This window comes from Bradyrhizobium sp. AUGA SZCCT0431, from assembly GCF_018131065.1.
Lineage (GTDB): Bacteria > Pseudomonadota > Alphaproteobacteria > Rhizobiales > Xanthobacteraceae > Bradyrhizobium.
This window is the reverse complement of record NZ_JAFCLR010000051.1, coordinates 1-52,246: the sequence shown is the minus strand read 5'-3', so window position 1 is coordinate 52,246 and position 52,246 is coordinate 1. Positions and strand designations below refer to the sequence as shown.

The 52,246-nt window shown below is 62.9% G+C and carries 51 protein-coding genes and 1 pseudogene; 33 read left to right on the top strand and 19 right to left on the bottom strand.

The window, feature by feature from the left end; all coding sequences use genetic code 11:
- Positions 1-1,707 (top strand): S-layer family protein (locus JQ567_RS33480; RefSeq protein ID WP_212442771.1); only part of this gene is annotated, 1,707 nt, incomplete at its 5' end.
- A gap of 91 nt (positions 1,708-1,798) precedes the next feature.
- Here the strand turns inward: JQ567_RS33480 and JQ567_RS33475 are convergent.
- On the bottom strand, positions 1,799-2,089 hold the full coding sequence (locus JQ567_RS33475) for a hypothetical protein (protein ID WP_212442770.1): 291 nt from the start codon (positions 2,087-2,089) through the stop codon (positions 1,799-1,801).
- A 162-nt stretch (positions 2,090-2,251) separates the two neighbouring features.
- On the opposite strand from JQ567_RS33475, the gene JQ567_RS33470 reads away from it, so the two are divergent.
- The 6 genes from JQ567_RS33470 to JQ567_RS33445 all read left to right on the top strand — a co-directional run bounded on the left by JQ567_RS33470 (position 2,252) and on the right by JQ567_RS33445 (position 7,788).
- Positions 2,252-2,920 carry a glutathione S-transferase family protein gene (locus JQ567_RS33470; RefSeq protein ID WP_212442769.1) on the top strand — a complete coding sequence of 223 codons (669 nt, stop codon included), beginning with the start codon at positions 2,252-2,254 and terminating at the stop codon, positions 2,918-2,920.
- A gap of 170 nt (positions 2,921-3,090) precedes the next feature.
- Positions 3,091-3,858, top strand: coding sequence for an SDR family oxidoreductase (locus JQ567_RS33465; protein ID WP_212442768.1), 768 nt, complete (start codon positions 3,091-3,093; stop codon positions 3,856-3,858).
- 24 nt (positions 3,859-3,882) lie between these two features.
- Positions 3,883-4,914 carry an L-idonate 5-dehydrogenase gene (locus tag JQ567_RS33460; RefSeq protein WP_212442767.1) on the top strand — a complete coding sequence of 344 codons (1,032 nt, stop codon included), beginning with the start codon at positions 3,883-3,885 and terminating at the stop codon, positions 4,912-4,914.
- Positions 4,915-5,008: 94 nt separating this feature from the next.
- Positions 5,009-5,914, top strand: a complete 906-nt coding sequence (dctP, locus tag JQ567_RS33455; protein WP_212442766.1) for a TRAP transporter substrate-binding protein DctP — start codon at positions 5,009-5,011, stop codon at positions 5,912-5,914.
- 36 nt (positions 5,915-5,950) lie between these two features.
- The gene (locus JQ567_RS33450; RefSeq protein ID WP_212442765.1) at positions 5,951-6,478 is read left to right on the top strand and encodes a TRAP transporter small permease; all 528 of its coding nucleotides are present in this window, start codon (positions 5,951-5,953) and stop codon (positions 6,476-6,478) included.
- Positions 6,475-7,788 (top strand): TRAP transporter large permease subunit, encoded by a 1,314-nt coding sequence (locus tag JQ567_RS33445; RefSeq protein WP_249165897.1) that lies wholly within the window; start codon positions 6,475-6,477, stop codon positions 7,786-7,788. The genes JQ567_RS33450 and JQ567_RS33445 overlap by 4 nt, the downstream gene beginning before the upstream one ends.
- Before the next feature lie 283 nt (positions 7,789-8,071).
- On the opposite strand, the gene JQ567_RS33440 is transcribed toward JQ567_RS33445, so the two are convergent.
- A complete protein-coding gene (locus JQ567_RS33440) occupies positions 8,072-8,383 on the bottom strand; it encodes a hypothetical protein (RefSeq protein ID WP_212385932.1) in 312 nt (103 codons plus the stop codon).
- A gap of 643 nt (positions 8,384-9,026) precedes the next feature.
- Between JQ567_RS33440 and JQ567_RS33435 the strand changes: the two genes are divergently transcribed.
- The gene (locus tag JQ567_RS33435; protein ID WP_212442764.1) at positions 9,027-10,559 is read left to right on the top strand and encodes a porin; all 1,533 of its coding nucleotides are present in this window, start codon (positions 9,027-9,029) and stop codon (positions 10,557-10,559) included.
- 7 nt (positions 10,560-10,566) lie between these two features.
- On the opposite strand, the gene JQ567_RS33430 is transcribed toward JQ567_RS33435, so the two are convergent.
- Positions 10,567-11,478 (bottom strand): LysR substrate-binding domain-containing protein, encoded by a 912-nt coding sequence (locus tag JQ567_RS33430; protein WP_212442763.1) that lies wholly within the window; start codon positions 11,476-11,478, stop codon positions 10,567-10,569.
- A gap of 253 nt (positions 11,479-11,731) precedes the next feature.
- Between JQ567_RS33430 and JQ567_RS33425 the strand changes: the two genes are divergently transcribed.
- The 9 genes from JQ567_RS33425 (at position 11,732) to JQ567_RS33385 (ending at position 19,980) form a co-directional block, all read left to right on the top strand.
- Positions 11,732-12,766: an ABC transporter substrate-binding protein gene (locus JQ567_RS33425; RefSeq protein ID WP_212442762.1), complete on the top strand. Its 1,035-nt coding sequence runs from the start codon at positions 11,732-11,734 to the stop codon at positions 12,764-12,766.
- Positions 12,767-12,865: 99 nt separating this feature from the next.
- The gene (locus tag JQ567_RS33420) at positions 12,866-13,909 is read left to right on the top strand and encodes an ABC transporter ATP-binding protein (protein WP_212442761.1); all 1,044 of its coding nucleotides are present in this window, start codon (positions 12,866-12,868) and stop codon (positions 13,907-13,909) included.
- Entirely contained in the window at positions 13,906-14,787 is an 882-nt protein-coding gene (locus tag JQ567_RS33415; RefSeq protein ID WP_212442760.1) for an ABC transporter permease, read from the top strand. The genes JQ567_RS33420 and JQ567_RS33415 overlap by 4 nt, the downstream gene beginning before the upstream one ends.
- Positions 14,784-15,590, top strand: coding sequence for an ABC transporter permease (locus JQ567_RS33410; RefSeq protein ID WP_212442759.1), 807 nt, complete (start codon positions 14,784-14,786; stop codon positions 15,588-15,590). Before JQ567_RS33415 ends, JQ567_RS33410 begins: the two co-directional genes overlap by 4 nt.
- A 19-nt stretch (positions 15,591-15,609) precedes the next feature.
- Positions 15,610-16,749 carry an FAD-binding oxidoreductase gene (locus tag JQ567_RS33405; protein WP_212442758.1) on the top strand — a complete coding sequence of 380 codons (1,140 nt, stop codon included), beginning with the start codon at positions 15,610-15,612 and terminating at the stop codon, positions 16,747-16,749.
- Between the two features lie 35 nt (positions 16,750-16,784).
- Positions 16,785-17,081, top strand: a complete 297-nt coding sequence (locus JQ567_RS33400; RefSeq protein ID WP_212001941.1) for a (2Fe-2S)-binding protein — start codon at positions 16,785-16,787, stop codon at positions 17,079-17,081.
- Entirely contained in the window at positions 17,078-18,496 is a 1,419-nt protein-coding gene (locus JQ567_RS33395) for an NAD(P)/FAD-dependent oxidoreductase (RefSeq protein WP_212442757.1), read from the top strand. The genes JQ567_RS33400 and JQ567_RS33395 overlap by 4 nt, the downstream gene beginning before the upstream one ends.
- A complete protein-coding gene (locus tag JQ567_RS33390; protein ID WP_212442756.1) occupies positions 18,493-19,614 on the top strand; it encodes an FAD-binding oxidoreductase in 1,122 nt (373 codons plus the stop codon). The genes JQ567_RS33395 and JQ567_RS33390 overlap by 4 nt, the downstream gene beginning before the upstream one ends.
- Positions 19,615-19,632: 18 nt before the next feature.
- On the top strand, positions 19,633-19,980 hold the full coding sequence (locus tag JQ567_RS33385) for a RidA family protein (RefSeq protein WP_212442755.1): 348 nt from the start codon (positions 19,633-19,635) through the stop codon (positions 19,978-19,980).
- A 190-nt stretch (positions 19,981-20,170) separates the two neighbouring features.
- On the opposite strand, the gene JQ567_RS33380 is transcribed toward JQ567_RS33385, so the two are convergent.
- From JQ567_RS33380 to JQ567_RS33355, 6 genes are all read right to left on the bottom strand, one after another.
- Complete coding sequence (locus tag JQ567_RS33380; protein ID WP_212442754.1) at positions 20,171-20,380, bottom strand: hypothetical protein; 210 nt, start codon at positions 20,378-20,380, stop codon at positions 20,171-20,173.
- Between the two features lie 186 nt (positions 20,381-20,566).
- Positions 20,567-21,307, bottom strand: coding sequence for a DUF3750 domain-containing protein (locus JQ567_RS33375; RefSeq protein ID WP_212442753.1), 741 nt, complete (start codon positions 21,305-21,307; stop codon positions 20,567-20,569).
- Between the two features lie 191 nt (positions 21,308-21,498).
- Positions 21,499-21,948 (bottom strand): nuclear transport factor 2 family protein, encoded by a 450-nt coding sequence (locus JQ567_RS33370; RefSeq protein ID WP_212442752.1) that lies wholly within the window; start codon positions 21,946-21,948, stop codon positions 21,499-21,501.
- A 312-nt stretch (positions 21,949-22,260) separates the two neighbouring features.
- On the bottom strand, positions 22,261-22,455 hold the full coding sequence (locus tag JQ567_RS33365) for a hypothetical protein (RefSeq protein ID WP_212442751.1): 195 nt from the start codon (positions 22,453-22,455) through the stop codon (positions 22,261-22,263).
- An 83-nt stretch (positions 22,456-22,538) separates the two neighbouring features.
- Positions 22,539-22,871, bottom strand: a complete 333-nt coding sequence (locus JQ567_RS33360; protein WP_212442750.1) for a hypothetical protein — start codon at positions 22,869-22,871, stop codon at positions 22,539-22,541.
- A gap of 297 nt (positions 22,872-23,168) precedes the next feature.
- Positions 23,169-24,638: a mannitol dehydrogenase family protein gene (locus JQ567_RS33355; RefSeq protein WP_212442749.1), complete on the bottom strand. Its 1,470-nt coding sequence runs from the start codon at positions 24,636-24,638 to the stop codon at positions 23,169-23,171.
- A 187-nt stretch (positions 24,639-24,825) separates the two neighbouring features.
- Between JQ567_RS33355 and JQ567_RS33350 the strand changes: the two genes are divergently transcribed.
- The 9 genes and pseudogenes from JQ567_RS33350 to JQ567_RS33310 all read left to right on the top strand — a co-directional run bounded on the left by JQ567_RS33350 (position 24,826) and on the right by JQ567_RS33310 (position 33,793).
- Positions 24,826-25,560 (top strand): FadR/GntR family transcriptional regulator, encoded by a 735-nt coding sequence (locus tag JQ567_RS33350; RefSeq protein ID WP_212442748.1) that lies wholly within the window; start codon positions 24,826-24,828, stop codon positions 25,558-25,560.
- An 80-nt stretch (positions 25,561-25,640) separates the two neighbouring features.
- Entirely contained in the window at positions 25,641-26,618 is a 978-nt protein-coding gene (locus JQ567_RS33345; RefSeq protein ID WP_212001978.1) for a sialic acid TRAP transporter substrate-binding protein SiaP, read from the top strand.
- A 90-nt stretch (positions 26,619-26,708) separates the two neighbouring features.
- The gene (locus tag JQ567_RS33340; RefSeq protein WP_212442747.1) at positions 26,709-27,281 is read left to right on the top strand and encodes a TRAP transporter small permease; all 573 of its coding nucleotides are present in this window, start codon (positions 26,709-26,711) and stop codon (positions 27,279-27,281) included.
- A 4-nt stretch (positions 27,282-27,285) separates the two neighbouring features.
- Positions 27,286-28,692, top strand: a complete 1,407-nt coding sequence (locus JQ567_RS33335) for a TRAP transporter large permease (RefSeq protein ID WP_212442746.1) — start codon at positions 27,286-27,288, stop codon at positions 28,690-28,692.
- A complete protein-coding gene (locus JQ567_RS33330; RefSeq protein ID WP_212442745.1) occupies positions 28,689-29,729 on the top strand; it encodes an L-idonate 5-dehydrogenase in 1,041 nt (346 codons plus the stop codon). Before JQ567_RS33335 ends, JQ567_RS33330 begins: the two co-directional genes overlap by 4 nt.
- A 28-nt stretch (positions 29,730-29,757) precedes the next feature.
- Positions 29,758-30,948 (top strand): mannonate dehydratase, encoded by a 1,191-nt coding sequence (gene uxuA / locus JQ567_RS33325; protein ID WP_212442773.1) that lies wholly within the window; start codon positions 29,758-29,760, stop codon positions 30,946-30,948.
- Positions 30,949-31,211: 263 nt separating this feature from the next.
- Positions 31,212-32,114, top strand: a complete 903-nt coding sequence (locus JQ567_RS33320) for a CHAD domain-containing protein (RefSeq protein ID WP_212442744.1) — start codon at positions 31,212-31,214, stop codon at positions 32,112-32,114.
- Between the two features lie 194 nt (positions 32,115-32,308).
- A pseudogene (locus JQ567_RS33315) lies at positions 32,309-33,097 on the top strand (SulP family inorganic anion transporter); the annotation flags it as partial.
- Positions 33,098-33,166: 69 nt separating this feature from the next.
- The gene (locus JQ567_RS33310) at positions 33,167-33,793 is read left to right on the top strand and encodes a pyridoxamine 5'-phosphate oxidase family protein (RefSeq protein WP_212442743.1); all 627 of its coding nucleotides are present in this window, start codon (positions 33,167-33,169) and stop codon (positions 33,791-33,793) included.
- A gap of 9 nt (positions 33,794-33,802) precedes the next feature.
- Here JQ567_RS33310 and JQ567_RS33305 read toward each other — a convergent pair whose 3' ends face one another.
- The 4 genes from JQ567_RS33305 to JQ567_RS33290 form a co-directional block, all read right to left on the bottom strand.
- Positions 33,803-36,037: a hypothetical protein gene (locus tag JQ567_RS33305; protein WP_212442742.1), complete on the bottom strand. Its 2,235-nt coding sequence runs from the start codon at positions 36,035-36,037 to the stop codon at positions 33,803-33,805.
- A 248-nt stretch (positions 36,038-36,285) separates the two neighbouring features.
- Positions 36,286-36,831, bottom strand: coding sequence for a DUF2889 domain-containing protein (locus JQ567_RS33300; RefSeq protein ID WP_212442741.1), 546 nt, complete (start codon positions 36,829-36,831; stop codon positions 36,286-36,288).
- A 51-nt stretch (positions 36,832-36,882) separates the two neighbouring features.
- Positions 36,883-37,860, bottom strand: coding sequence for an NADPH:quinone oxidoreductase family protein (locus JQ567_RS33295; RefSeq protein WP_212442740.1), 978 nt, complete (start codon positions 37,858-37,860; stop codon positions 36,883-36,885).
- 79 nt (positions 37,861-37,939) lie between these two features.
- On the bottom strand, positions 37,940-39,013 hold the full coding sequence (locus tag JQ567_RS33290; protein WP_212442739.1) for an LLM class flavin-dependent oxidoreductase: 1,074 nt from the start codon (positions 39,011-39,013) through the stop codon (positions 37,940-37,942).
- 201 nt (positions 39,014-39,214) lie between these two features.
- Here JQ567_RS33290 and JQ567_RS33285 point away from each other — a divergent pair, with 201 nt between their 5' ends.
- The 5 genes from JQ567_RS33285 to JQ567_RS33265 all read left to right on the top strand — a co-directional run bounded on the left by JQ567_RS33285 (position 39,215) and on the right by JQ567_RS33265 (position 42,525).
- Complete coding sequence (locus tag JQ567_RS33285) at positions 39,215-40,078, top strand: aldose 1-epimerase family protein (protein WP_212442738.1); 864 nt, start codon at positions 39,215-39,217, stop codon at positions 40,076-40,078.
- A 153-nt stretch (positions 40,079-40,231) separates the two neighbouring features.
- Entirely contained in the window at positions 40,232-40,645 is a 414-nt protein-coding gene (locus tag JQ567_RS33280; RefSeq protein WP_192734938.1) for a DUF3830 family protein, read from the top strand.
- Positions 40,646-41,584 (top strand): allantoinase PuuE, encoded by a 939-nt coding sequence (gene puuE, locus JQ567_RS33275; RefSeq protein WP_212442737.1) that lies wholly within the window; start codon positions 40,646-40,648, stop codon positions 41,582-41,584.
- Between the two features lie 57 nt (positions 41,585-41,641).
- Positions 41,642-42,076 (top strand): cupin domain-containing protein, encoded by a 435-nt coding sequence (locus tag JQ567_RS33270; RefSeq protein ID WP_212442736.1) that lies wholly within the window; start codon positions 41,642-41,644, stop codon positions 42,074-42,076.
- Between the two features lie 194 nt (positions 42,077-42,270).
- Positions 42,271-42,525 carry a DUF3551 domain-containing protein gene (locus JQ567_RS33265; RefSeq protein WP_212442735.1) on the top strand — a complete coding sequence of 85 codons (255 nt, stop codon included), beginning with the start codon at positions 42,271-42,273 and terminating at the stop codon, positions 42,523-42,525.
- 14 nt (positions 42,526-42,539) lie between these two features.
- Here JQ567_RS33265 and JQ567_RS33260 read toward each other — a convergent pair whose 3' ends face one another.
- The 6 genes from JQ567_RS33260 to JQ567_RS33235 form a co-directional block, all read right to left on the bottom strand.
- Positions 42,540-42,812: a hypothetical protein gene (locus JQ567_RS33260; RefSeq protein WP_249165896.1), complete on the bottom strand. Its 273-nt coding sequence runs from the start codon at positions 42,810-42,812 to the stop codon at positions 42,540-42,542.
- Positions 42,813-43,032: 220 nt separating this feature from the next.
- Entirely contained in the window at positions 43,033-44,565 is a 1,533-nt protein-coding gene (locus JQ567_RS33255; RefSeq protein WP_212442734.1) for an ABC transporter ATP-binding protein, read from the bottom strand.
- Positions 44,562-45,245 carry a cysteine hydrolase family protein gene (locus JQ567_RS33250; RefSeq protein WP_212209118.1) on the bottom strand — a complete coding sequence of 228 codons (684 nt, stop codon included), beginning with the start codon at positions 45,243-45,245 and terminating at the stop codon, positions 44,562-44,564. The genes JQ567_RS33255 and JQ567_RS33250 overlap by 4 nt, the downstream gene beginning before the upstream one ends.
- A gap of 13 nt (positions 45,246-45,258) precedes the next feature.
- Entirely contained in the window at positions 45,259-46,185 is a 927-nt protein-coding gene (locus tag JQ567_RS33245) for an ABC transporter permease (protein ID WP_212442733.1), read from the bottom strand.
- On the bottom strand, positions 46,185-47,294 hold the full coding sequence (locus JQ567_RS33240; RefSeq protein WP_212442732.1) for an ABC transporter permease: 1,110 nt from the start codon (positions 47,292-47,294) through the stop codon (positions 46,185-46,187). The genes JQ567_RS33245 and JQ567_RS33240 overlap by 1 nt, the downstream gene beginning before the upstream one ends.
- On the bottom strand, positions 47,291-48,400 hold the full coding sequence (locus JQ567_RS33235; protein WP_212442731.1) for a BMP family ABC transporter substrate-binding protein: 1,110 nt from the start codon (positions 48,398-48,400) through the stop codon (positions 47,291-47,293). Before JQ567_RS33235 ends, JQ567_RS33240 begins: the two co-directional genes overlap by 4 nt.
- A 421-nt stretch (positions 48,401-48,821) precedes the next feature.
- Here JQ567_RS33235 and JQ567_RS33230 point away from each other — a divergent pair, with 421 nt between their 5' ends.
- Both JQ567_RS33230 and JQ567_RS33225 read left to right on the top strand, forming a co-directional pair.
- Complete coding sequence (locus JQ567_RS33230) at positions 48,822-50,093, top strand: allantoate amidohydrolase (protein ID WP_212442730.1); 1,272 nt, start codon at positions 48,822-48,824, stop codon at positions 50,091-50,093.
- A 277-nt stretch (positions 50,094-50,370) separates the two neighbouring features.
- The gene (locus JQ567_RS33225; RefSeq protein ID WP_212442729.1) at positions 50,371-51,735 is read left to right on the top strand and encodes a hypothetical protein; all 1,365 of its coding nucleotides are present in this window, start codon (positions 50,371-50,373) and stop codon (positions 51,733-51,735) included.
- Positions 51,736-52,246: the final 511 nt, after the last annotated feature.

The window sequence follows — 52,246 nt, the reverse complement described above, 5'->3', positions numbered from 1 at the left end:
CTGACCTACGCGCTGGTCGATCCGGCGCCGGCCGGCCTCAGCTTCAATGCGGACGGCAGCTACAGCTTCGACGCCTCGAGCTATGACGCGCTCAACGCCGGCGAGGAGCTGGTGCTCACCATAGCCTTCACCGCGACCGACGAGAACGCCGCCACCTCGGCACCGGCCAACCTGGTGATCACCGTCACCGGCACCAACGACACCCCGGTTGCGGTCAATGACAGCACCTCGGTGAACGAAGATGCTACTACGGCTAACCTGCGGTCCCTCCTGCTGTCGAACGACACGGACCCGGATAGCGGCGAGACCGCGACCCTGAAGATCACCGCGGTGACGCAGGGCGCCAAGGGATCGGTGGTTCTCAGCGACAGTGGTACGCCGCTCAACTTCAGCGACGACGTCGTGACCTACACAGCCGACGGCAACATGCTGGATGCACTGGCGGTGGGTCAGAGCACGTCCGACACCTTCACCTACACGATAACCGACGCCCAGGGCGCCATCAATACTGCCACCGCGACGGTGACCATCCACGGCACCAACGACACCCCGGTTGCGGTCAATGACAGCACCTCGGTGAACGAAGATGCCACCACGGCTAACCTGCGATCCCTCCTGCTGTCGAACGACACGGATCCGGATAGCGGCGAGACCTCGACGCTGAAGATTACCGCGGTGACGCAGGGCGCCAAGGGCTCGGTGGTTCTCAGCGACAGCGGTACGCCGCTCAACTTCAGCGACGACGTCGTGACCTACACGGCCGACGGCAACGTGTTGGATGCGCTGGCGGTGGGTCAGAGCACGACCGACACCTTCACCTACACGATAACCGACGCCCAGGGCACCACCAGTACCGCCACCGCGACGGTGACCATCGACGGCGTCAACGATGCGGCCAGCGACCTGAACTTCACCTACACAGGTAGCCCAGGAAATTCGTTGCCGAACGGCGCCTTCGGGCAAATTTCGGTCGTCGACCCGGATGGCGGCGCCCAGCCATATTCGTTCGCCTCCACAGGTCTCAGCGCGACGACTCTTGCGGGCGGAGCGGCTAGTGGCTTTGCCGGGGATCTTACAGTGAGTTCGTCTGGTGTTATCAGTGCCAACAACCTGGACGACGATCGCGTGTATGAACTGTCAGTGCAAGTTACCCAGGGGACGAGCACTTTCACCGAGACCTTCAGCGTTATCACGGGCACGAACGCGAGCGACACCGTTACCGGTGGTGCCGTCGTCGGCGACGATGTCATCTTCGCGCGAGGCGCTGGGGACATCATCCTGGCCGGTTCCGGAAACGATACTGTGTTTGGTCAATCGAACGATGACGAAATCCACGGTGGCGCCGGCAACGACACGTTATTCGGCGGAGGCAACAACGACGTGTTTGTCTTTGACACTGCGCTCGACGCAACAACCAATGTGGACACGATCAAGGATTTCAACGCCAGCACCGCGGACGACATACAACTGGAGAATTCAATTTTCACCGCCCTGTCTACCACAGGCGTCCTGAATGCAGCCAACTTCCGCGCAAGCGCTGGTGGCGATGCTGCGGATGGGAATGATTTCGTTCTGTACGACACCGGCAACGGCAATCTCTACTACGATGCCGACGGCAACGGCGCGGGCAACAAGGTCCTGTTTGCCCGAATCGATCTTACGGGGCTAAGCGGGACGGTGAATGCCGCGGACTTCCACATCATCTGATCGCCTCGAGGCGAGCGCGTGTGGCGGCAGGTCATTGATTCCTTGAGGAGGGCTGCTTCCGCTCAAACTCACGCTGTTGCCGGCAACGTCATTAGCGTCGGCGCAGCGGACGTTCGTAGGCGACGATCACCGCATCGGGAAATGCGGTCTCGATTTCAAGGATCTCGTCAAGGGCGGCAGGATCCAGACGCGCCGGGATGATCCGATTGCAAAGACCCCGACCCACCTCCGCTGCTTGCCGGACGCGATAAGCCATCAGATAGACGCCAAGCCGATCTCCGGCCTGCGCCAGCTGGCGCCCCTCGTCTGCGCTTGGCACGTACCATTCCGACGCATCGATTTCGGCGAGTTCGCAATCCTCGAATTGATCGAGAATCGGCAATCGCCCGCAAGGACGCTCGACGGGATTGTCGCGCGTATCCGGCCTGGCTTCGATCACTCCACGGGTCTCCTGCGGTTTTGCGTTGACATCAAACTGTGATGCATTGGACCATGGCGCAAGCGTTCATCCCACCCGGTCACTCAAAATAATAAGAAGTTGAAAATGATGATCCTCTATTCCGCAGCGCTCAGCATGTTTGGTGCAAAGGTCCAGATCGCCCTGATCGAGAAGGGCATCGATTTCCAGCTGGTTATGGTGCCATACGATCGCGATCGCGGCTACGAGCCGAAACATCCCGAGGTGCTGCGGGTCAATCCGAAGCGGCAGGTGCCGGTGCTGATCGACGGCGAGGTGGAGATTTTCGACTCGACACAGATCTTCGAGTACCTGGAGGACGTGCAGCCGGCGCCGCCGCTGTGGCCCCGCAATCCCGCGGCGCGGGCCGCCGCACGCCTGCTCGAAATGAAGTCCGATGAAGTCTACTTCCCGCACGTCGTTCAGTTGATGGGATTGCAGGACAGGCCCGACGACCCGGCCACAGTCGCAGCACGTGACCGTGCGTCACGCTATTACCTGGAGATGGATGCGCTTCTGGCTGATCGCGAATGGCTCGCTGGCGATTACACCTTCGCAGACATTGCGTTCTACATGGCTGCCCTGTTCGGCGAACGCATGGGCGCGGTGCTGGGGCAGGAGACACCGAGGCTGCTTGCGTGGCGCGAGCGCATGACCTTGCGGCCCGCGGTGATGCCGGTTGTCACCGCGCTGGCGCGTTACCTGTCGAGTCAAGGACGACCGGTGCCGGGGTGGCTCGATGCAGCCGTGAGATAGTCGAGCGGCGTTCACCCCAGGCGCCAACGCGCATCATGAGCCGCGATACGGTCCAGGCGGGTTGTCGATAATCTAGATCCATTCCGCCCTTCCTGCGGACTGGATTGAGCGGTATCAAGGAGCCGCTCGGGCGGTGAGCTGTTGCCCCCGACGCCAGCAGGGGTCGTTACATGGCATTTGAACTGTTCCAACTGACCGGCCAACGGGCGCTCATTACCGGCTCGTCGCAGGGCATCGGCTTTGCGCTGGCGCAGGGCCTTGCCGAGCACGGCGCCGAGATCGTCCTCAACGGCCGCGACGCGGGCAAGCTGGAGGCGGCCGCGGCGAAACTTAAGTCCGCCGGACACAAGGTATCGGTGGCCGGCTTCGACGTCACGAACGCGCAGGCCGCCAAGGATGGCGTCGGGGCGATCGAGCAGAATACCGGGCCGCTCGATATCCTGATCAATAACGCCGGCATGCAGTTCCGCTCGCCGCTGGAAGACTTTCCCGTCGAGAGATGGGATCAATTGCTCGCCACCAATATTTCGAGCGCGTTCTATGTCGGCCAGGCCGTTGCCCGCCACATGATCCCGCGCGGCCGGGGCAAGATCATCAACATCGCCTCGGTGCAGAGCGAACTCGCGCGTCCGGGCATTGCGCCCTACACCGCAACCAAGGGGGCGATCAAGAACCTGACCCGCGGCATGTGCACCGACTGGGCCAAATACGGCCTGCAGATCAACGCGCTCGCGCCGGGTTACTTCAAGACCCCGCTCAACCAGGCGCTGGTGGATAATCCGGAGTTCTCGGGCTGGCTCGAAAAACGAACCCCTGCCGGACGTTGGGGCAATGTCGAGGAGTTGGTCGGCGCCGCCGTGTTCCTGTCCGGCAAGGCGTCGTCCTTTGTCAACGGGCACACGCTCTATGTCGATGGCGGGATCACCACCAGTCTGTAAGGTTCGTGCCGCGGGAGTTCCATCATGAAAGCCGTCGTCATCCATGCTGCCCGCGATCTGCGGGTCGAGGAACGCGAACCCGAGGCCGCCGGCGCGGGACAGGTCGAGATCGCCGTCGAGGCCGGCGGCATCTGCGGCTCGGATCTGCATTATTTCAACCATGGCGGCTTCGGCACGGTGCGGGTGCGCGAGCCGATGATCCTCGGTCACGAAGTGGCCGGGACGATCAAGGCGCTTGGGGCGTCGGTATCGGGGCTCGCGATCGGCGACCGCGTCGCGGTGTCGCCGAGCCGGCCCTGCAACGCCTGCGACTATTGCCTGAAGGGCCAGCAGAACCAGTGCCTCAACATGCGCTTCTACGGCAGCGCGATGCCGATGCCGCATATCCAGGGTGCGTTTCGCCAGCGCCTCGTCGCGGAAGCCTGGCAATGCCACAAGGTCGCCGACGGTGTCTCGATCAACGAGGCGGCTTTTGCGGAGCCGTTCGCCGTTGTCCTGCATGCGGTCAACCGCGCCGGATCGCTGCTCGGCAAGCGGGTGCTGGTGACGGGATGCGGCCCGATCGGCGCCCTGGCGATCGTGGCGGCGCGTCTGCACGGTGCGCGGGAGATCGTTGCGACCGACGTCATGGCCGCGGTTCTCCAGAAAGCGCTGGGGCTCGGCGCCGACCGGGTGATCAATGTCGCTGACGCCCCCGATCAACTCGGCGCCTATTCGGCCAACAAGGGCTATTTCGATGTCCAGTTCGAGGCGTCCGGCAACGAACGGGCGGTCCGCTCGGGGCTGGAGGTGCTCAGGCCGCGCGGCATCCTGGTTCAGCTCGGCCTCGGCGGCGACGTCTCGATCCCGCAGAACATGGTGGTGGCCAAGGAGATCGAAATGCGCGGCACCTTCCGCTTCCATGAAGAATTCGGTCTCGCCGTCGATCTCATCAACCAGAAACGGGTGGATCTGGCGCCGCTGCTGACCGGCGTTTTTGGACTGGAGGAGGCGATACACGCCTTCGAGGTTGCAGGAGATCGCAGCCGATCCATGAAGGTTCAGCTAAGCTTCTGAAGATACCGGACAAAGGTCATAGGGGGAGTACAACATGAAGCTCGTACGTCTGTTGGGTGCGGTGGCGTGCCTGATCCTGTTTCAGGCTTCGGCAATGGCGCAGGAAGTATCGCTGCGTCTCGTTACGGCCTTTCCGGAAAACAGCTTTTACGTTTCCCATCTTTTGAAGTGGGTGAAATCGGTAAACGAGCGCGGCAAAGGGATCCTGCAGATAAACTTCATTGGCGGCCCGCGGGCCATTCCCACATTTGAAGTCGGCAACGCGGTGAAGACGGGCGTCGTTGACATAGCCCTGTCGACGGGGGCTTTTTACACCAATGTCATGCCCGAAGCCGACATGTTGAAGCTCGCTGAAAGGCCGGTCGCTGAGCAACGAAAGAACGGAGCCTTCGACTACATCAACAAGGTGTGGAACGAGAAAGCCAACATGCAGTACCTGGCACGGATGGTCGAGAACCAGCCGTTCCATCTCTATCTCAACAAGAAGATCGACAAGGCGGACCTTACCGGCCTCAAGATCCGGATCACGCCGGTTTATCGCGAGTTTTTTCAGGCGCTCAATGCGAATGTCGTCACGACTGCTCCAGGTGAAGTCTATACAGCGCTGGAGCGAGGGGTTGTTGATGGCTATGGCTGGCCGATCGGCGGGTTGTTCGACCTGAACTGGCAGCAGCACACCAAATTTCGCGTCGATCCGGGCTTTTACGATGCGGAGGTTTCCATCATCGTCAATTTGGACAAATGGAAGAGCCTTACCGAGAAGCAGCGTGACTTCCTGAACAGCATGGCGCTGGAGCTGGAGGCCGGCAACGGCTTCTGGAAGCAGTATGCCGTCGATGAGGAAAAGCGGCAGGCGGATGCCGGCATCCAGACGATCAAGCTGGATGGCGACAAAGCGAAGGTCTTCGTCGATACCGCCTACAGCGTCGCTTGGGCGGCTGCGAGCAAGGCGAGCCCCGTGCATGCTGAAAAGCTGAAAGCATTGTTCGGCAATCGCTGATATTTGCGACGTCCGCCAGTGTCGAGAGTGTGGTCTATGGATGTGCTGGATCGGTCGATTGGCAAGCTTTGCCTCGCGTTGGTGTCCCTGGCATGTGCGTTGCTGTTTGGGATGATGTTGGTCATTTGCGTTGACGTGCTCTTGCGCAATGTGGCCGTGCCAGGGATGCCGCGCGGCTTCGCTTTGGCCAGCGACTTGTCCGAGTCTGCGATCTACCTGATGACCTTGCTGTCGGCGCCGTATCTGTTGCGAAGCGGACGGCATATCCGGATCGATATATTGCTCCACATGGTGCCGGCGCGGATCGGCTGGCTGATGGAGTTGTTTGCTGCCTGCGCGATGCTGGCTTGTTGCGTGACGATGGTCTGGTACGGCTTCGTTGTTACCGGGCGAAGCGCGGGCAGCAACGCAATGCTGATTAAAACGGTGGTTTATCCGGAGTGGTGGAGCCTGGTGCCGCTGCCGTGTGTGTTCGTGCTGTTGTCGCTCGAGGCAATCTTCCGGCTGCGAAGCCTCATTGACGGGCCGCGGCAGCCGCGCAACGAGCAGGTGTCGGTGTCATGATGAGTTGGGAAGCTGCGGCCTGGTTGCTGCTTGGTGGATCAACCGTTCTGATGTTCGCCGGATTGCCGGTCGGCTTCGCGTTTCTCCTTATCAATCTGATTGGAGCTTACCTTTTTATGGCCGGTGAAGCCGGCCTGTCCCAGCTCGTGCGCAGCTCGGTCTCCTCGATCACCACGTTCTCCCTGACGCCGATTCCGCTCTTTGTCCTGATGGGTGAAGTGCTTTTTCACACCGGTTTGGCGGTCAAGGTCATTGACGGAATTGAGCGGGTTATCAAGCACGTCCCGGGCAGACTTGCGGTGGTCGCGGTCGTGGCCGGAACCGTGTTCAGCGCGATCTCGGGATCGACAATCGCAACGACGGCGATGCTCGGCAGCCTGATGGTGCCGATCATGCTGTCGAGGGGCTATCATCCCACGATGGCAACGGGGCCCATCATGGCCATCGGCGCGGTTGATATGCTTATTCCGCCGAGCGCCCTTGCCGTTCTGTTGGGGAGTCTCTCCGGCATTTCGATCTCCAAACTCCTCATCGGGGGAGTTATGCCGGGCATCATTCTTTCGGTTCTCTTCGTCGGGTGGATTATCCTGCGCACGCTATCCAAGCCGGAATTGGCGCCCGATAGCGATTTTAGGGAATACAGCGGATGGGCGAGGTTCAGTCCGCTCGTACTCTATGTGGTGCCGCTGGTTTCGATCTTCGGGCTCGTCGTCGGTGCGATGGTGGCCGGCTGGGCAACGCCGACAGAGTCTGCGGCGATCGGCGCTTTCGCGACGATCGTCCTCGCGGCAGTCTACCGAGCGTTGACGCCGAAAGTTCTGTGGCAATCCCTGCATGGCACGGTGCTTATTTCCGGGATGATTCTCTTCATCATCATCGGAGCAACGACCTTTTCTCAAATATTGTCGTTTTCGGGCGCCACGAATGGAATTGTCAACATCATCACGCAAAGCGGGCTTTCGGCCAACGCCCTGGTCATCGTCATGCTGTTGATCCTGATCGCGCTCGGCGTATTCATCGATCAGGTCAGCATGATGCTGATCACGCTTCCCATCTTCATGCCGCTGGTGAATTCACTTGCGATCGACCCGGTGTGGTTTGGGGTGCTGTTCCTGATCTGCATGCAACTCGGAATGCTGCTGCCGCCCCACGGCCTGTTGCTGATGACGATGAAGGGGGTGACGCCGCCTCAAGTATCGATGGGGCATATCTTTCAGGCGGTCGTTCCATACCTCGTCATCAGCATTGCAGTTCTCGCGCTGGTCTATCTCGTGCCTGAAGTGGCGACCTGGATGACGAAGGCGTTGTAGACGCATGAGACCTGACATGCAGGCAAGGGATCGTCCTGGCCGCCTAGCCAGGCTCCCGGTTGAAGCGAAACGCAACATGACGGATTGGGTACTCAAGAAGGATTACTGGGTTCCCTCGATTGCGGCGGCGTGATTGTCGAGGACGACAATGGTCCCGCTACAGCTATGGAAGATTGTCCGGCACCCGCTCCATCGCGCGATGCGTGCGGTTCTTGACCTTGATCCAATGCTTGCACCGGCCGCCACATAAGAGCGATCCGATGCTTTGACACCAATCCCGTGCTCAGCGCCGGACAGCGGTTTCCAAGAACTCCTGCACCGAGAGCGGCACCTCATCGAATTCAGGAAAGCGCCGACGCAACTCGTCGGCAATATCGACCGTGACGTCGCGCGACCAGCCCTCGGCGGTATTGAAGGCGACGATCCGCACCGGATGGCTAAACTGGTCTTCCAGGAGACGGCGGATCAGCGCCTCGCGGTCGGTGCCTTCCTCGTCTGCCTCGCACCAGGCGCGTCCGAGCCTGCCAAAATCGTTTAGCACCAGATAGATGTCGTGATCGCCGCGATGTGGCACGATGGACGGGGAGCGAGGCATACGGAATAACTCTCGCGCGAAAACAGGGTATGGAACCTTACTCTGTTCCAATCCTCTGTGTTTGGAAAATCCGAGGTAAATCAAACGGATGATAGATGAGGGCGCGATCGGAGCCTATGCTCACGCCGCTGGGCTTTCAGCGCATCTGGTCCAGCAAGCCTTGGCCTCAGCTCGCTAGCCTCCGAGCTGGGGCTTTTTCCTTCTGCGAACAGTGGCGCCGCCCTGAGCGTTTCCAGGGCCAGAGGTGCCAAAACTATCTCGGTTGCTGAAGTCCCGGTGACGACAACCACGCATCGCGATGAGCGTGTCGACTGCCTGATCTTTTTTGATGGCCTGCTCTGCAGAGGCCAGTGTCGTTGCAACCTGGACCTCCAGCCGTGCCGCTCGGCTTCGATGTTTTCCGTGATCATCGCCAGCGCAAGGCGCGCAGCACTGCAAGCAACGCAGAGCAGTGCATCCATTTTATGAGGGAAGGGCCGGTCCTTGTGCCTTTCGCGTAACACTCTCCAGGAAAGAAGTCTGAAGACACATGTGCCGACTGTCCGGTGCTCGGATCGTTACCTAAATCTGCGACCTAAGATAATCAAATCGTTTCGGAGCGAGGCCTGAACGAGGGCCCTCCGAAAGTGCAGGGAAGCGGACCATGAAGTTAATCAACAGCGCAGTGCTTGCCTCGGCAGCGTGTCTCGTCGCCACGGGCGCAGCCCAGGCCGCGGATCTACCAGTCAAGGCCAAGGCGGTCGAATATGTCAGGATCTGCTCCCTCTATGGAAATGGCTTCTACTTCATCCCGGGTACCGACACCTGCATCAAGCTCGGCGGATACCTGCGCGCCGATGTCACCTTCAACGGCGGTGGCATTCAGGGCACCCCGGCCTGGAGTGGCGCCGCGGGTCAAAAAAGCCGGTTGAGCAACTACTATTTCGCGCGCGCCCGCGAAAACCTCAACATCGATACGCGTACCGCGACCGAATATGGCGTGCTCCGTACATACTTCGATGCGAATTTTTCCTGGACCTCGGGTACCTATGCCTCCACCGGCGCTGGCGGCACCGTTTACTCTGCGGCCGCCCAGGCCGGCGGCTTTGGTGGTGTTGGTAACCCCTCTGACGGCGGTCTATCCGGTGGTTCGTTCGCCCTCAACTTCGCGTTCATCCAGTTCGCCGGCTTCACGATCGGCAGGGCAATATCCCAGTTCGACGCACCATTCGCCGGCTATCCCGCCAACATCACGGACGCGCTGCTCGGCGGCCACTCCGACCAAACCGGCGTAAACCAGTTTTCCTATACGGCGGATTTTGGTCAGGGCGTCAGCGCTACGATCTCGTTGCAGGATCAGGTCACCTACTACCAGACCAATTTGTGGAACGCGTCAACCCTCACCGCGGCCAACTTCGCGGGCGGCGTGTATGGCGCCAATGCCTTCGGCGGCACGCGGGCTCCCGACATCGTCGGCATGCTTCGCGTCGACCAGGCTTGGGGCATGTTCCAGGCCTCGGTAGCCGCGCACAACATCCACGCGGCCTATTACGGCGGGACAGAAACTTCAGGTCATCCCAGCGACAAGTGGGGCTGGGCTGGTCAACTGGCCATGACGATCAAGAACCTGCCGACCGGCCCGGGCGACGACATCGATATTTCATTTGGCTATTCGGACGGTGCCAGCCGTTACGTCTGGCAGAGTCTGGTCGCACCCACCGTCGCCATGTACGGCAGCAGCGGCCTGGCTGGCGTTTACCAAGGCCTGAGTATTGGCGGCGTTTCCGACGGCATTTTCACGACCGGCAACGGGATCGAGACGACCAAACTGTGGGGCTTTCGTACTGGCTACACGCACAACTGGAACAGCCAGTGGAACTCAGCGCTCTTCGGCTCCTACACGTCCGTCAGCTACAATGCCACGGCAAGAGGTTATATCTGCGCCACCGTCGCCACCTTCCTGACGCCCGGCTCGACCTGCAATCCGAACTTCAACGTTGCGCAGGTCGGTGCGAACACGCGTTGGTCTCCCGTGAAGAACCTCACTTTCACGGGTGAGCTGATGTACACGCTGGTGGATCAGCAATATTCCGGCGTCGCCGCCTTGCCGGCCGTCAGTGTCAAGCCGGCAGCCCTGTACGAACTCAAGGACCAGGGCACATTGTCACTCGCCTTCCGCGCCCAGCGCAACTGGTAAGACGGGCCTACGCTTGCGGCGGGTTGCTCATCTCGCTGAGCGACTGCCGCATGGCTTCCACCAGGTCCAATGCCACTGGCGAGGGACTGCGCTGCGGCGGAAACACCGCAGCGAATTCGAAATCGATCCGCGGCAGGAAAGGTCGCGCCACGACGCCGCGGCTCTCGAACTCCTGCGCCGTGAAGGGATCGCAGATCGCAACCCCGAGGCCGGATGACACCAACCCGCACATGATTTCCGAGAGGCTGGTCTCGACCCGAAGAACCCGGCGGACATCGTCGCGATTGAAAGCCTGGTCGACCAGATGTCGGCCGGTCGATCCCGTCGTCAGGGACACGAAGGTCTCGCCTTCGAAATCGCGCGGCTGCAGCGTTGCCTTGGCCGCGAGCCGGTGTCCGGTTGGCAAAACGGCGACGCGGGCCGGCGCCGGTAACCGCACGCTCGACAATCCCGCATGGGCGATCGGCACTTCGGCGAATCCGATGTCACATTGGTTGTTCAACACCCAGTCGACCACAATCGGTGAGATCACGCCGAAGAACGATAAATTGAGGTTCGGCCGCTCCATCAGGAATCGCCCGGAGAGCCTCGGCAGATAGCCGTTGGACAGCGCCGGCAGGGCCGCGATCCGCAGCGTGCCGGTCCGGCGGCTGCGGATTTCCTCGGCTGCTGCCGTGATCCGCTCGAGACCGACGAACGACCGTTCGACCTCCATGTAGAGCGCCGTCGCGGCAGCCCGCGGCACCAGTCCGGTGCCGCGCTTGTCGAACAGCTCCATCTTCAGCAGCGCCTGGAAGTCGCGCAGCAACCGGCTGACGGCCGGCTGAGTCACAGCCATCAGCTTTGCCGCTTCCGTCACGCTGCCTGTCAGCATCATCGCGCGGAAGGCTTCGACCTGCCGCGAATTGATCCGCGCCATCTTCGCTCCATCCATAACATTCCGGCATGAAGAGGGTGCCATTATTAATTGGACGACGAAAGCGTGGATTGCGATCTTTTTCATCAAGGGTGGAGGTAGCTGATTTTTTGGGCGAAACCGGTCGGGGAGCGGACCGGTGCAGGCCAAATTTCCGCGCGGATCCGACATGGCGTCGTACCGCGATACCGATAGCCGGTCAGAACAGATGCGCTCCGGGTGTCACCCAGCAAACGGATATTGGAGATCGATCGATATGAAGCATCTCGCCCTCGTCGGAGCCGTCAGCATTGCCGCGATCGCCTTGGCCCCGTCGGCGGGCTTGGCGCAGCAGAAGACACTCTATGTCGCCGGTTACGGCGGCTCCTTTGAGAAGACGATGCGCGACGAAGTCATCCCGAGCTTCGAAAAGGCGAACGGCGTCAAGGTCGAATATGTCGCCGGCAACTCGACAGACACGCTCGCCAAGCTGCAAGCGCAGAAGGGCAACCAGCAGATCGATGTGGCGATCGTCGATGACGGTCCGATGTACCAGGCCATCCAGCTCGGCTTCTGCGGCAAGCTCGAAGGGCTTCCCGCCGATATCTACGAGGCCGCGCGCTTCAAGGACGACCGCGCGGTTGGCATTGGTCTGGTCGCAACCGGTCTGATGTACAACACCAAGATCTTCGCGGAGAAAGGCTGGGCGCCGCCGACCTCCTGGAACGATCTCAAGGATCCAAAGTATCAGAAGCAACTGGTCATTCCGCCCATCAACAACACCTATGGTCTGCACACATTGCTGATGCTCGCCCGGATGAACGGTGGCAGCGAGGCCAATGTCGACGCCGGCTTCAAGATCATCAAGGCCGACGTCAATCCCAACGTGCTGGCCTATGAGCCTTCGCCGGGCAAGATGACCGAGCTGTTCCAGTCCGGCCAGGCCGTGCTGGCCGTATGGGGCACGGCCCGGGTCCAGAGCTTCGCCAACACCGGCTTCCCCGTCGACTTCGTCTATCCGAAGGAAGGTGCGGCCACGCTGCTGACGACCGCCTGTCCGATCACCAAGCCAAACGCATCGCCGCTTGCCTCGGCATTCGTCAAGACGCTGCTCGAGCCGAAGATACAGCTCGTGCTGTTGAAGGACTACGGCTACGGCCCGGTATTGAAGTCTGTCGTGGTTCCGCCGGAGCTCGGCAAGATGGCACCGATCGGCGAGCGCGCCGCAAAGCTCTATACGCCCGACTGGACCGTCATCAACGACAAGCGCGAGGAATGGACCAAGCGCTGGAATCGCGAGGTCGAGCGCTGAACCAAGGCTCGACGCCGGCGGACACGATTTCGGCGATGGCTCCGCGCGACGCCGCAGGCCCATCGTCGCGCTTTGCCACAGCAGCACCCGGAAGCATCCATGTCCTTTCTTGAGCTCGACCGTGTCGCAAAACAGTTCGGCACGCAGACTGTGGTCGATGACTTCAGTCTGACCGTCGGCAAGGGCGAGTTCGTCTCCTTCCTCGGTCCGTCGGGCTGTGGCAAGACCACGACGCTGCAGATGATCGCGGGTTTCCTCGACCCCTCGCGCGGCGCGATCCGGCTCGAGGGACGCGACCTGACCGTGGTGCAGCCGGCGAAGCGCGGGCTCGGCATCGTCTTTCAGAGCTACGCGCTGTTCCCGCATATGACGGCGGCCGAGAACGTCGCCTTTGGCCTCGAGATGCGGCGAGTGCCGCGGTCCGAGTGCCGCGAGCGCGTCCGCGCGACGCTGGCCATGGTCGGGCTCGCCGGATACGAGGAGCGTTATCCGCGGCGGATGTCCGGCGGTCAGCAGCAACGCGTCGCGCTTGCCCGCGCGCTCGTGATCCGGCCGAGCGTGCTGCTGCTCGACGAGCCGCTGTCGAACCTCGACGCCAAGCTGCGCGAGGAGATGCAGATCGAGCTGCGCCAGATCCAGCGAAATCTCGGCACCACCACGATTCTCGTCACCCACGACCAGAACGAGGCGATGTCGCTGTCCGACCGGATTGTGGTGATGAGCCAGGGCCGCATCGAGCAGATCGGAACGCCGCAGGAAACCTACGAGCGGCCGGCGTCCGCCTTCGTGTCCCAGTTCCTCGGCAAGACCAATGATTTCGCCGCGACCATCGACCGGACCGCCACGCCGGGACGGCTGATCGCGGGCTCCTGGAGCGCGCCGGCACCGGCCGGCCTTGCGGGTCCGGTGACGGTCAGCATCCGCCCCGAGCGGATCGGCTTCGGCGACGCCGGGCTCGCGGCGAAGATCGTCACCCGCATCTTCCAGGGCAATCACTGGCTGTTCCAGTGCGAGAGCGAATGCGGCGCGGTGATCGTGATCCGCCAGAACGACGGCCAGCCGCAGCCCGCGGAGGGCGAGGCCGTTCGGCTCGCCTGGCGGCCGGAAGACATGAGTCTGCGCCGCGCCGGAGGTGCCGCATGAGCGCGGCACCAACGACGGACGGGCGCGACGCGCGCACGGCGTGGCTGCTGACCGCGCCCGCGCTGATGCTGTTCGTCGGCGTGCTGGTGATTCCGCTTGCCATGACGGTGATGCTCTCGTTCCACGACTGGGGCCAGTACAAGGGCATCGAGCCGGTCTTCATCCTGAAGAACTGGCACGAGGTCGCGACCGATCCCTATTTTGCCGAGATGTTCTGGCGGACGTTCCGCATCGCGCTGCTGACGACGCTGATCACCGCCGTGCTCGGTGCGCCGGAGGCCTACATCCTCAACCGCATGAGCGGACGCTGGAAGAGCTTCTTCCTGCTGGTGATCCTTGGCCCGTTGCTGATCTCCGTGGTGGCGCGCACGCTGGGCTGGGCGCTGCTGTTCGGCGGCAGCAACGGCCTCGTCAACAAGCTCCTGATGTCGCTCGGGCTGATCGGCTCGCCGCTGCCCTTCATGTTCACCGAGACCGGCATCGTCATCGCGCTCGCGCATGTGATGATGCCGTTCATGGTGCTGTCGGTCTGGGCCGCGCTGCAGCGCGTCGACCCGCAGATCGAGAACGCCGCTCTGTCGCTCGGCGCCGGCCCGTTCACGATCATCCGCCGCATCGTGTTGCCGCAGATCATGCCGGGCGTGTTGTCGGGCGCGATCATCGTTTTCTCGCTGTCCGCCAGCGCTTTCGCGACGCCCGCCATCATCGGTGGCCGCCGGCTCAAGGTCGCGGCGACGCTCGCCTATGACGAATTTCTCAACACGCTGAACTGGCCGCTCGGTGCGGCGGTGGCGGTGCTGCTGCTGGTGGCGCTGGTGCTGATCGTCGTCGGCAGCAACGCGCTGATCGAGCGGCGCTATGCCGAGGTGTTCCGATGAGGACGAACGGCCCGCTCGCGCTGATCTTCCATACGATCTTCGTTATCGTCATGCTGGCGCCGATCCTGGTGGTCTGCCTCGTCGCCTTCACGCCCGAGGGCTACTTGTCGCTGCCGACCACCAGTTTCTCGCTGCGCTGGTTCAGGACGATCGCGAACTATCCCGAGTTCGTCCATGCGTTCTGGGTGAGCCTCGGGTTGGGTGCGCTGTCCTCGCTGGTGGCGGTGCTGTTCGCGGTGCCGGCGGCGCTTGCCATCGCCCGTTACAGTTTTCGCGGCCGCGACACCCTCGCAGCGTTGTTCCTGTCACCGCTGATGATCCCGCATGTTGTGCTCGGCATCGCTTTCCTGCGCTTCTTCACGGCGATCGGCATTGGCGGCAGTTTTGCAGGACTGCTGGTCGCGCATGTGGTGGTGGTGTTTCCGTTCGCATTGCGGCTGACGCTGGCTGCGGCGACCGGCATGGATCGCTCGATCGAGATGGCCGCGGTCTCGCTCGGCGCCGGGGATTGGACGCTGTTCCGCCGCGTGACACTGCCGCTGATCCTGCCGGGCGTCATCAGCGGCTGGGCGCTGGCCTTTATTCAATCCTTTGACGATCTGACCATGACCGTCTTCCTGGCGACGCCCGGCACCGAGACGCTGCCGGTTCGCATGTTCCTTTACATCCAGGACAACATCGATCCGCTGGTGACGTCAGTCTCGGCCAGCGTGATCGCGATCACCATGACCGCCCTGATCCTGCTCGACCGCTTCTACGGGCTAGACCGCGTGCTGGCCGGCAAGAACGACCCGGGGCGCTAGGGGAACCCAAGGAAAACCTATGTCAAAAGACTATGACGTCGCTGTCGTGGGCGGCGGACTTCTTGGCTCCGCTATCGCCTGGGGTCTTGGCCGGCTCGGAAAGCGGGTCGTCGTCCTCGACGAGGGCGACATCGCCAAGCGCGCTTCGCGGGCAAACTTCGCGCTGGTCTGGGTGCAGAGCAAAGGCCTCGGCATGCCGGCCTACACCGGCTGGACCATGCGGGCCTCCGAAACCTGGGGCAAGCTCGCCGCCGAATTGAAAGACCAGACCGGGCTCGACGTCGCCCTGCAGCAGAATGGCGGTTTCCACCTGACGCTTGGCGAGAACGAGTTTGCGCAGCGCGCGCAGCTTGTCACGCGCATGCACAACCAGGTCGGCGCGGCTGATTACCGGATGGAGATGCTGTCGGCCTCCGAGGTCAAGAAGATGCTGCCGCTGATCGGGCCGGAGGTCTCCGGTGGCAGCTTCTGTCCCTGGGACGGGCACGTTAATTCGCTGCGCACCTTCCGCGCCTTCCACACCGGGCTGAAGTTGTTCGGCATCGAGTACTTTCCCGAGCGGCCGGTCTCGGCGATCGCGCGGAGCGGCGGCGAATTCAAGCTCTCGACAGCGCAGGGCGAGATCCGCGCCGGCAAGGTCGTGCTCTCCGCCGGCAACGCCAACCAGTCGCTCGCGCCGATGGTCGGCCTGTCGGCGCCGATGGGCCCGACCCGCGGCCAGATCGTCGTGACCGAGCGCACCATGCCGTTCCTGCCGCATCCCCTGACCACCATTCGCCAGACCGACGAGGGCACGGTGATGATCGGCGACAGCAAGGAAGATCAGCTCGACGATCGCACACTGAACCATTCGGTCAGCGCCGTGATGGCGGATCGGGCGCAGCGCACGTTTCCGCATCTGGCGCGCCTGAACGTCGTGCGCACCTGGTCCGGCATCCGCGTGATGCCGCGGGATGGTTTCCCGATCTACGATCAGTCGGAGAGCGCGCCGGGCGCGTTCGTCACCTGCTGTCATTCCGGCGTGACGCTGGCTTCCAACCACGCCTTCGAGATTGCGCGGATGGTGGCGGCGGGCGCGCTCGAACCGGAACTGGTCGGCGCGTTCTCGGCCCGCCGCTTCGACGCGAACCATGCTGCGACCGGCAGCGGCTACTACTGACATCGACACGACCCGAAGGGGCGAAGAGGCAGCCAATGTTCAAACGATCCGATCAGGACAGCAGACGATCCGTGCACATCGTCGTGGACGGCGCCGCCGTCGCGGCGCGCGAGGGCGATACGGTTTCCGCAGCATTGCTCGCCTCCGGCCGTGACGTGCGCCGCGCGACCGCGGTGAGCGGTGCGCCGCGCTTGCCCTATTGCATGATGGGTGTGTGCTTCGACTGCCTCGTCACCATCGACGGCGTCGGCAATCGTCAGGGCTGCCTGGTGCCCGTCGCCGAGGGCATGCAGATCGAAATCCAGAAGGGCAAGCGGGAGATCGGCCGATGAACACGACTGCCAGGCGCGACAGTTATGATGTCGTGGTGATCGGGGCAGGTCCCGCCGGGCTCGCCGCCGCCGCGACCGCGGCCGAGGCTGGCCTGTCGACGCTGCTGCTCGACGAGAATGCCGGCCCCGGCGGCCAGGTCTGGCGCGCCATCGCTTCGACCCCGGTGACGGAACGCGACCATCTCGGCGCCGACTATTGGGCGGGCGCGGAACTTGTCGAAGCGGTGCGATCGAGCGGCGCCGAGATCATCCAGCGCGCCACGGTCTGGAGCCTCGACCGCAATCTCGAGATCGGCGTGTCGGTCGCCGGCGCGTCGTTCTTCGTCAAGGCGCGTCGTGTAATTCTGGCGACGGGTGCGCTGGAGCGGCCGTTTCCGATTCCGGGCTGGACCCTTCCGGGCGTGATGACCGCCGGCGCGGCGCAGACGATGCTGAAATCATCGGGCCTCGTGCCGGACGGGCGCACCGTGATCGCCGGCCAAGGGCCGCTGCTGTGGCTGCTCGCCGCGCAGATCCTGCGCCTCGGCGGCCGCATCGACCGCATCCTCGATACCACCGAGCGTCGAAATTATCTTGCCGCGCTGCCTCACGCCTTCGCCTTCATGACGTCGCCCTATTTCGCAAAGGGTTTTGCGTTGATGAAGCAGGTGCGCGCCAAAGTGCCGGTCGTGACTGGTATCAGCGAACTCGCTGCTGCCGGCGACGGCCAGCTCGCAACCGTCACCTATCTGTCCGGCGGCCGGCGCGAGACGATCCCCGCCGAGTTGCTGCTGCTGCACCAGGGCGTGGTGCCCAACGTCAACCTGGCGATGGCATCAGGGATCGAGCATCGCTGGGATGATTTGCAATTGTGCTGGTCGCCGGTGCTCGATCGTGACGGCAACACATCGGTTGAAGGCATCGCGATCGCCGGCGACGGTGCCGGGATCGGCGGCGCGGAAGCCGCCATTGTCCGCGGCCGTATCGCCGCATGCGCCACGGTCGAGGCGCTGGCGCCGGCGGCTGCTGCCAGGCTCGCACCGATGGCATCTTTCAAGGCGTCGCTGGTAAAGGCTGAGCGCGGCCGCATTTTCCTCGACACGCTGTTCCGTCCGGCCCCGCAGTTTCGCATCCCTTCGGGCGACACCATCGTCTGCCGCTGCGAGGAGGTATCGGCCAAGGACATTCTCGACGCCGTCGCGATCGGTGCGACCGGTCCGAACCAGCTCAAGGCCTATCGCCGCACCGGCATGGGTCCCTGCCAGGGCCGGCTCTGCGGCCTGACGGTCACCGAGTTGATGGCGCAAGCCCGCGGCAAGAGTCCTCAGGAGATCGGCTATTACCGGCTGCGCGCACCGGTGAAGCCGATCACGCTGGCGGAACTGGCGGCGGTGCCGAAGACGGAAGCCGACGTCAATGCGGTGGTGCGCGGATGACGAAGCTTGCGGATGCCATCATTGTCGGTGGCGGCATCCACGGATGCTCGACCGCGCTTCACCTGTGCCTCGCCGGCATGAAGCCGGTGCTGATCGAGAAGGACTATGCCGGCCGCCACGCCTCGGGCGTGAATGCCGGCGGCGTCCGCCAGCTTGCACGGCATGTCGCCGAGATCCCGCTCTCGATCCGCTCGATGGGAATTTGGGAGCGGATCGAAGCGCTGGTCGACGATAGCTGCGGCTTCGAAAGCCACGGCCAGGTGCTGGTCGCCGAGAACGCCGCCGAATTCGATGCCTGTCGCGCGCGCGTCGCCGAACTGAACGCGCTCGGCTTCACCCACGAGGAGCTGATCGACGGGCCGGAGCTGCGGCGGCTGGTGCCGGCGGTGGCGGAGAGCTGCCCTGGCGGCGTGGTGTCGCGGCGCGATGGCGCGGCCGAACCGGCGCGAACCACCACCGCGATCCGCCGCAAGGCAGAAGCGCTCGGCGCCACCGTCGTTGAGGGCGTCGCCGCAACCAACATTCGAAAGCAGGATGGGCTGTGGCAGGTTGATGTCGGTGCCGAAACCTATGCGGCGCCGGTGCTCGTCAATGCCGCAGGCGCTTGGGCCGGCCGCATCGCCGCTGATCTCGGCGAGCCGGTGCCGGTCGAGACCGTCGCGCCGATGCTGATGATCACGTCCCGCGTGCCGCATTTCATCGATCCCGTGGTGATCCTGCGCGGCCGCAAGCTGTCCTTCAAACAGTTCGCCAATGGCACGGTGCTGATCGGCGGTGGCCATCTGGCGACGCCGGACCAGGATCGCAACGAGACGGTGCTGGACTGGCGCAGTCTCGCCATCAGCGCCCGCACCGTGTTCGAATTATTTCCCGTGATGCGCAGCGCCACCATCCTGCGCGCGTGGGCGGGCATCGAGGCGCGGACCCGCGACGAACTGCCCGTCTTCGGCCCGAGCGCCCGCCATTCAGGGCTCTATCACCAGTTCGGCTTCTCGCTGCACGGCTTCCAGCTCGGCCCCGGCGCCGGCGCCGTGATGACGGAGCTGATCGCGAGCGGCGGCACCCAGACCCGGATCGGCGATCTCGGCATCGACCGCTTTCAATCTTCCCCACCCTAGACCCAAGATGAGGACATCATGAACATCATCCGCAACATCCGCACCCCGATCATGCACCGCGCGGTCGAGGCCAACGGATTCGTCTTTGTCGGCGGCACGATCGCCGACGACACCAGCGTCTCGATGGGCGAGCAGACCCGCAACATCCTCGGCAAGATCGCCGGCTATCTGAAAGAGGCGGGCACGGATCGATCGCGCGTCGTCAGCGCCTCGATCTTTGTGACGGATCTCTCCAGGAAAAAGGAGATGGACGCGGCCTGGACCGAATTCTTCGGCGACAATTTGCCGGCGCGCGCCACCGTCGGCGTGGCCGATCTCGGTGGCGGTGCCTTGATTGAGGTCGTGGTCACCGCGCTCAAGGGCTGACGCGGGCATTTCCCTCTCGTTTCACCAGCTGACCGGTGAAACGAAGGGGACCGTGCGGGGTGCGGCTATTCTTCCGCGGGGCCGGCGAGGCTGCGACGGAGGCGCTGGGTTTCGCGCCACGTCTCATGAGCCTGTTTGCCAAACCGAGCGAGCCTGGTTGCGACCTGCATGATGATGAGTGTGACCATGGCTATCGCCCCGCTCTGGAGAACAGGCGATCAATTTGGCGCTCGGCATCATCAGACAGGTTTTGCAGCCCGTGGTCGGTAACGTACGTCTCAACGGCGCGGGCAGCCCGTCGCTCATTGGATTCGATACGAGCGCGCAACAATCTTGCAAAAAATGAAGTTTTTTCGGTCGGGGCAGAAAGCCAGGCCCCAGTGGTTAGAACATTCGCCATTAGAATGGCTCCTTTTCGGAGTTGTCCTTGGGGCGAATTTCCTTCCTGATTCCTACATAGATATTGCAGCGCACAAATGCGAGGTCAAAAAGCGCGCATCAGGCATCAATTTTTGCCGCATCGGACGAGTGACGGATGCGCGTCTGACGACGCCAATCCGGTCAGCGGCACAAGGTTAACGGCGGGTTAACTTCCGGCCGGCATTCCCAATCGGCCGATGCCCGGAAATTTCAGCGCCGGCCGGCGAACATCGAATCCCAGCACTGCGCCGAGGAAATTGATTTCGAAGCCTTCGACCCATCCGATGGTGAGGCCGAGATAACCTCCGAGCGACGCAAAAACGCCGGTACCGGAAGCCGTCAGTCCGAATGACTTGCCCTCGTAGGGATAGTCTTTTCCGATCGCGGTGGGCGGCAGCACAGCCATCAGTTCGGGGACCGCGTTGAGGACGGCCTGCACGAAGGTGTTGGAGTTCGGACCCGGCCACGGGCTGTAGTCGCCATAGGCCCGGAATCGATAATTTTCGACGACGTGACGGATCTTGGGAATGAGGCGACTTGCTTCCTCGCCATCGACCGCGACGATGGTTTCGGGGGTGGCGCCGAACCAGCGCGCATCGGCCGCGAAGCCGTTGGTCCGAATCGGCTCGCCCCAGGCGGTGTAGTCATAGCGGGTGTAGGTCGCGGCGTTCTGCTCTTTGACAACGATCCAGGTGTGGATCGCGAAGATCGACTTCCATCGCAGCGTGCGCGCGCCATAAACGCGAATGACCGCATCGGGATGGCGGGATGCCTCGGGCAAGAGCCCGGCGCTGGAGCGGTCCGCCGTCTGCCAGCCGCCGCGCGGTTCGTCGGACCAATAGCGGGCCGCCGATACACCGATCGGGAAAAAAACCAACGACAGAAAGATGATGACGGGTTTGATCAAGGGGCGGCGGGAGTGATTGATATGGAAACAACGATCCCTGATATAGTTCGACTTTCTGTTTGCGCCAGTTTCTGGCCGTGGCCTTATGAAGGAGGCGCTGCTCGCAAGGGAGACTGGCGCGATCCATCGGGAGGCGTCAGCCAGCGCACCGATGATCCGGCGCGCTGGCTTGAGCGCTGCTCCGCGGCTTGCTACCCGAGCTTGGTCGCCGAGCGGGACAGCAGTTTCCAGTCCGATCCTTGCTTCTGCCAGTTCATCAGGATGTGGAGGTTGGTGGAGCTCTTCTTGCCGTCGGCGACGGCTTCCTGCTCGCCGAGCCACTGGAACCGGACGATCGCGGCCGGGCCGACGACGCGGATCGCGGGGTCTTTATAGGTCAGCGACAGCCACTTCGATTTTCCGCTGGTCGCGCCGGCGATGAAGGCCGCCTTGTCCTCGACCCGGCCATCCGAGTGGCTGTAGCTGAGTTCGGCTGCGCAGAGAGCGGCGAGCCCCTCGGCGTTGGCGGCGGCCTGCGCGGTGCGGAAGGCCTCGAGGTTCTTGGCGACCGCATCTTCATCGGCGCCGGCGAAGGCTGGCATCACGCCGAGAAGTCCGATGGCGAGTACCGGTAACGCAAGCTGACGACGATCGATGTCCATGGATTTCCTCCGTTGTTATGTTTTGAGACCGTGCGTTGTTTTCTGCTGGCCGGGACTCGCGATCGGGGCAGGATCCGGCCTACGGACGCACGCGGTTGCGGTTTCCGCAGGACCGATTGAAACACAGGGTTGTGTCTTCTGAAAGTATTATCAGCGGTGTGCGCTGCGAGAGGGAACGAAGTCGCTCCCGTAGCCCACGCCAGGTTTGCAATCTTGGTGCTTGCAATCTGGCGAGCGTCAGCTTCAGCCGAGCAAAGGCTTTCGAGCAGTACTGCGTGTAGTCGCAAAATTCTGCCGCCATGCAGATCAGAATCAGACCAGCACCGTCGGCTTGGGTGGGTGGGCGGTGCGGGGATGATGATCGTGCAGGTAGGTTGCGAGCGTATTTGCAATGATGCCGTCATCGACGGCAGCCGCGAACAACATTTCCTGGGCGTCGCGCGACAGCTCCGGCCACACCTTCAGCGCTGCGTGACCCAGCAGCGCGGCGAACTTGTTTTCGTCCATCTCAAATCCTCACGCGGTACCGGAAACCGGGCGCGCCGAAGGCCGCAGATTTCTCTGCGGCCTCGACTTGCGAAACTGAAATCCTACCAGCGCGGTCCGGCGCCAAATCCAACACCGACTCCGCCGGGTCCCACGCCGATACCGACGCTCGGGCCGTCATTGTAATAGCCGCGGCGTTCGATGTATCGCTCACGCGGAGCGTAATAATTGTAGCTGTCGCCGTATTCGCGTTGAATGACGACGCGGCGGCCGCCACGGGTACGGTAGCATTGGCCATACTCGTCGCAGACCATTCTGACATGTTCGATGCCGTTATCCGGCATCACGGTAATGCCATTCGAGAGCGGTGCGGCCGTTGCGCCGGTAGCGAGCAGCGTGCCGGCGCCAATCGCGAGCACTACGATCAATTTCTTCATGACTGAACTCCTTCAGGTCGATGACCACCAACCCCACCGCCTACCGAATGTTCCCGGATTTGGAATGTTCCCGGCCACGCGACGTTGGCACTGCGGAAATGGGAACCCGGCAGCCTCGGGCTCGTTTATCCGGGACGCCCCGCGCTGCCCGAGTATCGGTACATTCATCGCGAAAACCGGACCTATCTTGTCGATCCGGGCGAGCGAATGGTGATCGAGGAAATCGATTGACGGCATTCGGATTGGAAGGCGGCCTTCGGGCCGCCTTTCTCACATCGGGTGCGCTCGCCGATCAGTTTATGACGGCCGCCAGGCCTGCACCGCCCGACGGGCGCCCAATTCGTAGAGCTTCGCCAGCTCGCGCGTCACGGCGTCGCGCAGGCGGGGGTCGTTTCCAAATTCACCGAAGATCGAACCAATGTCGAGCAAAGCAGGCGCCAGCCGATCTGCGACGGGGCCGGCTTTTTCGGCGATCGCGGCCAGTTCCGCCGCGAGGGGATCGCGCACGTCGATCGCCTGTCCCTTTTCATCGCTCGCCGTGACGTAGCGCATCCAGCCTGCGACGGCGAGCGCATGCGTATCAATCGGCAAGCCCTGCCGCAGCCGGTCCTGCATCGTGCCGAGCAGCCGCTGCGGCAGTTTCTGCGATCCGTCCATCGCGATCTGCCAGGTGCGGTGACGCAGGGCTGGGTTGGCAAAGCGCTCGAGAAGCGAGGCGCTGTATCCCGCCAGGTCAGTCCCCTCGGGCATCGAAAGCGTCACGGCGGATTCTTGCATCACGCCATGGGCGAACGCCGCAAAACGATCGTCGGTCATCGCAGCGGCAATGGTCTCATGGCCCGCGAGATAGCCGAGATAGGCCAGCGCCGAATGGCTGGCGTTGAGCAGCCGCAGCTTCATGTGTTCGAACGGCGTCACGTCAGTGACGAGCTGCACGCCGGCGCGGGCGAAATCGGGGCGGCCGGCCGGAAAATTGTCTTCGACGATCCACTGCGTGAACGGCTCTGATATCACGGGCCATGCGTCGGTCATGCCGAGTTCGGACGAGACTGCCGCGCGATCGGCGTCGGTGGTCTCGGGGACAATACGGTCGACCATCGTTGACGGGCAGGCGACGTGATCGGCGACCCACTTTCCGAACTCCGGTGAGCGCAGGTGAGCGAACTGCGTCAGGATCCGTTTCACGGTATGGCCGTTGGCCGAAAGATTGTCGCAGGAGAGAACGGTGAAGGGCGCGATGTCAGCCGCGCGGCGGCGCGCCAACGCGGCCACGATGAATCCCGGAGCCGATCGCGGTGCATCCGGGTTTGCAAGGTCGTGGACAATATCGGGATGGTCAGCGTTGAGTTCGCCGGTCTGCGGCGTGTGGCAATAGCCTTTCTCGGTGATCGTCAGCGAGACAATGCGCGTGGCGGGATCAGCCATGCGCGCGATCAATTGCGCGGGATTGCTTTTGGCGACTTCCGTCTGCAGCACCGAGCCGATGATCCGGTGTTCAGTGCCCGCGCCGGAGCGAACGGCAACCGCATAGAGACAATCCTGCGGGGCGAGGGCGTCGTAGGTGTCCGAACTTCGAAGGCTGGCGCCGATGATTCCCCAATCCGTCGGGCCGTTTGCGAGCAGGTCGTCGATCACGACCGCCTGGTGCGCACGGTGGAAGGCGCCGATTCCGAGATGGACGATGCCGGATGTGACGCGTGCGCGGTCGTAACCGGGGCGGCGGATATGGCCGGGAAGCCGGGCGAGGCTGGCGTTCGAGAGGCGCAAATCGGCCTCCTTGCGGTTGGAATGGCGGAATTTTCGCCATTCGCCTTGACATAGCGCGCCCGTAAGGTCAATCTTTGGTCAATTGGTAAGGCCAATTTACCGATTAGTTGGTTTGGCTTTGACCAGCCGATTGGCCAGAGCCAACCAGAAAAGAATCGATCCACGAGGTCGTTCGGAGGAAACCAGCGTGCCGTTAGAGGCAGTGGAAGCGCGACGCCTATATCGCCAGGTTGCCGATCAGCTGCGCGCCTTGATCGACAGCGGCGAATATGCCGTCGGCTCCAGGCTCCCGACCGAACGCGATATCGCCGAACAACTGAAGGTCTCCCGTCCCACCGTACGCGAAGCGCTGATCGCGCTCGAAGTCGAAGGACGTGTTCGCATTCGTGTCGGCTCCGGAATCTATGTCAGCGACCCGGCCGCGCTTGCCACGCCTTTGCCGGCCTCCGCAATGATCGAAGGGCCGTTCGAGCTGCTCCGCGCCCGCGAATTCATCGAAGGCGCCATCGCCGAGCAGGCGGCGAGGGTGGCGAAGCCGGAGGATATCGCGCGCATCGACGCCTCGCTGCTGGCGATGGCAAACACCCAGCATCCCGGCGACGCCTCGATGATCCACGACCGCGCCTTCCATGTCGCGGTGGCGGGTAGTCTCGATAACGCCGTGCTGGTTCGCGTCGTCGGCGAACTGTTCGACCAGCGGCTCAATCCCTATTTCGCCAAGCTGGCGCATTATTTCGAGAACCCGGAATCCTGGGGCGCTGCGCTCGCCGAGCATCAGGCGATCCGCGATGCCATCGCCGCCCGCGATCCCGACGCCGCGCGCCTTGCCATGCGCGAGCATCTGGCGCGTTCGCAGGAACGCTTTGCACAAAATTTTGGAGCCGAGGCAACATCGCCTCGCGCGCAGGCCGGGAGCGGCTGATCACGCATTCGAACGGTTCGGCCAAAAAGGCCGAAGCGGTTGAGTAAGAAAATCAAATGTAACAACGGAGGAGAGATTTCATGTTGAAGAAATTGACAATTGTATTGGCGGCTTCCGCTGCCGCGCTTGTAGCCGCCACCAGCGCCGGCATGGCGCAGACCAAGCTCAAATGGGCGCACGTCTATGAGACGTCGGAGCCGTTCCACACCGCGTCGGTGTGGGCCGCGCAGGAGATCGGCAAACGCACCAACGGCCGCTATGCGATCGACGTCTATCCGGCCTCGCAGCTCGGCAAGGAAGCCGACATCAACCAGGGCCTTTCGCTGGGCTCGGTCGACATCATCATCTCGGGCTCCAGCTTTGCGGCCAAGAGCTTCCCGCCGATCGGCGTGACCTACTATCCCTACACTTTCCGCGATGCCGATCATCTTTTGGCCTACACCAAGAGCGATGTCTTCAAGGATCTCACCAAGGGTTATGAAGACAAGACCGGCCACCGCATCGTGGCGGTGACCTATTACGGCGTGCGTCATACCTCGTCGAACCGCCCGATCAAGGCCTGCGCGGACATGAAGGGCCTCAAGATACGCGTGCCCGACGTGCCGGCGTATCTGGCGATGCCGCGCGCCTGCGGCGCCAACACCGCGCCGATCGCCTTCGCCGAGGTTTACCTGGCGCTGCAGAACGGCACCGTGGAAGCCCAGGAAAATCCGCTCACCACCATCGAGGCGAAGAAGTTCTACGAGGTGCAGAAGCACATCGTGCTGACCGGTCACATCGTCGACCACCTCAACACGATCATTTCCGGCGGGCTCTGGAAGAAGCTCAGCGAAGAGGATCGCAAGATCTTCACCGAAGTGACCCAGGAAGCCGCTGCCAAGGCAACCGGCGAGATCAAGGTCAACGAGGCCAAGCTGGTCGATTTCTTCAAGCAGAAGGGTCTCACCGTCACCGAGGTCGACAAGGCCGCGTTCCGTGACACCGTGATCAAGACCACGAGCTTTGAAAGCTTCGACTACCGCAAGGCCGACTGGGATCGCATCCAGGCGGTGAAGTAAACCGACGGGCTTTTGCCTCTGTCCGCTGCGGTCTTCGTGGCGGGCAGGGGCGAGCCACCTCAGGCCAGTTTGGAAAGAAAGCCCAACTCCATGGCTGAAGTGCACAAGCAGATCACGGCGGAGGAGATCGCCCATACGTTCGAGGACGAGGCGCCGAAGGGCGCCGACCTCCGTCCGTATGCGTTCGAGGACTGGCTGGCGCTGGTGATCTTCTGGATCATGGCGCTGTGCGTCTTCCTGCAGTTCTTCACCCGCTACGTCCTCAACGACAGCTACGCCTGGACCGAGGAGATCGCGACCTATTGCCTGATCGGCGTGGTGTTTATCGGCTCGTCGATGTGCGTGCGGCTGTCGCGGCACATCCAGGTCGACCTGGTGTTCCGTTATCTGCCGCATTCGGTGGCGCGCGGGCTCTCGACCGTGATCGACCTGATCCGGATCGCTTTCTTCGGCTATGCGATCAAGCTGGTCTGGGTCTACATCCAGATCATCGGCGAAGAGCGGATGACGACGATCAAGATTGAAAAAGGCTTTGTCTATTACGGCGTGCTGCTCGGCTTCGTGCTGATGTTCGGCCGGTCGATCCAGATCGCGATCGAAAACTGGCGGCGCGGCTATTCGATACTGGAGCGCCCCGGCGCGTTCGACGGGACGGAAGGGTAGGGCGATGCTGCTGCTGCTTGGGGCATTTCTGCTGTTGATGCTGGTCGGCCTTCCCGTCGCGCTGGCGATGGCGGTGTCGTCATTGCTGTATATTCTTGTCACCGGCATCACGCCCGACGTGACGCTGGCGCAGCGCATGATCGCGGGCGTCGAGAGTTTTCCGCTGCTCGCGGTTCCCTTCTTCATCCTCGCCGGCAATCTGATGAACATCGCCGGCGTCACCGGCCGCATCTACAGCTTTGCGGTCGCGCTGGTGGGCTGGATGCGCGGCGGCCTCGGCCACGTCAACATCGTCGGCTCGGTGATCTTTTCCGGCATGTCCGGCACCGCGATCGCCGATGCCGCTGGCCTCGGCACCATCGAAATCAAGGCGATGAAGGACCATGGCTATTCGACGGAGTTTTCGGTCGGCGTGACCGCCGCGTCCGCGACACTTGGCCCGATCATCCCGCCGTCGTTGCCGTTCGTGATCTACGGCATGATGGCGAACGTCTCGATCGGCGCGCTGTTCCTTGGCGGCCTCATTCCGGGCGTCGTCATGACCTTGATGATGATGGCGACGGTCGCCTATTTCGCCCACAAGAACGGCTGGGGCAGCGATACGCCGTTCTCCTGGCGGCAGATCGGCTCGGCCGGGCTCGAGATCGTGGTCGTGCTGTGCTTTCCGCTCGCGGTCTGGCTGCTGGTGCTCGCCGGGCTCTCGGTCAACATGGCTGTTGGCATCGGGCTCGTGGCGCTGCTGGCGCTCGACTGGTACTTTGATTTCTCCGCCGTGATGGCGCTGATGGCGCCGGTTATCCTGATCGGCGGCATGACGCTCGGCTGGTTCACACCGACGGAGGCTGCGGTCGCCGCCGTGATCTGGTCGCTGTTCCTGGGGCTGGTGCGCTATCGCTCGATGACGTTGCAGACCGTGGCGAAGGCGACATTCGATACCATCGAGACCACGGCATCGGTGCTGTTCATCGTGACCGCGGCCTCGATCTTCGCCTGGCTGCTGACGGTGTCGCAGGCCGCGCAGATCCTGACCGACGCGATACTGGGGATCACCCAGAACAAATGGGTGTTCCTGCTGCTGGCGAACATCCTGATCCTGTTCGTCGGCTGCTTCATCGACACCATCGCCGCGATCACCATCCTGGTGCCGATCCTGCTGCCGATCGTCCTGAAGCTGGGCATCGATCCGATTCACTTCGGGCTGATCATGACGCTCAACCTGATGATCGGCCTGCTGCACCCGCCGCTTGGCATGGTGCTGTTCGTGCTCGCCCGCGTCGCCAAGCTCTCGGTCGAGCGCACGACGATGGCGATCCTCCCCTGGCTGGTGCCGCTGCTGCTGGCGCTCATCGCCATCACCTACATCCCGGAGCTGACGCTCTGGCTGCCGAAATATATGGGACTTGCAAAATGACATTGATGGCTTTGGCTGCAACACTGTTTGGCCCCGAGGACCTGCGCATGGTCGAGCGGCCGCTCGATCCGTTGGCGTCAGGCATGGTGCGGATTCGTTTCGGCGCCGGCGGCATCTGCGGCTCCGACATGCATTATTACCGCCATGCCCGCACCGGCGATTTCGTCGTCACCTCGCCTCTGGTGCTCGGCCATGAGATCGCGGGCGAAGTCGTCGAGATCTCGGGCAGCGCGCCCGGCCTGAAGACCGGCGATCGCGTCGCCGTCAATCCCTCGCGCTGGTGCGGCCACTGCACGCCGTGCCGCGAGGGCCGGCTGAACCTGTGCGAAAACATCTTCTTCATGGGCTCGGCTTCCAAGACGCCGCATATGCAGGGCGGGTTTTCCAGCCTGTTCGACGCCATTCCCGCGCAATGCGTCAAGATTCCGGACCATGTGACGTACCAGGCGGCGGCACTGGCCGAGCCGCTCGCAGTCTGCCTGCACGCGGTCGCCCGCGCCGGCGATGTCAGCGGAAAACGCGCGGTGCTGTTCGGCTCGGGCCCCATTGGTCTGCTGACAATGCTGGCCGCGCGCCGCGCCGGCATTGCCGAAGTCACCGTCGTCGATATCGCCGCCGCGCCATTGGCGTTCGCAACGCGGCTCGGCGCCAACCACGTCATCGACATCTCCAAGGGCGATGAAGCCCTGAAGGCTGTCGCGCCTTACGACGTGGCGTTTGAAGTTTCCGGCACGGCGGCGGGTCTCGCGAGCGCGATCGGCGCGGTCAGGCGCGGCGGTGTCGTTGTCCAGATCGGCAATCTGCCAGGCGGGCAAATTCCAATGCCTGCGAACGCTGTCATGGCCAAGGAGATCGATCTGCGCGGCTCGTTCCGCTTCGGGCCGGAATTCATGACCGCGGTCGAATTGATTTCCGACGGCAGCGTCGATGTGCTGTCGCTGGTGACCGCCGAACGTCCGCTGTCGGTCGCACCCGATGCGGTTCGCCTCGCGCTCGACCGCTCGCAGAGCGTCAAGGTCGTGCTGACGGCGCAGTGACCGGAAGATATTCAGGAGATTTCCCATGATGCTGCAGGGATGGCGGTGGTACGGGCCGGACGATCCGGTGTCGCTCGACGATATCCGCCAGGCCGGCGCCACCGACGTGGTGACAGCGCTGCATCAGGTGCCGATCGGCGAAGCCTGGACGCGCGCCGGCGTCGAGGAACGCAAGCACATCATCGAGAAAAGCCAGCCCGACCGATCGCAGCTGACCTGGTCGGTGGTGGAATCGATTCCGATCCCCGACGACGTCAAGCGGCTCGGCGGTAAGGCAACGCGTTCGATCGAGGCGTGGATCGCGAGCCTGGAGGCGGTGGCCTCCGCCGGGATCAAGATCGTCTGCTACAATTTCATGCCTGTCGTGGACTGGTGCCGCACCGATCTGGAATGGGAGCTGCCGAACGGCGCCAAGGCGATGCGCTTCGACCAGGAACGGTTCGCGGCGTTCGATCTGCACATCCTGCAGCGCCCGGAAGCGGCGGCCGAATATTCGGAAAGCGCGCGCGCCCGTGCCAAGCAGCTTCACGCCGGGATGACGCAGGCCGATATCGATGTCCTCGTCACCAACATCGCCAGCGCCTTGCCGGGATCGACCACCGATCCCCTGACCATTCCGCAGTTCCGCGACCGCTTGCAGCAATATAGCGGCATCACCACCGCCGTGCTGCGCCAGCATCTGATCGAGTTTCTCGCGCGCGTCACGCCCGTTGCTGAGCAGCTTGGCGTGACGCTGACGCTGCACCCGGACGATCCGCCGCGGCCCCTGTTCGGCCTGCCGCGCATCGCTTCATCGGCAGAAGACTACCAGGCGCTGTTCGACGCGGTTCCGTCCAAGGCGAACGGCATCTGCTTCTGCACCGGCTCGCTCGGCGTACGTGCGCAGAACGATCTGCCGGCGATCGCAAGACAATTTGCGCCGCGGATCGGGTTTGCACATTTGCGGGCGACCAAGCGCGAGGCCGACGGCCTGTCGTTCTTCGAATCCGACCATCTCGATGGCGACGTCGACATGATCGCGGTTCTCAAGGCGTTGCTGACCGAAAACCGGAAACGTTCGGCAGGTGAAAAAATCATATTCCGGCCGGACCACGGCCATCGCATGCTCGACGATCTCGCCGAGACCAAGCGCACCAATCCCGGCTACACCGCGATCGGCCGGCTGCGTGGGCTGGCCGAACTGCGCGGCGCCATCCGCGCCATCGAGCACGCGGGCTGATCGCCCCAGAACCATCGCGCGATCAAACAGTTCCCGCTTGGTCGATCTCAACTGCTGATTGGCCCGACACAAACCCTCTATCCCGGCTTGACGGTTGCGGCGATCATTCTCCGCAAGCCGCGGCCTGCTTTTGGCCAGCCCTACGGGCTGGCGCCGTGCGACGGGTCAGGCCATGTTAGGCGAAATGGACCGGAGCGCGTGACGGGGATGAAACCTTTGTGGTGCGGCAGCCCATATGCTCGGCCCGCCATCGGGCGTGGCAGATGAAGGGCGCTGGCAAAACCAAAATGGGCCTGCGGAAGGCGGCTTCGGCGGCGCAGTTCGATTGCGCGACGGCGTTCCAGAAAATCGCGCTGGACTGCGTCGGCAAGGTCAGGCTGCATCACAGCAGCGCCTGCGCCGGCGATGCCGAAGCCGTGCATCAGATTCGTGTCGCCATTACCCGGCTGCGGTCCGCCGTGTTCTTCTTCGCTTCGATCGTGGTCGATGCGGAATGGCGGCGCCTGAAGAAGGAGCTTGCATGGCTGAACGGCTCGCTCGGCGCCGCGCGCGACAGCGACGTGGTCGTGGAATATGCACGCCGCAAACGGTACCGGGACTGGGCGCAACGCATGATCGGCGAGGATCTCGATGCGCATCAGACGCGCGATCATCGCCGGATGGTTCGCTGCCTGCGTTCCCCGCGATTTCATGACCTGATCGAGGCGATGTCCGGCTGGATCGGGGGCGGGTCATGGCTGCCGCGTTGGGAGCGGATGCTGCGCCGCAAGTCCGCAAGGCCGCTGAAGGCCTATTGCAAGCGCGAGCTCAATCGCTGGCGCCGGCGGCTGATCCGCAAAGGCCGGCGGCTCAAAACCCTCGGCGCATCAGATCGTCACCGGCTGCGGATCAGGGCGAAGCGATTTCGCTACATGCTGGAGGCGCTGACGGGCATCGTCCCGGTGTTCGGCGACGGCGAATTCCGCCACGTCCACAAGCCGGCGAAACAGCTGCAACGCACGCTTGGCGATCTTCGCGATCTCAAGCGCTTCGCAAGGCCCGGACTGTCGGCTCAAGGCGATAATCCCGGCCAACACCGGCCACCGGGCTATCGCCGGCAACGGCAAAAGTTGCGGAGCGCCGCGATATCAGCCTATCGCGGTCTCAAGGAAGCAGGGGCATGCTGACCGGCGCTTGACCCGGATCAAGCGAAAATCGCGGAGGAAACGTATTTTCCACGCATGGCCCCGTATCCGGTCCTCGGCTATGATGCCCAAGTCCAAATCGGTTTACCCGCAATGCCTGACGGCTCCGCTACGGCCCATACCTATCGTCCGAAACTCGCTACCGTGCTGGCCGAGGGATACAATTTCGGTCATTTCCGTTGCTGCCCAAGCTTGCGGCACTCGGTCAGGCGCTGCCAACCATCAGCGCGGCTGTACTTGCGGTCGGCATCGGTTCGGTCGTCTTGATCATCCTGCTGCGACGGCTGGCGCCGAACTGGCCGGGCATGCTGATCGCGGTGACGCTGGCCTCGGTGGCGGCATGGCTGTTCGGCCTGCCGGTCGAGACTATCGGCAGCCGCTTTGGCCAACTGCCAGACGGCTTGCCGGGACCCCGGTTGCCATCGATCTCGTATGCGTCTGTGCTCGAAGTGTTGCCGGCCGCGCTCTCCTTCACGCTGCTCGGCGCGGTCGAGAGCCTGCTCTCGGCCAAGGTCGCCGATGGCATGACGGGGCGCAAGCACCGCTACAATATGGAAGTCGTGGCGCAGGGTGTCGCCAACGTCGCCTCCGCACTGTTCGGCGGCATCAGCGTGACCGGAACGATCGCGCGCACGGCCACCAATATTCGCGCCGGCGCGGTCAGCCCGGTCTCCGGCATGATGCATGCGCTGTTCGTGCTTGTGTTCATGGTGGTCGTAGCGCCGCTGGCAAGCTTCATCCCGCTGTCGGCGCTGGCGGGCGTGCTTGTCGTGGTGTGCTGGAACATGGCGGAGAAGGAAGATTTCCTTCATTTGCTGCATGATTGGCGCGGCGCCGGCGTTCTGCTCGCCACTTTCGGCCTCACGCTGATCGAGGACCTTACGGTCGGCATCATCGCCGGCTGTATGCTGGCGGCGGCGTTCACAGTCTATGATCGCGCCATGCGATCGCGCGGCAACTCCTGAACACCAGCGCGGCTGGCCGCCATCGGCGATCGGCGCTACACTTCCCAGGCAACAGAGGGAGCGACATCGATGTGGCAGCGGGCGTTCTATCACGAGGGAATGAGCGAACTGCAGGACCGGTTCGACGGGCGGCGTGTGGCCGAGGCGATCGAACGGCACCGCAAGCATTACGAATTCTGGGATGATGAGAAGGCGCTGATCGAGAGTTCGCCGTTCTTCTTCATCGGCACTTCCTTTGCGGATTATGTCGACTGCAACATCAAGTCGGGCGATCCCGGCTTCGTGAAAATCGTTGGCCCCAACGTCATCGAGTATCCGGAGTATGACGGCAATTCGATGTACCGGACGCTCGGCAATCTGTCGCGAAATCCGAATGTCGGGTTGTTGTTTGTGCGCTTCGACGGCAAGAGCCGGCGCATGCGCATCAACGGCCGTGCGGTGATTCTCGACGACGCGGCGGCGATCGGCCGGCATTACGGCGCCCAGCTCGTGGTGCGGATCGAATGCGAAATCTATCCGAACTGCCCGCGCTATGTGCCGGACCTCGCCGGCGCCAGTCCGTCGCCTTACGTTCCCCGCGAAGGCGAGGGGCCTCCGCCGCCGCCGGAATGGAAGGGCCGCGATTACATCCGCGACATCCTGCCCGCCGGCGATCCGCATGCGGAGGTCGTCAAGACGGGTCCGCGTGAAAGCTGAACGTTTGCCCTAAGGACGCGGCCGGTCGGCGGCCGACACCGTCACGTCAGGGCCAGGTTTGATGGGCCCGCTGACATGCTTGTGTGAGTCGAGCGGATCGCACGTGACCGTGCGTGTCTTGTCGATTTCCTCGCCGACTGTTTTCGTCATTGGCGCGAAGCTGCCGTCCTTTGTCTTCAGGATGATGGGTTCCCCCTGCAGGCAGAAATCGGGGAATGCAATGCCGTGTCCGTCCTGACCTGCGAATTTTCCGACCAGCAGTTGGGATGCCTGCATCCTGGCGGCCGCCGATGCCCGCATCGGGCGTTTCGGATCGAACGGGCGATAGCAGGGGTAATCAGGAAGCGACTGGAACTTGTACTTCACCGTGCAGGCCGCCCCGCCGGTCTTCACGAATGGCGCGTCCGAGGGGCCGTCCGCAGCGCGCTCGAATACCAGCGTTTCCAGGCTCAATGATTCGGCATTGGGACCGGCAGATCCGCCCGCAATTTCTGCACGCGAGAAAACAAGCTTGGTTTTTGGAAGCCCCTCGCGCGTTTCGAGCACAAGGACAGGTCGCGAGGCCCAGGACGGGTGCAGGTTTACGTCACTTCCATTCATCGTGAGCTTCACATCGCCGACGGCAGGATTCTCTTTTTCAAAATCAATCATGCGGACACCGACTCCTTCCTTCGAAGACTCCAGACTGAGGAAGCGGAGATCGTCTCTTTTGCGCGTGATCGGCATCATCGGATCAAAACGGTCGTCGATGTCAAACTTCACCGTCTTCTTGATTCTTGATCCCGAAGCTCTTTTCTCCTGGGAGTGCGCGGTGACATCGATCACCAGCATGGTTCCTTTAGACGAGTATTTGACGCCCAGAGCATTCTGGAGAAGTTTGACCGGCAGCAATGCCGGTGATGGTGCAATATCACGCGCGAACAGGATTTGCTGACCTGGACGGACGACTGCAAAGTTCTGAAAGGCGCCGAGGCCGGTGCCGCCGGAAACTTCCGGTCCGGAGAGGAGAATGCAATCAGCCTGGTCGTCGTTCTTTATGGTTTCTCGCTCGACCTTCCTGGACGCGGACCGCAGGCAGAAGCTCAGGCTGCGATCATCTTCCCGCTTTGCGCTGATTGCGGCTGCGAAAATGCCATTCGCAGTTGGTATCTCCATTGGAAGTGGTGAGCTCGCATACATATCGACCTCAACCATGGTAAGTTGGGAGCCCGCCTCCTCGGAGCAGAGGTCACGCTTTGGCAATGTGTGGGTCAACAACTTCGCGGCGTCCGCCAGGACCAGGCAGGAGATGGTGTCTCCCGGATTGTTCCGCGTCACCCAGATCAGATGATTTTTGCCCGCACCATCGACCAGCAGATGCGGTGCGGCGTGATGACGTCGCGGCGGCAGCCAAACCGGATTGGTGTTGGATAGAATTTGATCTTCGCGCTTTAGCAAGGCGTCGGGAAGCCGCTCGATCCCGACCGATCGGAGTTCCGCGCTGACGTCGCTCCGGCGTTCGGTGGTTTGAAAGACCGGTACGTCCTTGCAGGTGACGCAGGTTACCGTAAGGTTTGATCGCTTATTCTCGAATGTCAGAATGACCTGATCCGGCTCATCCTTGTATTTCTCCCGATCGATGGATTTAAAGGGATGATCGACTACCCGGCTGACCAGGAATCCGCTGGAACGCCAGGGATCCGAATCGAATTCGAAGTAGGTCGACCGGTCCCAGGCGCGATAGGCGTCGGCGCCGCCGAGGCTCACGCCCGCCAGAACCATTTTTGAATCGGTCTCGCAACGTGCCGCCTGATCCGCATCGTCGCCGTTCCGGATATAGAGGCAGAGCCGGAAAGCCGCATTCTGCATGATGCGATCGCAGTCGTTCTGGTTATAGCCGTAGGTGGCCAGGCCATGGCGATAGCACAGATCGTGAAACACGCACGCCTGCCGGAACCGCTGCAACACGAGATGACGTCTGCCTTTATCGTCTGCACGATGGTCGAAGAAAATGTTCGTCAGGGCAGGGAGGCTGCAGTTCAACCCTTCGCCGCTGCCGCCGATGGTGCTGACGACGTCAGGGCCGGATTGGAAGGAAGCAACGGTGGGTGGCATCTCGCTGTCGGAAACGTCATCGACGTTCTTGTAGATGGAGTTGACCATCGTCTGGTGAAGGAAAATCATGTCGACGAGTACTATCAGCACCGGGAGCACAACTGCCGTCACGCAGGCGGCCAGCAATCCAACTCCAAAACGCTTCGACATGAGATCCCCCGCGCCAGGAGCGAGAAACGGCCGGACAGGCGCTTTGCTTCAAGCGCGATGTCCGGTCAGATTGCCGTTCGCGACTTCACAAAATGAAAGAGACTTATATCGGAGGAGAGACAACCATAGGTTAGGGCGATGTCAAGCGCGTGGCTTCACAAGACAGCACAGCCGGCGATTGCAACTTCGTGATCAGGTCCGCGCCGGATCGTCGCATGCGCGGATGGGCTTGGACGCGGGTGCCACGCCTAATCCCGCGGGGCCGGTTTGGTCGCAAATTGTGGAAACTTGTCGGCGACGATGGGCCCGTCGGTGCGCCAGGAATAGCAGCCGCCGATGAAGAACGGCCGCTTGCCAGAGTTCTGCTGGGTTTCCAGCGACCCGCGCCCTTCCGGGGCGCTGCCGTGCGACATGGTCTGAAACAGCGTGGTCACGGCCGGGCCCAATAGCTCCGACAGATGGGTGCAGCCCTCAAGCCGGCCGATCTTGCGGCGGACCACCTCGCGCCAGCCCTTGCCGATGCTCTCGCCGACCAGCCGCTGCAGGATCGGCTCGACGTCGATGCAGGTGGGATAGGGCGTCTCGGCCATGGTCGCTTCAGCCTCGTGGATCCTCATGGTGTCGTCGATCGCCAGCCGCAGGCGGATGTCGTGCACGGGGTCGCCGGGCTTCAGCTCCTCGCGATAGCGGTCGGCGGCTTGCGTGAACGGCTTCGTATCCACCAGCCGCGCCTCGACTTCCCAGAGCCCGTCGTCCCTGATGTAGCCGTTGCATTCGACCGTTCGCGTATGCATCAGGCGACGCCCGGTTTTGCTACCTGTTTTCTCTTCGGGCATCTTCGGTCCTTAAGAAAATTTGACGATCATTTTACCGAGCGCAGATCGCGACTGCATGGTCTTGAACGCCTCGCGGAAATTCTCGAACGGCACGACCTTGCCGACCACGGGGCTCAACTGGCCCGAGGCGAGCCAGTCGAACAATTGTGCGATCAGGCGGGTATGCGTTTCCGGCTCGCGCTTCTGGATTTGCGCCAGATCGACGCCGAGCAGGGCGCCGCCCTTGAGCAGCGGAAGATTGAAGGCCAGCGCCGGAATGGTGCCGGAGGCAAATCCGACCACCAGGTGTCGTCCGCGCCAGGCGATCGAGCGGAACGCCTGCAGCGCCACCTCGCCGCCGACAGGGTCGAAAATAACGTCCGGACCGTTGCCGCCGGTCAGGCCTTTAAGGGTGTCGCGCCAGTCCGCCTTGGTGTAGTCGATGGTTTCATCGGCGCCGTAACCTGCGGCAAATTCGCGCTTCTCTTGCGTCGATGCGGCCGCGATGACCTTCGCGCCCATCAGCTTGCCGAGTTGCGCCGCCGCGATGCCGACGCCGCCCGCGGCGCCCAGCACCAGCAGCGTTTCGCCCTTGCGCAGTTCGGCGCGCGCATCCAGCGCGTAAAGTCCGGTCAGGTAATTTGCCTGAAAAGACGCTCCGGCCTCGAAGGCAATCTTTGGCGGCAAATGCTTCAGCGCCGCTGACGGCACGCAGATGTATTCGGCGAGCGCGCCGGATCTGACCATGCCGACCACGGGCATGCCCGGCTTGAACGCGGCGACGTCGCCTGCGGCAGCGTCGACCACACCAGCGAATTCCGTGCCCGGCACGAACGGCAGCGGGTCCTTGGTCTGATACAGCCCTTGCACCTTCAAGCCGTCGACGAAGCCGATGGCGGCGGCGCCGATCCTGACGCGGACACCGCCGGGCGGGATATCGGGCATCGGCATCTCCTTGATGGAGATGCCGTCAATCGAATCGTAATTCTCGACCACCACGGCTTTCATGCAATTGGTCCCAAAGTCTTCCCTGGCGTCGTGCTGTGACCCGGCATCTTGATGTGTTTGCAGATTCTGAGGGCCAACGCTACTCGGCCGCCTCGGCCTGCCGGTCGATTGCTTCTGCACCGGCCTTGATCAATGGAATGAGGTCGCGGCCGATCGCCATCGTGTCATGCGGATTCTCAAATCCGCGCAGCAGGAACGAATGGATGCCGAGCCGGTAATACCTGAGCACCGCGGCCGCGATCTGTTCGGGCGTTCCCACCAGGCAGGACGTATTGCCCGGCGCGCCGGTGGCGCGCGCGATCCCCATCCATAAGCGCTCATCATGCACGTCGGCACGCGCGGCATAGCCCAGCAGGCGTTCGCTGGAATGGTTGCTCGGCTTCGGCGCTTCGCCCGTTCTGCGTTCGACATCCGCCAGCAGCGCTTGCGCGTTGTCCCAGGCGGCGCCCTCGGTTTCCGCCATGATCGGGCGCAGCGACATGTTGAAATCGGCGCGCCGTCCGAACGCGGCGGCGCGACGGCGGAAGTCGTCGACGCGGGCGCGGGTCTCGGCGAGCGGCTCGCCGAAGATCGCGAACACATCGCAATGCGCAGCGCCCATTTCCAGCGCGCCTTCCGAGGAGCCGCCGAAGAACAGACGGGGATAGGGCTGCTGAAACGGTTTGATGTCGCTGTACGCGCCCTCGATGCGATAGAATTCACCCTGATGGTTGAACGGGCTGTCGCTGGTCCAGATCCGGCGCATGACATCAAGATATTCGCCGGCGCGGCGGTAGCGATCGTTCTTGGGCAGGAAGTCGCCTTCGCTGGCCTGGTCCTGGTCGCTGGTGCCGGCGATGACGTGCAGCGACATCCGTCCCTGCGTCAGCTGGTCGAAGGTCGCGATCTGCCGTGCCGCCAGCGCCGGTGCCACCGAGCCCGGGCGATGCGCGATCAGGAATTTTATTCGCTCGGTATGATCAGCGGCATACAGCGCGATCGCAAAACCTTCGGCGGCCGAGGCGTAATATCCGACCAGCACGGAATCATAGTTCCACTGCTCATGCAGGCGGGTGAAATCGATCACCCATTCGCGCGATATCTGGCCCTTGATCAGGTGAACCGCGACGCCCTCCTGCTGGGTGCCGATCATACCGATGATTTTCGCTGGCATGGCTGTTTCCCCGGGGTATTTGTTCGTTGCCTGAATGAAACGCGCAACAACAGGGGAAATCAAGCGCTTCACAGGCCGGAAGCTGTGTCAGCCTTGCAACCATGCCATCAGGAAATGACGCCGCCAGGGCATCGCCGTTGCTGGGGGCAATGCCATGACTTATGAGAGGGGCAGAGGCACCTCGCGTGGTGAAGTATAAGCATGGACAAGCATACGCTTCGCAGCGGCGCGATTGAGGCGACCATCAAGGCCGATGGCGCTGAACTGTGCTCGCTTCGAAATGAAGGGATCGAGCTGCTTTGGCAGGCGGGGCCGGCATGGCCGCGCCACTCGCCGTTGCTGTTCCCGATCGTCGGCCGCCTCAAGAATGATCAACTGCGCCACCGTGGCAAAACCTATCCGATGACCCAGCATGGTTTTGCGCGGGATGTCAGGTTCGAGTGGGTGGAACAGGGGGCCTCGTCGTGCAAGCTGGTGCTTGTCGATAGCGAGGCGACGCGCGCCCGCTATCCCTTCGCGTTCCGGCTCGAGGTTACCTACAGCGTTGAAAATGCCGGCCTGAAAGTGGCGTTCGACATCACCAATACCGGCGACGAGACTTTGCCGGCTTCGATCGGCGCCCATCCGGCGTTCAACTGGCCATTGCTGCCTGGGTTGGAAAAGGATGTCTACGCGCTCACCTTCTCGGACGAAGAGCCGGCGCCGATCCGCAGGCTGGCAGGCGGCCTGATGCGTGCCAAGGCGGAGCCGTCGCCGGTTCGCGGCAACAGCCTCCCCCTCTCGGAGCGGCTGTTCGAAGACGACGCGGTCATTATCGATCAGCTCGCGAGCGGTTCGGTTCGCTATGCGGCCGATCGTGGGCCCTCGATCGAGATGTCCTGGGAAGGATTTTCCGAGCTCGGCATCTGGTCGAAACCATCAGGCGCGGCGTTTCTCTGCATCGAGCCCTGGCATGGATTTGCCAGCCCGTCGGAGTTCGACGGCGAATTCACTGGCAAGCCCGGATTGATGCAGATTGCGCCGGGCCAGAAGCGGAGCCTGTGCTATCGGATACGCGCGGGTTGAGGTTGCGAACGTCTATCGACGGGCATTTTCGGCCGATTTTACCGGCAGGGCGCCCAACAAACGGCATTTTCTGGCTTGAATGGTCCTTGCTTCCGCTTTTCCCGGCTGCAATGGATATGGCTGAACCCTATCCGCACCCAAGAGAAGAGATCGATGAGCCAACTGATTGTCCGCGCCGGCGACTTCACCTTTGAGGCCCGTTTTGAAGAGCAACTGGCGCCCAAGACGGTTGCCGCCTTTCGCAAGGCGATGCCGTTCGAGAGCCAGGCGATCCATGTCCGCTGGAGCGGCGAGGGGGTCTGGATGCCGCTCGGCGATCTCGATTTCGGCGTTTCCTACGAGAACCACACCAGCTATCCCGCGCCGGGCCAGATCATTCTCTATCCCGGCGGCATCAGCGAGACCGAAATCCTGCTCGCCTATGGCGGCGTGCATTTCGCCAGCAAGATGGGCCAGCTCGCCGGCAACCACTTCATCACCCTGACCTCGGGGCTGGAGAACCTCACCGCATTCGGCAAGACCGTGCTGTGGAAGGGTGCACAGAAGATCCGCTTCGAGGAAATCTAGGTGACGGAGCCCGGCTACCCCCGCGACCTCCGCGGCTACGGCCGCAATCCGCCCGATCCGCGCTGGCCGGGCAATGCGCGGGTCGCCGTGCAGTTCGTGGTGAATTTCGAAGAGGGCGGCGAAAACAACATCCTGCACGGCGATCGCGCCTCCGAGGCGTTCCTGTCGGATGTGCTGGGCGCGCAGCCCTGGACCGGCAAACGCCACGCCAATATCGAATCGATGTTCGAATACGGCTCGCGCGCCGGCTTCTGGCGGCTGTGGCGTATGTTCACCGAGCGCAGGATGCCGGCCACCGTGTTCGGCGTTGCGACCGCGCTGAAGCGCAATCCCGAAGTGGTCGCCGCCATGAAGGAGGCCGGCTGGGATATCGCCAGCCACAGCCTGAAATGGATCGAACACAAGGACATGTCGGAGGCGGAAGAGCGGGCGGAAATCGCGGAAGCGATCCGTGTTCATACCGAGGCGACCGGCGAGCGTCCGCTCGGCTGGTACACCGGGCGTTCCTCGATCAATACGCTGCGGCTTTTGATGGAAGCCGGTGGCCTGCTCTACCTCAGCGATTCCTATGCCGACGATCTGCCATACTGGATCAAGGCGAGCGGATTGCAGCCGCATCTGGTGATCCCCTATACGCTCGACGCCAACGATATGCGCTTTGTGAACCCGCAAGGCTTTGGCGGCGGCGATGAGTTCTTCACCTACCTGAAGGACAGTTTCGATGTGCTCTATGCCGAGGGCGCGACCTCGCCGAAGATGATGTCGGTCGGCCTGCATTGCCGCGTCGTGGGCCGCCCCGGCCGCGCAGCGTCGCTGATGCGCTTCCTCGATTACGTCATGAAGCATGACGGCGTCTGGGTGCCGACGCGGTTGCAGATCGCGCAGCATTTTCACGCCAATCTCAGCCATCTCGCCGAAAGCGCCGCCGATATCGGCTAGGCCAGGGAATGCCGAAGGCGCTTGCGCCGTGATACCTCGATCGAAAAAGGAAATGACATGCCGGAATTGATCAATATGGGCACGCTGCAGCTCAGGTTCCTGCACACCAAAGATGAGACCGGAGGCAGTCTCGATATGTTCGAAATGACGCTGCAGCCGAATGCCCGCATGCCTGTGCCGCATTATCACGAGAATTGGGATGAAATCATCTATGGCCTGACCGGAACGACAACCTGGCGCATCGATGGCGAAGACATCGATGTAGCGCCCGGCGAAAGCGTCTTCATCAAGCGCGGCGTCGTCCACGGTTTTACAAATAACACCGCCGGGCCGGCAAGTTGTCTCTGCACGCTTACCCCCGGCGTGCTGGGGCCGTCTTACTTCAAAGAGATGTCCGCGCTGTTGGTTGGTGGCGCGCCCGATCCGGCAAAAATGAAGGCGACGATGCTCCGCTATGGGCTTATTCCGGCGCCAACGCCATCAGCGACATAGTTGCGAAAGATAGCTAAAGGCGCGCTTGCGCCGTGCCGACCAACTATCTCAATAGCCCTGAATGGTGGGCATGGTCTGAATTCAACGCAAGGCGCCTTTGCGGACTCGCGCGTGAATGTGAATTGACTGCCGGCAGTATGGCTTGTCTGGTTCGGTGGGTTGACGCCGCGACGTCAATCCCGATGGAGGTCCCGATGCGCATTTCGGCTTTGATGATATTGACGGCCGTCACCGTTTTGACGTCTGCGCCGGCTCCGGCCCAGACGTATGGCGGCAATTATCCGGTCTGCATCCAGAACTACCGCTGGGGAGGAAGCGACATCGATTGCCGCTTTACCTCGATGGCGCAGTGCGCCGCGTCGGCGTCGGGCCTCTCCGCCCAGTGCCTGGCCAATCCATATTATGCGAACGCGCAAATGCCCCGTGGGTCGTCTCGCCGGGCGTACTGATTTCATTCCGTCGTTCACTGCGACGGGCGGCGACGATGGCTTTGGACGCTCGCTGAAGGCGCGGCGCCTCCCAGTCCTGCGTTGGCCCTGTTTATCGCATAGAGCGCGGCGGCAGCGTCGCCGGGCTGCTCCCGCGCCAGTCTGCCTGCAGGCGTGAGCACGCCGCCATTCAGCACATCCCGATCCGGATTCTGTGCCGCATAAGCCGCCGGCTCCTGCGCCAGCGCAGATGTCGCCAGAACGATCGACATCAGCGCGCTCGCGACCAGCGTCCTGGGTCCAGTCATGGTAATTCTCCATTATCGCTTTTTTGCGCAATCGTTTGCGGCGGCGAGTGCTGCCTTCGGGCGCTCTCTCCGGATTGTTCCAAGGGGCCATCTAGGCATTACCGCCAGGAAAGCGTGGTGCAGGCAGATCACTATTCCGCGAATGCGCGGTGGGGGCGGTGGCAGTTTCGACGCAGCCTCGCGGCGTTCACGCCGAGGCGTGAACGCCCGCTGTTGCCTCCTAATGCCCTGCCATATGCCGTCCGATCTCGGTGAGATCGGCCTCGCTGGCGCGGGCTTCATGGACGAACTGGCCGTGGAACATCACCACCAGACGATCCGACAATTCCAAGAGTTCGTCGAGGTCCTCGCTGACCAGGAGCACCGCGGCGCCGCGGTTACGCGCCGCCATGATCTCGGCATGGATCTGGGCGACCGCGGCAAAATCGAGCCCGAAGCAGGGATTGGCGGCGATCAGCACCTCGACCTCGCCGCCGAGTTCGCGGGCCAGCACCGCGCGCTGCACGTTGCCGCCCGACAACGCCGAGATCGGCGTGTCCGGCGAGCGGGTCTTGATCTTGTACAGCCCGATCTTGCGCTCGGCGTCTTTTCGGAACGCGGAGCGATTGAGCCACCAGCCTTTGCTGGCGAACGGCGCCCGGTCGAATTCACGGAACGCGATATTGTCGGCGACGCTCATGCCGCCGACGCAGGCGTTCTTCAAGGGCTCCTCCGGGAGCAGCGACATCTTGTGCCGCCGCATCTCCTCGCGGCTCGCTGAATAGAGATCGCCGCGAATGCGGATCTCGCCGCTCTCGGCCTCGCGCTGGCCGGCCAGCACTTCCACGAGTTGCCGCTGGCCGTTGCCGGAGACGCCGGCGATGCCGACGATCTCGCCGCCGCGGACGGTGAGCGAGACGTCGTGGACCGCGACCGCACCGGCATCGTCGATCGCACAAAGCTTGCTCAGTTCCAGCCGCGCCTCGCCCAATTGTCCGACGCGCGGCGGCTGAACCGTCAGTTCCTCGGCGCCGATCATCATCCGCGCCATGCTGTCCGGCGTGAGATCGGCGACCTTGCCGTTGCCGGCGAGCTTGCCGCGGCGCAGGATCGTCACCTCGTCGGCGAACGCCATCACCTCGCGGAATTTATGCGTGATCATCAGGATGGTCAGGCCGCCGTTCACGACCATGTCGCGCAGCATGCCCAGCACCTCGTCGGCCTCGCCCGGCGTCAGCACCGAGGTCGGCTCGTCGAGGATGAGGAAGCGCCGCTTCAGATAAAGCTGTTTGAGGATTTCGCATTTCTGCCGTTCGCCCGCGGAAATGTCGGAAACCCTGGCGTTGAGCGGCACCTTGAACGGCATCCGCGCCAGAAACGCTTCCAGCTCCTGTTTTTCCTTGGCCCAGTTGACGACAGAAGGAACGTCATCGCGCGCCAGCACCAGGTTTTCGGCGACCGTCATCGCCGGCACGAGTGTAAAGTGCTGGTAGACCATGCCGAGCCCGAGCGCGTGCGCATCCTTGGGGTTGGCGATCGCCTGTTCGCGGCCGCCGACCAGAATGTCGCCCTCGGTCGCGTGATAGTAACCCATGATGCATTTGACGAGCGTGCTTTTTCCTGCGCCGTTCTCGCCGAGCAGCGCGTGGAACGAACCCGGCTGCACCTTCAGTGCGACATTGTCGAGCGCGAGGAAGTCGCCGAACTTCATGGTCACCGCGACCGCGTCGACGCCGAGCGGGCCTTCGGGAAGCGGCGTCTCGCCGATGATCATGACACGGCCTTGATGAATGCGCCGGAGGTTGCGACCGCGCCGAACACGCCGCCCTGCATCTTGATCATCTTCAGCGCGTGGTCGTGGTTGCTCTTGTCGGTGGCGGCGCAGCAATCCTCGATCAGCACGCATTCGAAGCCGCGGTCGTTGGCTTCGCGCATCGTGGTGTGGACGCAGACGTCGGTGGTGATGCCTGTCAGCACCAGGTTCTCGATGCCGCGCAGCCGCAGCATCAGTTCGAGATCAGTGGCGCAGAACGATCCCTTGCCGGGCTTGTCGATGATGGGTTCCCCGGGCAGCGGCGCCAGGTCGGGAATGATCTCCCAGCCGGCCTCGCCGCGCACCAGCACGCGGCCGCACGGGCCGGGATCGCCGATCCCTGCGCCGATCTGCCGCGAGCGCCACTGCTTGTTGGCAGGCAGGTCGGTGAGGTCAGGGCGATGGCCCTCGCGGGTGTGGATGATGTGAAAGCCCTGCGCGCGCATCACGGCGAGCAGCTTCTTGATCGGCTCGATCGGCGCGCGGGTCAGCGACAGGTCATAGCCCATCTTGTCGACATAGCCGCCGACGCCGCAAAAATCGGTCTGCATGTCGATGATGACGAGCGCGGTGTTTTGCGGGCGCAGGTCGCCGTTGTAGGGCCAGGCATAGGGTTCGGATGAAATATAGCGCTCGGGCATGGCACGTTCTCGCTTATCGGGTGATGGACAGTTCGGCCGGCGCGCCGGTCAGCGTGCGCTTCGGCGAACAGGTGATGATCATGATCGCCAGCGTCAGGATGTAGGGCGCGGCGTTGAACAGGTGATAGCCTGAGGTGACGCCGACCGATTGCAGCGCAGGTCCCAGCGCCGCGGCGCCGCCGAACGCCAGCGACGCCCACAGGCACAGCATCGGGTCCCAGCGCGCGAAGATCACCAGCGCCACTGCGGTGATGCCCTGTCCCGAGGACAGGCCCTCGTTCCAGCTGCCGGGGTAGAACAGCGACAAAAACGAGCCGCCGATGCCCGACAGAAAGCCGCCGACCATGGTGGCGCGCAGCCGGATCGCCAGCACCGAATAGCCCATGGCGCGCGCGGCATCCGAACTCTCGCCGGCGGTGCGGACGAGCAGGCCCCAGCGCGTGGTCTTGAAGGCCCAGTATAATATCGGCGCCAGCGCAATGCCGATCAGGAACAGCACGTTGATCCGCAAGGCCGCGCGGACCTGCGGCACGTCGCTCCACCAGCCGAAATCGATCGCCGGCAACCGCGCCGCGGTCGGTTCGATCAGTGGCTTGCCGAGATAGAATGCGAGCCCGGTCCCGAACAGCATCAGCGCGATGCCGACCGCGATGTCGTTGACGCGCGGCAGCGAGCAGATGCCGGCATGTAGTGCGCCCAGCATCGCGCCCGTGATCCCGGCGGCGAGCACGCCGAGCCAGGGCGAGCCACTGAGATAGGAAATGCCATAGGCGCTCATCGCGCCCATCACCAGCGTGCCTTCGAGGCCGAGGTTGATGCGGCCGGAACGTTCGGTGATGCATTCGCCAAGACTCACGAACAGAAACGGCGTCGAGACGCGGATGGCGCCGCCGAATACGGCCAAGGGAACTGTCCAGAGTCCGAGCGATGCATCCGCCATCAGGATTTTCCTTTCAGGAAGCCGATCCGGCCGTACAGCGCGTCGCTCGCCAGCACGAACACGAAGATGATCCCTTGCAGCACCAGCACCGAGGCGTCAGGCAATCCGAGCCGGCGCTGCAGCAGCCCGCCGCTGGCGCTGATGCCGCCGAGCAGGATCGCCACGGGAATGATGGCCAGCGGATTGTGCCGCGCCAGGAAGGCGACGAGGATGCCGGTAAAACCATAGCCGGCGGCGAGATTGGCGTTGGTGCGGCCCTGCACGGCGGCGACTTCGACCATGCCGGCGATGCCGGCGGCGCCGCCGGCGAGAAAGCAGATGGTCAGGATCAGTTTGTTGACGCCGAGGCCGACGATCTTTGCCGCACGGATGTTGCCGCCGGCGACGCGCGCCGAGAAACCGAACACGGTGTGATAGATCAGGATATAGGACGCAAGGGCCGCGACCAGGCCGAACGCCAGCCCCCAATGCACGTCGGTGCCGGGAATGCTGCCGATCATGTTGGCCGCGCCGATTTCGCGGGTCGACGGCTTGTTGAGGCTGGCGGGGTCGCGCATCGCGCCCTCGACCAGATGGTTGAGCACCGCAAGTCCGATATAGACCAGCAGCAGGCTCGAGATCGTCTCGTTGACGCCGCGATATTGCCGGAGCGCGCCGGCCAGCGTGATCCAGAGACCGCCGCCGATCACGCCGGCGCACACCATCGCGGTCTGCACCACCAGCGGCGACGCCCACGGCATCGCCAATGCGACCGAGGTCGCCGACAGCGCGCCAATGAGCAGCGCGCCTTCGCCGCCGATAATGACCATGCCCAGTTGCGCCGGCAGCGCCGTGCACAGCGCGGTCAGGATCAATGGCGCCGCGCGCGTCAGCGTGTTCTGCCAGGAGAACCAGGTGCCGAACGCGCCCTGGTACATGTAGAAATAGAGATCGAGCGGATTCTTGCCGAACAGCGCCACGAACAGCCCGAAGGTGGCGAGCGCGCCGACCAGCGCCGCGCCCGGGATCAGGATATATTCGATGGTCGCGCCGTAGCGTTGGAGGAAGCCGGGATCAGCGGCCGGCGCAACGCCGACCGCCTCCACCGGATCCGCCGAACCTGTTGTCACGAAGTGGCTCCGAGCACGCCTTCCACCAGATAGTTCATCTTCTCGAGTTCAGGATCCGTCTGACCGCGATCGGTGCCCGCGGTAATGACTGCGTTGCCCTTGTTGTCCATGATCGGGCCCTTGAAGATGGTGTAGGTGCCGGCGACGAGCTTGGCCTTGATGTCGTCGGCGTGCTTGCGCGCCTCGGCCGAGACCGCCTCGCCATAGGGCGAGCATTTGACGATCTCTTCCTTCAGGCCGCCGCGATAGAAGTTCGGAATGGATTCGCCTGCCGCGATCATCTTGACGAATTTCGGATAGAGCGCCTCCCAGTTCCACTCCGCGCCAGTGAGATACGCCTTCGGCGCCAGCGGCGACTGGTTGACGTGATAGCCGCACACCATTGCGCCGCGACGCGCGGCGTTCTCCACCATGGTTTTGGGACCGTCGACGTGACAGGTGAGGACATCGACACCCTGGTCGATCAGGCTGTTGGTGGCTTCGGCTTCCTTGACCGGCATCGACCAGTCGCCGGTGAAGATCACCTGCGTGGTCGCCTTCGGGTTGGCAAGCTTCGCGCCGAGCGTGAAGGCGTTGATGTTGCGCAGCACCTGCGGAATCGGTTTCGCCGCGACGAACCCGAGCTTGCCGCTCTTGGTCGAGTAGCCGGCAACGATGCCAGAAATATACTGCGCCTCGTCGATATAGCCGAAATAGCTGCCGGCGTTGGTCGGGTCTTTCTCGCTCCAGAGGCCGCCGCAATGCTCAAAGCGCAGTTTTGGAAATTTCTTCGCCATCTTGATGACGTGCGGGTTGTAGTAGCCGAACGAGGTCGGGAACAGCAGCGTCGCGCCGTCGAGGTTGATCATGGACTCGATGGTCTTTTCGACCGCGTCGGTCTCGGGCACCTTTTCTTCCTCGATCACCTTGAAGCCGGGCAGCTTCTTCACCGCCGCGGCGCCCTGCGCGTGGGCCTGGTTGTAACCGTAGTCGTCGCGCGACCCGACATAGACGAAGCCGATGGTGGCGCCGGCTGCGCGCGCGGCGCCCGCGCCGAAGGCGGTGCCGAGTGTCAGCGCCGCACCGCCCTGCAACAGATGCCGTCGTGAAATCCTGCCAAATTCCATGTGCTGCTCCCTCTGGCGGTTGGACCGCCCCCTATTTCGTGGGCCGCGCCGATGCGGCGGGCTCGGGGAGCGATGTCGCAATCTTCATGCCAGAGCGCGTGAGGCGGGCATTGCTGCATAAGCTAATGAACAGATTGAATTATCCGGGGGCGTTGCCCGGCATGTAAAATTTGTGCAGCGCCGAAATGGCTAATTTTTGAGCGGCATTCCATGATTGTATGCAAGGTCGTTAAGCAATTGTTAGATCCCGCAGGGCCGTCAGCAGGTCGAATTGGCGGCGGATTTCTTGCCGTGCTGGCTGGTCAGGCGAATTGGGGCTGCTACCAGTCAGAGGTCCGCGGCAGCTTGCGTCGAAGCCGCCTGGCATTGAACGTATCGATCGGCCGGCGCTGGAAACGGTGCGGCGCTGTACAGGAAGAGCATGAGCAAGACTGAAGTGGCCAATAGCGGATCGAGCCAGGCAATGCTGGGCGATGAAATCGTCGGCCGGATCAACCAGCTCGCGGCGATCTCCGAGACGCCGGAGCATCTGACGCGAATCTTCCTTTCGCCCGAGCATCGCGCCGCCGCCGATCTCATCCTGTCCTGGATGCGCGAGGCCGGCATGGCCGCGCATCTCGACGCCATCGGCAATGTCTGCGGCCGCTACGAAGGCGACCGGCCCGGCCTGCCGTGCCTGATGCTGGGCTCGCATTACGACACCGTGCGCGACGCCGGCAAATGGGATGGCCCGCTCGGCCTGATCACGGCGATCTCCTGCGTCGCCGATCTGAACAAGCGCGGGCTGCGGCTGCCGTTCGCGGTCGAAGTCGTCGGCTTTGCGGACGAGGAGGGCGTGCGGTTTGCTTCCACGCTGCTCGGCAGCCGGGCGGTCGCCGGCACCTTTGTCGAGAGCGCGCTCAATGCGCGCGACCATGCCGGAATTTCGATGCGCGATGCGATGGTCACCTTCGGCCTCGACCCCGATCACATCGGCGCCGCTGCGCGAACCCGCCGCGAACTCCACGCCTATGTCGAGCTGCACATCGAGCAGGGCCCGGTGCTGGAGCAGCAAGCCCTTGCCGTCGGCGTCGTCACCGCGATCGCGGGCGCCACACGGCTGGCGGCAAAGCTGACCGGCATGGCCGGTCATGCCGGCACCGTGCCGATGGCGTTCCGCCGCGATGCGCTGGCGGGCGCCGCCGAATGCATTTGCATGGTGGAGGAATTCTGCAAGACCGACGAAGCCGGCCTCGTCGGCACCGTCGGCTATATCGACGCGATGCCCGGCGCCACCAACGTGATCCCCGGCCTCGTCTCCTTCACGCTCGACATCCGCGCGCCATCAGATCCGCACCGCAAGATGGCGGTCGCCGACATCGTGCGCCGCATTGAAGCGATCACGAAACGCCGCAATCTCGCGCTGCAGCTCGACGTCACCCACGAAAACCGCACCGTGCCCTGCGCACCCTGGCTGAAGGCGCAGGTTGCCGACGCCGTCGCCGCCGAAGGTTATGGCGTGTTCGACCTGCCGAGCGGCGCCGGGCATGACGGCATGGCGATGATCGATATCGCCGATGTTGCCATGCTGTTCGTGCGCTGCCGCGGCGGCATCAGCCACAATCCGGCCGAGCATGTCGAACTTGCTGATGCCGATGCAGGGGCGAGGGTGCTGCTGAGGCTGGTGGAGAATTTCAGGCCGCAGGAAGCCTAACTAGCTTCGTCGTCCCGGCCTTGAGCTCAGATGCGCAATTGCGCATCGGGGGACCCATACGCCGCGGCCCTTGTTGTTGAAAAAGGAAGATAACGACCTGCGTGCAAGAACAATTGTCGCGGGTGGTTATGGGTCCCGGCCTTCGCCGGGACGACGCGGCGCTACATGACAGTTCGATGACATCTCACCCCGCGCTGTTGCGGAGAGACGAATCGTGATGTTCGGAGTACCAACGCGTGATAACAGACACGCCGGACATTGCTCTCATCTCCCGCCCATGAACAGCCAGATCACATTTTCATCGCATCGCGGATACCGCTTTCATCAAGGCTTGTTGGCCAGCCTTGTCGCCAACAGCATTCAGGCCGTCAATTTTCTCGGCGATCGCTTCCTTCGAAAATATCATTTGTCGGCAGGCATCGAGGAACTGTACCGGCATTCGATGAATGCTGCGTTTGCCGAGAAGGAAGCCTTTCTGGTTACCGGGGCGCCGCACGCCTCCGCCTATTATCCGCGCGACTTTGCCTGGTTCTATCCTGACGTCCTCGACCCCGAGACCATCATGGATTCCCAGGATGCCGTGCGCAGGGTTCGCCTGCTCGAAAAAAGCGTCCGGCTGATGCTGGAAGCCGTTCGCGCCGGCGTCGTCACCACGACGATCGTGCCCGCGGGGCGCAACCGCTACATCGGCATCAATTATTTTTCGCAGCCATCGGACACGCTGCTCGGCATCCTCGCAGGCCTGGAGCAGCTGCTAACCGCCGAGCAAAGGCCGACGTCGTATCTGGCGATGTCGCAAGGCGCGCATGCCGGCCGGCTGTTGCTGTCGGAATACCGCGAGGACCTGAAGCGGGCGATGGTTGAGCTCGCCAAAGCGTTGCAACGGTTCGATGACAGCGGGCTTTCGGCGCTTCTGTGCGACGTCAGCGCGCCCCGTTCTGCGGCGACCGATACCCGTGCCGAACGCCGGCGGTTCGTCACCAATGCTTGCGTCTATGCGACGTTCCTGCGTGGCATCAGGCTTGGGATCATCGAGCGAACTGAGCTGGAGCAACTGCTCGGACGCGCGCTTTCACAGTACAAGAAGGAGCTGCTGCTGCTGTTCGGCAGGCACGGCTATATCAGTCATTCCCTCGACTCCCGGCAGCAGGCGCCGGTTTATTCCATCGCGCTCGATTTCGTGAATGTGCATCAGGGCTTTTGGGATTTGAACGACGCGGGCGAGCGCGCGCTGTTCGCGGCCACGACCGATTTCATCCTTGCCGAGCCGCGGTTTCGAGTCCCGGATACATCGCACTTTCTCGTATCCGCCGATAATCCGCTGAACAAGCTCATCCACAGGATCGCGGCGCCGGCCTATCAGGGCCGTTCGTCCTGGCCGACATTCAACGTCGAATTCGCCGATCGCATGCTGGACCACGATGAATGTTCCGGCACCGAGACCTATCGGGCCTATGCGTGCGATATATTGCGCGATATCCGCACCGTGACCGAAACCCACGGCGGATATCAGGAACTGATTTCCGAAGAAGGCCTCAAATATCGCACTTGGGCCTATCAGAGCGCCGTCGCGCATTCCTGGTTTCCACGCTTTCTGACGGTCTGGCGGCGGGCATTCGGGACGTCGCTGCTGGGGAATTAGTAGACCGTGGGGGTAGCGATGCGTAACTCAGCATTTTTGTCGATACTCTTCCGTCATTGCGAGCGAAGCGAAGCAATCCATGTCTCTGCATGTGGCGCTATGGATTGCTTCGCGGAGCCTGTCATCGGGCGCGCATTCGCGCGACCCGGTGGCTCGCAATGACGCTGAGTGCGACAAAACAGCCCGACGGGCAAATCAATTCTGATTTACGGAATTTGTGTCAAGCCCCGAAATAAAAAATATTTCGCTTTTCCAGAAGAGAAAATCAGGGCATATTTCTCGCCATCCCGTCCCACTCAGAGGGCGTCGGCCGTCGTCACGGACGTTGGGCGGGTTGCGGTGGACGCCGATGTCGCGAAGACGTAACGCGACAGAGGCGTACGGCGAAGGCGCGTGGTCCTGACACCCCGTTGCTGGTGTCAAGTTTCCGGGAAGCCAAAAGCTGATCGGGAGCGACGGTGGCAAGAAAGCCCGTTCACCGGGGAGATCGCGTTATAAGCCGTAAAGCCAT

What these genes read in the sequence shown, in the direction of transcription:
- JQ567_RS33225 (WP_212442729.1), top strand. Translation starts at nt 50,371, where the DNA reads ATGAACAGCCAGATCACATTTTCATCGCATCGCGGATACCGCTTTCAT.
- JQ567_RS33405 (WP_212442758.1), top strand. Translation starts at nt 15,610, where the DNA reads ATGTCAAAAGACTATGACGTCGCTGTCGTGGGCGGCGGACTTCTTGGC.
- JQ567_RS33395 (WP_212442757.1), top strand. Translation starts at nt 17,078, where the DNA reads ATGAACACGACTGCCAGGCGCGACAGTTATGATGTCGTGGTGATCGGG.
- uxuA (WP_212442773.1), top strand. Translation starts at nt 29,758, where the DNA reads ATGCTGCAGGGATGGCGGTGGTACGGGCCGGACGATCCGGTGTCGCTC.
- JQ567_RS33290 (WP_212442739.1), bottom strand. Translation starts at nt 39,013, where the DNA reads ATGCCAGCGAAAATCATCGGTATGATCGGCACCCAGCAGGAGGGCGTC.
- JQ567_RS33335 (WP_212442746.1), top strand. Translation starts at nt 27,286, where the DNA reads ATGCTGCTGCTGCTTGGGGCATTTCTGCTGTTGATGCTGGTCGGCCTT.
- JQ567_RS33465 (WP_212442768.1), top strand. Translation starts at nt 3,091, where the DNA reads ATGGCATTTGAACTGTTCCAACTGACCGGCCAACGGGCGCTCATTACC.
- JQ567_RS33245 (WP_212442733.1), bottom strand. Translation starts at nt 46,185, where the DNA reads ATGGCGGATGCATCGCTCGGACTCTGGACAGTTCCCTTGGCCGTATTC.
- JQ567_RS33270 (WP_212442736.1), top strand. Translation starts at nt 41,642, where the DNA reads ATGCCGGAATTGATCAATATGGGCACGCTGCAGCTCAGGTTCCTGCAC.
- JQ567_RS33400 (WP_212001941.1), top strand. Translation starts at nt 16,785, where the DNA reads ATGTTCAAACGATCCGATCAGGACAGCAGACGATCCGTGCACATCGTC.
- JQ567_RS33340 (WP_212442747.1), top strand. Translation starts at nt 26,709, where the DNA reads ATGGCTGAAGTGCACAAGCAGATCACGGCGGAGGAGATCGCCCATACG.
- dctP (WP_212442766.1), top strand. Translation starts at nt 5,009, where the DNA reads ATGGCGCAGGAAGTATCGCTGCGTCTCGTTACGGCCTTTCCGGAAAAC.
- JQ567_RS33345 (WP_212001978.1), top strand. Translation starts at nt 25,641, where the DNA reads ATGTTGAAGAAATTGACAATTGTATTGGCGGCTTCCGCTGCCGCGCTT.
- JQ567_RS33435 (WP_212442764.1), top strand. Translation starts at nt 9,027, where the DNA reads ATGAAGTTAATCAACAGCGCAGTGCTTGCCTCGGCAGCGTGTCTCGTC.
- JQ567_RS33380 (WP_212442754.1), bottom strand. Translation starts at nt 20,380, where the DNA reads ATGGCGAATGTTCTAACCACTGGGGCCTGGCTTTCTGCCCCGACCGAA.
- JQ567_RS33390 (WP_212442756.1), top strand. Translation starts at nt 18,493, where the DNA reads ATGACGAAGCTTGCGGATGCCATCATTGTCGGTGGCGGCATCCACGGA.
- JQ567_RS33300 (WP_212442741.1), bottom strand. Translation starts at nt 36,831, where the DNA reads ATGCATACGCGAACGGTCGAATGCAACGGCTACATCAGGGACGACGGG.
- JQ567_RS33265 (WP_212442735.1), top strand. Translation starts at nt 42,271, where the DNA reads ATGCGCATTTCGGCTTTGATGATATTGACGGCCGTCACCGTTTTGACG.
- JQ567_RS33260 (WP_249165896.1), bottom strand. Translation starts at nt 42,812, where the DNA reads ATGACTGGACCCAGGACGCTGGTCGCGAGCGCGCTGATGTCGATCGTT.
- JQ567_RS33445 (WP_249165897.1), top strand. Translation starts at nt 6,475, where the DNA reads ATGATGAGTTGGGAAGCTGCGGCCTGGTTGCTGCTTGGTGGATCAACC.
- JQ567_RS33410 (WP_212442759.1), top strand. Translation starts at nt 14,784, where the DNA reads ATGAGGACGAACGGCCCGCTCGCGCTGATCTTCCATACGATCTTCGTT.
- JQ567_RS33370 (WP_212442752.1), bottom strand. Translation starts at nt 21,948, where the DNA reads ATGGACATCGATCGTCGTCAGCTTGCGTTACCGGTACTCGCCATCGGA.
- JQ567_RS33440 (WP_212385932.1), bottom strand. Translation starts at nt 8,383, where the DNA reads ATGCCTCGCTCCCCGTCCATCGTGCCACATCGCGGCGATCACGACATC.
- JQ567_RS33385 (WP_212442755.1), top strand. Translation starts at nt 19,633, where the DNA reads ATGAACATCATCCGCAACATCCGCACCCCGATCATGCACCGCGCGGTC.
- JQ567_RS33305 (WP_212442742.1), bottom strand. Translation starts at nt 36,037, where the DNA reads ATGTCGAAGCGTTTTGGAGTTGGATTGCTGGCCGCCTGCGTGACGGCA.
- JQ567_RS33280 (WP_192734938.1), top strand. Translation starts at nt 40,232, where the DNA reads ATGAGCCAACTGATTGTCCGCGCCGGCGACTTCACCTTTGAGGCCCGT.
- JQ567_RS33450 (WP_212442765.1), top strand. Translation starts at nt 5,951, where the DNA reads ATGGATGTGCTGGATCGGTCGATTGGCAAGCTTTGCCTCGCGTTGGTG.
- JQ567_RS33470 (WP_212442769.1), top strand. Translation starts at nt 2,252, where the DNA reads ATGATGATCCTCTATTCCGCAGCGCTCAGCATGTTTGGTGCAAAGGTC.
- JQ567_RS33255 (WP_212442734.1), bottom strand. Translation starts at nt 44,565, where the DNA reads ATGATCATCGGCGAGACGCCGCTTCCCGAAGGCCCGCTCGGCGTCGAC.
- JQ567_RS33285 (WP_212442738.1), top strand. Translation starts at nt 39,215, where the DNA reads ATGGACAAGCATACGCTTCGCAGCGGCGCGATTGAGGCGACCATCAAG.
- JQ567_RS33295 (WP_212442740.1), bottom strand. Translation starts at nt 37,860, where the DNA reads ATGAAAGCCGTGGTGGTCGAGAATTACGATTCGATTGACGGCATCTCC.
- JQ567_RS33365 (WP_212442751.1), bottom strand. Translation starts at nt 22,455, where the DNA reads ATGGACGAAAACAAGTTCGCCGCGCTGCTGGGTCACGCAGCGCTGAAG.
- JQ567_RS33330 (WP_212442745.1), top strand. Translation starts at nt 28,689, where the DNA reads ATGACATTGATGGCTTTGGCTGCAACACTGTTTGGCCCCGAGGACCTG.
- JQ567_RS33360 (WP_212442750.1), bottom strand. Translation starts at nt 22,871, where the DNA reads ATGAAGAAATTGATCGTAGTGCTCGCGATTGGCGCCGGCACGCTGCTC.
- JQ567_RS33430 (WP_212442763.1), bottom strand. Translation starts at nt 11,478, where the DNA reads ATGGCGCGGATCAATTCGCGGCAGGTCGAAGCCTTCCGCGCGATGATG.
- JQ567_RS33425 (WP_212442762.1), top strand. Translation starts at nt 11,732, where the DNA reads ATGAAGCATCTCGCCCTCGTCGGAGCCGTCAGCATTGCCGCGATCGCC.
- JQ567_RS33420 (WP_212442761.1), top strand. Translation starts at nt 12,866, where the DNA reads ATGTCCTTTCTTGAGCTCGACCGTGTCGCAAAACAGTTCGGCACGCAG.
- JQ567_RS33320 (WP_212442744.1), top strand. Translation starts at nt 31,212, where the DNA reads ATGAAGGGCGCTGGCAAAACCAAAATGGGCCTGCGGAAGGCGGCTTCG.
- JQ567_RS33415 (WP_212442760.1), top strand. Translation starts at nt 13,906, where the DNA reads ATGAGCGCGGCACCAACGACGGACGGGCGCGACGCGCGCACGGCGTGG.
- JQ567_RS33460 (WP_212442767.1), top strand. Translation starts at nt 3,883, where the DNA reads ATGAAAGCCGTCGTCATCCATGCTGCCCGCGATCTGCGGGTCGAGGAA.
- JQ567_RS33230 (WP_212442730.1), top strand. Translation starts at nt 48,822, where the DNA reads ATGAGCAAGACTGAAGTGGCCAATAGCGGATCGAGCCAGGCAATGCTG.
- JQ567_RS33235 (WP_212442731.1), bottom strand. Translation starts at nt 48,400, where the DNA reads ATGGAATTTGGCAGGATTTCACGACGGCATCTGTTGCAGGGCGGTGCG.
- JQ567_RS33310 (WP_212442743.1), top strand. Translation starts at nt 33,167, where the DNA reads ATGTGGCAGCGGGCGTTCTATCACGAGGGAATGAGCGAACTGCAGGAC.
- JQ567_RS33250 (WP_212209118.1), bottom strand. Translation starts at nt 45,245, where the DNA reads ATGCCCGAGCGCTATATTTCATCCGAACCCTATGCCTGGCCCTACAAC.